The sequence below is a fragment of the Sphingobium sp. B10D7B genome, assembly GCF_025961955.1.
GTDB lineage: Bacteria > Pseudomonadota > Alphaproteobacteria > Sphingomonadales > Sphingomonadaceae > Sphingobium.
The window spans coordinates 449,495-506,694 of sequence record NZ_JAOQOQ010000001.1; the positions used below are offsets into that span (position 1 = coordinate 449,495).

A 57,200-nucleotide genomic window follows, 5' to 3' on the forward strand; every position below is an offset into this window, starting at 1 on the left:
GTAGTGAAGCAGGGTGCGGTGATGGTGCGGGATGCGCCACGGGCCGGGGTTGAGGTAATTGCCCGGCTGGAATTCGCAGGTCTGTGTCGTGCCGCCGACCTCGACCACCTTGTCGCCACCGCGGATCGAGTAGTTCCGCCCGCCGGGCCGGTTCTGATATTCGAGGATCTGCACGGCATAGCCGGCCTTGCGCAGCTCATAGGCGGCGAGCATGCCGGCCAGGCCCGCGCCGAGCACCAGCACCTTCGCTCCCTTGGGTGCGCCGGAGAGCTTGGGCGGGCCGGTGAACTGGGTTTCGGCGGCATGGCCAAAGGCGGTCATGGCCTGATACATGGCCATGGCGCCGCCCGCCTTGCCAATCATCGCCAGCAGGTCACGCCGTGTCGGAGCCGTAAATTCGGTCATGCTCATGTCCCCCAAAAGTGCCGGGCCGTCCCCACGGCTCAGCACGTGCTGCAATCGCGCGTCGACGATCCGTTCGCGGCGATGACGCGCTTGACGTCGGCGGCCGTGACGGGATCGGGATAGTTATTGAAGTGGCTGCGCGCGTAGGTCGCGACGGCGGCCATCTGCTCGGGCGTGAGCATGTCCGTGAACCAGGGCATGCCGCCGCGCCCCTTGACCAGGATCGTGGCGATGAAGTCCTTGTCCGCCAGGTTGGCGTTGCCCGCGATGGCCGGGATCGCCGCGCCGGCGCCGGCCCCGCCCTTGCCATCCGCCATGTGGCAGGCCTGGCAGATCATCTCATAGACCTCCTTGCCCTCATTGGAGATGTCCACGCTGGTCGGCCCGCCGCCTGGCGCATCCTGCGCGCGGACAGCCACCGTGGCGGCGAGGAGAGCGCCCGCCAGAGCGAGCGCGGCGGCGGTTTTGAAGGTCATGGCGTCAGGCTCCGGTGGCGCGCTGGTGGATGCGGGTGATGGCGTCGAGCGCGGAGAGCAGCGAACCCTCCATCCAGCCGCCGTAATAAGAGGCATGTTCGCCCGCGAGGACGATGCGGCCATCCATCGCGACAAGGTTCTGGTAATGCGCGGCGCGGGCGTCGTCCGACCAGCGCGAGGTGCAGCCCAGAATCCAGGGCAGTCGGCTCCAGGCGACGGAGGTGCCGTTCATGAACTCCTTGCGATAGGCGGCCGGGTGGAACACCGAGCCCTGCGCCAGCGCCATCTCGATGCGCTGGGCGGGCGTCATGCCGGCAAGCTGGAACCCGCCAGCATCGCGGGCGAAGGCGCCGAGCAGCACGGCCGGGCCGTTGCCGAACATCCTGTCATTGGGGTAGGAGATCAGCCCGATGGTCTGATCGGTGAAGCTGTGGCCGCCATAGATGGCGTCATCTTCTTCCCAGAAGCGGCGACGCATCTCCAGACCGATCTTCACCTGCCCGCTATACGGCACGGCGCGCATCGCGGCCTTGAGGGGCGCACCCACCTGCATGTCGAGCTGGCTGAGCACGGGCAGGGGGATGGTGTTCACGCACCAGTCGGCACTACTCTGGCCGGTCTTGCCGCTCGGGATGTCCTGCCAATAGGCAGTGACGCCCTTGTCGTCCTGCGTGATGCGGGTGACCTTGGTGTTGAGCTGGACCACCGGGCCGACAGCGCGGGCGAAGGCCTTGCCGATCATGTCCATGCCGCCCTTGGGCTGGAACATGGTGGTCTGCATCACATTGTTGAAGAAGAAGCTCATATGCGCCCAGATGTCGGACGAGAGTACGTCGGACAGGCTGTTGATCTTCGAGGGTGTGGGTGCGCCGTTCACGCCGCCGCCGGGCGCGCGATCATAGCCGCGCTGGCCGGAGACGCGCAGGCTGCTGGTGAAATTAAGGTCGCCATCGAGCAGGCCAAAGTCGCGCAGGGATTCGAGCAGCTTTTCCTGATCTTCCTTGGTCACCGCGTCATTCAGCGCGCCCGCGTTGAGCGCCTTGCCGAGCAGGTCCGAGACATGGCCTTTGAAATCGACCGCCAGCTCCTTGTAGCGCTGGGGCTTGCCACCGAACGCCTTGCTGTTGTGGACGAACGCATTGTGATCGAGCTGGATGAACGGCTCCATCGCCACGCCCAGCGTCTTGCAATAATGCAAGAGCGAGCGGTGATGGTGCGGAATGCGCCACGGGCCGGGATTGAGGTAATTGCCGGGCTGGAAGGCGCAGGTCTGCGAGACGCCGCCGACTTCCACGACCTTGTCGCCACCGCGCACCGAGTAGTTCCGGCCGCCGGGGCGATCCTGATATTCGAGCATTTCGACGGCATAGCCCGCGCGCTGCAACTCATAGGCAGCGACGAGACCCGCAAGGCCGGCGCCGAGGATCAGCACCTTCTTGCCCTTGGGCGCGCCGGTGAGCTGGGGCGGGCCGGTGAATTGCGATTCCGCCGCATGGCCCAGCGCTGTCATCGCCTGATAGAGCGCGACCGTGCCGCCGACCTTGCCGATCATCGCCAGCATATCCCGCCGGGTCGGCCGCAGTGATGTCGTCATCCTTGCTTGTCCTTTGATGCCGGTGCCCGGTGGAAAAGGGAGGCGCGATCCCCCGATGCGCCTCCCTCGACCCTCACGGCATTTTCGCCGCGATGGCCTCGATCTCCACATACATGGTCGGGCGGCCCAGCGCGGCGACCTGGATGGTCGAGCGCGTGGGCTTGTTGGGCTGTTCCGCCGTGCCGAAGAAGGTGCGGAACACCTCATTCATCCCGGCTGAATCCATGCGGCCGCCCGTCTCCGGGGTGCCGACCAGGAAGACGGTCATCTTGACGATGTCGCCCATGGAAAAGCCCTTGGCTTCCAGCGAGGCCTTCATCTTGGTGAGGATGCTGAGCGTCTGCGCTTTGGTATCGCCCAGTTCTTCCGGCTTGGCCGGATCGACCGGCGAGGGTGTGGTGCCGGAAACGAACATGATGTTCGCGCCCGCCGGCACGAAGGCCAGCGAGGCGATGGGGGAGTTCGGCGCGCCATAGGTGCGCTCGACGGTCTGCGCGCCGGCGGCCGAGGGGAGCGCTGCAAGCAGCGCTCCTGACAACATGGCGGCGGTGATGCCGGTCTTCTTCAATGTCATTCTCCTCGTCCAGATACTGTTGGTGTAAAGTTGCTCGTCTTGTTCGATCAGAACTTGAGCGTCAGGCGGGCGTAGTAATATCCGCCGTTCGACCCGTAGGGACCGAAGGTGTAGGGCGCGTTGAACGTGCCGCCGTTGTTGATGTAGGGCGAGACACCGGTCGTCGGCCACGTCGCGGGATCGTAGTTTCCAACGAGCGCCGGTACTTCCGGCATCTTGTCGAACAGATTGTTCGCGCCGATCGCCAAGTTGGCGAACTTGGTGATCTCGTAGCTGAACTCCAGATCGACGATCGCGGCCGGCGCCACCTCGGCATTGTAGTAACGCTGGTTGTTCGACAGCAGGATCGGCGCGGGCAGGGCAGCGATGCCACGGCTCGCATTGCCGTTGGCCGATGTGCTGTTGGGCTGCACGAACTGATTGGTCTTGCTGTAGTAATTCACGCGGGCATTGGCGGTGAACTTGCCGCTGGTGAACAGGGCGCTGAAATTGCCCTTGAAGGCCGGGCTGGCCTTCTCGATGATCTGCTCGGAGGTCGGGCCGAACAGGGTGCCCAGCTTGTTCTTCGTGACCTTGGTGAGGTTGTAGTTGCCGCCGATCGAGAAATCGATGTTACCGAAGGGCAGATCGACCGGATAGCGCGCGGCGAGTTCCAGGCCCATCGTCCGGGTATCGATGCCGTTGGTGAAGGTCTGGATCGCCAGCGAACCGTTCGTCCGCACGGTCGGATCCAGCTGCTTGCCGCTGGCATTGATGGCGTTGATCACCAGGTCATAGGGCGTCAGGCCATTGATCAGCGCGGCCGGCGTGTCGATACCGACACGTTGCGGCGGCGACGTCAGGTTGACGAACTGCTGGCCGGTGATGCTGCCCGAGGACACGATGCGGTCCTTGATCTTGATGAGATAGCCATCCAGCGTAATCGTCAGGCGCGAGATCGGGCGGAGCACGATACCGGCAGAGAAGTTGACCGACTTTTCCGGACTGAGCGCGCCGAACCCGGCGCTGGCCGATCCCGGCGAACTGGGCGCAAGTTGCAGCGTGGCAGAGGTCGGCCCGACGTTCGTGGCCGAGTAGCCGGATTCCTGCAGTGAGGGTGCGCGGAAGCCCGTGCTGGCCGTCCCGCGGATCGCGAAGGCCGGCGAGAAGTCGTAGCGCGTCGTGATCTTGCCGATCGTCGTGTCGCCGAAGTCGCTGTAATGCTCGTAGCGGCCGGCGACATCCACGGTCCAGTCGGGCACCGGGTTGACGGCGACGTCGATATAAGCCGCCTTGGCGTTGCGCGAGAGTGTGCCGGCATCGCTGAGAGCATAGCCGGGGAAAGACTGGCCGCCCTCGACATAGCGCGACAGCGCGTCGCCGGCGCCAATGGCGTAGGTTTCCTTGCGATATTCCGCACCGATGGCGAAATTCAGCGGGTCCTCGAAGCCAACGTCAAACTCCTTGCGAAGATCGAGGGTGCCGACGAACTGGGTGAACTTGAAGCTGCCGTCATAGAAGTCGGACGGCGACTGGCCGGTCGCGACAAACAACGACGCGTTGGCCGAATTGGTGGTGTAGACCTTCGCGACGTCTTCCGAATAGCTGCCGGCCAGATCCCAGTCCCAGCCGCTGATCTCGCCGCGCAGGCCGGTGGTGAACTGGAATTCGTCCTGCTTCACCTCGATATGCGGCACGAGGCCGGTCTGGGCGCTGGTGCCGAAGCAGTTGGTCGGGTCCGTGGTCGTCGCGGCGCCGGCGGTGGTGCGGCACAGGCGGGTGGGATGGCGATAGCCCTGCAGGGCGTCACCATGACGATAGGAGATGTTGCCGAACGAGTAGAGCTCGACGCCACCGAAATCATAGCCGAAGTTATAGAAGCCAAGGGTCAACTGCGACGCCGGCTGGCCACCGTTGATCCCCGCGGTGCAGTTTTTGGCATTGCAGGCGTCGAGCAGGGGCTTGAAGGCTGCTGACACGTTGGTGACGGTGGTGCCGTCATAGTTCCGCACCGAGAACTGACCGTCGCCGACCGTTGTCCAGTCATTGCGGCGATGGAAGAGCGACAGGTCAAGGAAGCCGCTCTCGCCGATCGGCATGCCGAAATTGCCGCTCGCGCTGTAGGTCGTACCTTCGCCGTCATAATATTGGCCGGCGTTGAACTTCACCGCGCCGCCATAAGTGTCCGACTTGAGGATGATGTTGATGACGCCGGCAATGGCGTCCGAACCATATTGCGCGGCGGCGCCGTCCTGCAGCACCTCGATGCGCTGAACGATGTCCGGCGGAATCAGGTCGATGCTCGGCGCGGCGGAACCGCCGAATGCGCCGTTGATGACCTGCAGGATGGAGTTGCCGTGGCGGCGCTTGCCGTTGACCAGCACCAGCGTGTGGTTGGGGCTGAGGCCGCGCAGGCGGGCCGAGAGCGAGAAGCTCGCCATATCGGTGCCCTGCGTCTGCGCCTGGAAGCTCGGCACGAGCTGGGTGAGGGCCTGGTTGAGGTTGGGCTGGCCCACCTTTTCCAGTGCGGAGGAGCTCAGCAACTGGATCGGCGCGGCGCTCTCTGCGGCCATCATGCCGGTGGAACGGGTGCCGGTGACGATGATCTCGCCGCCATCGGCCGGCGGTTCCTGCGGCGTTTCGGCCGTTTGCGCCACGGCTGCGGCGGGAATGGCTGCGCTCGTAAGGAGCAATAGGGCAGCAATATTTCTGCGCGTGATCATGAAGACGTCCCCCTTGTTCTCGTGGTGCGCTCTCCTTTTTGTCTGTCTTTTCGGCGGGTTATGGTTGTTGCGCCGAGCGTCCCGCGTCGCCCTGTGATATGCTCTTTTGCGCCTAGCTAGCTGATCGGACTGGTCGGGATTCGGACATACGCATTTTGTCGTATGGTGGCGGAGGGGGGGTATTCGTAGCTAACATCACTATGATTAGACGCGCTTATTCGGCTCGCCGCGACCTGGGTCGCATGTCTCTCAAGGCCATGTTGGCCAAGACCGTTCTGGCAGGTGCCGCCGCGCTGCTGATGACCGCCGCGCCCGCTCAGGCAGAGGTCACGCGGATCAAGGGCAATCCCAACGCAATCATTCTGGATGGCGTACGCGTCGGCGAGGGGATGGAGACCTTCTACCTCTCCGGCCAACTGCCGTCCCCGGTCGATCCCGCCAAGCCGATGAGCGAGGTCAAGACGCTGGAGGAGATGGGCGACACCAAGGCCCAGACGATCAGCACCCTCAACAAGATCAAGAGCCTGCTCGAGGCGCAGGGCTATAAGATGTCCGATCTGGTGAAGCTGTCGCTGTTCGTCGCGGCGGACCCGCGCACCGGCAAGATGGACTTCGCCGGCGTTAACGAGGGGTTCCGTCAGTTCTTCGGCACGCAGGCTAATCCCAACACCGTTGCGCGCTCCACTTTCCAGGTCGCCGCGCTTGTCGGCCCGCTCTACCTGATCGAGATCGAGGCCATCGCGGTGCGCAAGTCCAGCGGCGCGTCGCCGGAGGCCTCTTACATGCGGCCGCCGCGGCTTCCCCCCGCCCTGCGCAAGAAGTCGTTACTGGCCCAGCATGCGAATGGCGACAGCCGCCGCGGCTGAGCGGGTCTCCACACCCAGCTTGTCGAAGATCCGCTCCAGATGCTTGGTGACAGTGCGCGGGCTGATCTCCAGCACATCGCTGATCACCCGGTTGGGCTTGCCATAGCTCACCCATAGCAGCACCTCGGCCTCGCGCCGGGTGAGCGGCAGGCGCTCCTGCAGACGGTCGAGATCCTGCTCGGGATTGAGCTCGTTGAGGCGGATCAGCACTTCATCCTCCCGATAATGGGCAATGACCTGCATCTCCAGCTCGCCCTGGCCCTTGGTCTGCCGCACGCGCACGGCATTGCCGGCGACGCCCTCATCCTTGGTCAGCAGCTTCTCGATCTGATTGCGGATTTCTTCCGGCAGCGCGGATTCGCTCCGCAGCCAGCCGGGCGAGACGCGCGAGATGGCCTGTTCCGCGCGGGGGGTGCACCACAAGAGGCTGCCGCGCGCATCGGTGGCCAGGATCAGCCGGTCGGTCGCATCGAGACTGGCGACGCTGGCATGGACGGCACGCCCTTGGGCCATATGCACGCGCACGCGCGCCAGCAGCTCCTGCAGGTCCACCGGCTTGCGGACATAATCCACCCCGCCGACCTCGAAAGCTTCGACCACATGCTCGCTCTCCGTCAAGCCGGTCATGAAGATGATCGGGATGCTGGCGAGCTGGGGATTGGCCTTGATCTTCTGCGTGGTCTCGAACCCGTCCATGCCGGGCATCACCGCATCCATCAGGATGAGGTCGGGCATGATGTTGCCCAGCTGTGCCAGTGCCACATGGCCTGAGGTCGCGACCAGCACGGAAATCTCGGCTGTTTCCAGCGCGGCAGTGAGCATCCGCAGCGTGTCCGGCTCGTCATCGACGATCAGGACGGTGTCCGAATGTCCGGGAATGCCAATCATGTCAGTAATCCTGTAAGAGGCGCGCCATGGCGGTCAGGTCGTATCGGTCGAGGTGCTGGTAAAGCTGGCGAACAAGCGGCTCGGCGGCGGGTGAGGCGCGCTCCAGCTGCTTGATCTCGGTTTCGATCCCGCGAATGTGCCCGATCCGCAGGCATTCCTGCATCCGGGCGATGTGCTTGCGGGCGGTGTCGTCGAGCGCAACCGGCGCTGGTTGCAGGCCGGACGGTGTATCCGGCCCGGCGCTGCCGACATCCGGCGCATCGTCCTGCCAGCGCCACGTCAGTTGCAGCAAATCGCCAATCGCGCCGACGAGCGATTCAAATTCCACCGGCTTGACGAGAAAGCGGTCGTGCTGCGGGCTGTCATGCTCCGGCCGGTGCAGTTCCTCGCTATTGGCCGAGAGCATGAGGATTTGCAGCCGGTCGCCGAACATCGCGCGCAACTCACAGCCGATCTCCCAGCCGGATAGACCGGGCAGGCTGATGTCCAGAATGGCGAGGTCCGGCGGCGTCTCGCGCGCGGCAAGCAGCGCCTGTTCGCCATCGGCCCGCGCCTCAACCTGAAAGCCGAGCCCGCGCAGCAACTGCTCGAGGAAGTGGCGCTGGTCGGCATCGTCCTCCACCAGCAGGACATGGCGGGGCTTGCCCTCATAGCCGGTCAGCTTGCGCATGGGCGCCGAGGAGAGGGCCTTGCCGGCGACCTCGCTCAGCATCATCACGATGCGGAAGCAACTGCCGCCTTCCGGCGTGCTGACCAGATCGAGCTGGCCGCCGAGAATCTCGACCAGTGTGCGCGAGATGGCGAGGCCGAGGCCGGCGCCGGACTCCCGCCCCTCGCCGCGCTCGAATGGCTCGAAGATGCGCTGCCGGTCTTCCGGCGCGATGCCGGGGCCGGTGTCCTTCACCTCAAAGGTGGCGATCTGCCCGGCATAACCCACTTTGAGCGTCACGCTGCCTTGCTGGGTGAACTTGATCGCGTTGGAGAGCAGGTTGATCAGCACCTGGCGCAGCCGGTTCTGGTCGAAGCGGGCGATCTCGGGGGGGCGGCCAGTCTTTTCCAGCGTGAACGTGAGGCCCTTGGCGTGAGCGGCGGGGCGCATCATCGAGACGATATGGTCGAGAAAGCTGTTGAGGCGCACCTCTTCAGTGCGCACGCGCAGCATCCCGAATTCGAGCTGCGAGATATCCAGCAGCCCCTCGACCAGATTGGTCAGATGCTCCGAGCAGCGCAGGATGACCCGCGCTGCCTCCTGCGCGTTGACGCCATCGCCCCGCTCGAACAGCTGCGCATAGCCATAGATGGCATTGAGCGGCGAGCGGATCTCGTGGCTGACGCTGGCGAGGTAGCGGCTTTTGGCGAGGTTCGCGCTGATCGCACTCTGCCGTGCCGTCTCCAGTTCGCTGACCAGATGCTGGGCGCGGATCGTGTAGGCCGCCGCTTCCCGCCAGCGGCGAATGCCGAGCAGAAGCAGGAAGCTCAGCGCCAGAAGATCGAGGATGGTGAGCGTTTCCAGCAGCAACCGATCTTCGTTGTCCGACACCATGTGCAGGCCGACGAAAATCCCCCCAAAGGCCAGCCCGAGAAGCCCGAGCTTGACGAGGTGGGCGAGCCGGGGCGGCGGCGTCTCCAGAACGCCGGCGGCATCGATCTTCTCGATGGGAGCGGTGTCCCTGCGATGAAGATCCTGCCGCGTCATGGTCAGCCGATCTGCCGGTGACGCGGGCGGTGGCGACGCAGCGTCCTGAAGCCGGGACAATCCGACTCCAACGGCGATCGACCTTGGTTCACGCGCGCACGGTTCATTTGATGAATGGTGCATTGCAAAAAGGACAAACTCAAAGCCTCGCACGCGCGCGAGGCATTTTCCCGGAATCTGTGGCAAATTTGCTGCAGTGCGTCATAAGGAAAAAGGGCTGTGCCTATTGTGTTCTGGGCACAGCCATGGCGGTGAGCTTGAGATCTGCGGGCTGCACGGTGATCCGCGCGAGAGCGCCGGCCTCGCTGGGCAACGCAGCGCTTCCGGCCGGCAGGCCATTGGCCTGCAGCAGAAAGGCGATGATGTTCGTCGTGTCGTCCGGCGTCAGCGAGCCGGGCGCGAATTGCGGCATGGCCCGGCCGACATAATCATGCAGATTGGAGAGCGGGGCGTTGCTCCAATGGGCCATGAACCGATCGCTAAGGCCGGGAATCTCGAACATGCCTTCCAGCGCCCGGCCGTGGCACATGGCGCAACGCGTGGCATAGAGGCGGGCGCCAGCTTCGGCCTGCGCGGCCGTGTAGACGCCGTCTCGCGTGCTGGCCGAAGGGGATGTCGCAGCGATCGCGGCGAGGGCGGTCAGGGCAGCGGCCAGGAGCGGGGCGGTGCGCAGCAGCATCGGTCAGCCCTGTGCCTGGAAGTCGGGCGCGAAGACGGGCGCCATGATCTCCAGACCTTTCTCGATATCGGCGACATTGGGCAGTTCCATGCTGTCGCCCACGCCCAGCATCTCGCCCATATCTGGGTTATTGTTCATCACCACGATCCCGTCGCGCTTGGAGGTGAGCGAAACATTGCGATAGCGCACGCTGTAGAAGGCGTCGGGCTGCGGCACGAGCCAGCCGGTTTGGCCACGCACGGGGATGATGGTCTTGTCCTGCCACAGGTCCCGGGCCGCATAACCCGTGCAGTTGATCACGACCTTCTGCGGGAGCACGGCATAGTCCGCCGGGCGAGCGAAGTCGCGCATCACGAACTGCCCGCCGCGCTCGAAAAACTCGCCGAGCATGACGTGGGCATAGCTGGCGAAGTTGAAGATCATCTGCGAGCTGCGCCGCACATGGGGTTGCGGGAAGGGGTTCTCCTCGGCGCTCAGCGGCTGGGCCTGCGGCACGATGTCCCGAATGCGCTCGCTATAATGGCCGAACTCGGAATTCTGCTGTGGCCGCCCACTCGTCGCGAAGTTCTGCGTGATTGCAGGGTCGGCTGGCCACTCCCGCCGAGTGATCGGCGTATCCGAAAGCTGGTAGGAATCGCCGAACTCCACCGGCTGACCCGGCAGACCGAGATAGGTGCGAAAGGCCTTCCACGAGAAGCGGGCCATGCGTTCCCACCGCTCGCCAAAGGCGGGGCCGGCGGGCTCGGCCAAGGCGATGCGGCTATCCGGGGTGAACGATCCGCTGGCGCGGAACGAGCGGGTTTGCTGGATCGATTCGCGCGCATAGAGCGTGACCTTGAGGCCGGCGCGCTGCGCCATTACCGCCGTGGTCAGGCCGATAATCCCGCACCCCACCACCGCAATCTCGCGCGGCAGGACAGAGAGCGCCTTGCCGACCGCGATGTCGGCCGATCCCCAGGAGAGCGACCAGCCGCTGCCGCCATGGCCATAATTATGGATGACGAGCGCATCGCCCACCGTCTCCACGTCCAGATTCGGCCCGGCAGCGCGCAGCGGTCGGATGCAGCATTTCACGTCGATCAATTGGTCGCGGCTGATGCGAATGGGAACGAGCGCCGTCCGGCGGCTTGGTGCACGCAAAGTCGCGGGACGGGAACCGGAGGCTGGCGCGCAGGCCTGCAGCCCTAGCATGGCTGCGGCGCCGATCGTTCCTGTGAGCATGGCCCGGCGTTCGACGCCCAGCTGCCCCTCTTGCCGAAATTCTGCCATGCGACCCCCATTTGAGACGCAGACTGTAGGGCGCGAGGGGAGGGCAGCAATTGCCCAGAATACGTATTGAGTGCTGGAAAGGCTCAGTCCGCGCCGAGGCCGAGCGCGGCCCAGTCGAGCAGCTCTGTTTCTTCTCCAGCGCGCGCGGCCGGCGCGCCTTCCGGCCGGACGATCAGCGCATTGGCCTGGGCGGCGGCATGCATCGCGCCGCTATCCTGGAAAGCCAGCGGCGTGGCCATGCCCGCGCCGTCGACCACCGCGCGCATGAACAGCCTGCGCTTGCCGCCCGGGGGGAGGTCTGCGCCGAGCCGCACCTTGCGGCTCTTGGGCAGCACATCCGTTCCGCCAGCGAGCCGGCGAATGAGCGGCAGCAGGAACAGCGCTCCGGTGACCATCGCCGAGACCGGGTTGCCGGGCAGGCCGAGCATGATCTGCCGCCCCATGCGTGCCACGATCAGCGGCTTGCCGGGCTGCATGGCGATCCGCCAGAAATCGATGCTGCCGCCTGCCGCCTCCAGCGCCGGGCGCACCAGATCGTGATCGCCCACGGACGCTCCGCCGGAGGTGACGATGACATCGGCGGTAGCCGCATCGCGCAGCGCGGCGGTGAGTGCGTCCAGATCGTCCCGCACGATCCGCTCGCTGGTCACCACGCCACCCGCACCGCAAACCATGGCGCGCAACATAGCGCCGTTGGAGGCCGGGAGCTTGCCGGGCGGGCAGGGCGCGCCGGGCGGGACGAGCTCGTCGCCGGTGGAGAGGATCGCGACCCTAGGCTGGCGATGCACCGTCAGCGTTTCGTGGCCCGCGAGCGCCGCCAGGCCGATTTGCGCCGGGCCGATCCGCAGGCCGGCCGGCAGCAACGTATCGCCGTGCGCAAAATCGCTGGCACGCGGGCGGACATGCCGTCCCTGACCACCCGGTCCGTCGCCGGTCAGGCGGATGGACGGGCCATCGGCGGCGATATCTTCCTGCACCACCACCGTATCCGCACCGGGCGGCAGCGGCGCGCCGGTGAAGATCCGCATTGCTTCGCCCGCGCCGATGTGTGCAGCCGCAGGGACGCTGCCTGCCGCACTCTCGCCCACCAGGCGCCAGGGCCCGGGCAGATCGGCGTGACGGATCGCATAGCCGTCCATGGCGGAGAGGGCCGTCCACGGCTGGTCACGCGCTGCGGTCAGCGGCGCGGCCAGCCATCGGCCGTTCGCCTCAGCCAATGGAACCGCTTCGGGCGCCAGCGGCGTAGCGAGGGCGAGCAGTCGCTGCTGTGCGTCATCGACAGAGATCATGGCCGCGCCGCCGCCATGATCTCAGGCGGTCCAGTCGCCGGACTTGCCGCCCGCCTTGGCCGTGACGTGAATGTCGCGAATGACCATGTGCTTATCCACGGCCTTGAGCATGTCGTAGAGTGTCAGCAGGGCGGCGGAGACGGCGGTCAGCGCTTCCATTTCCACGCCGGTTTTTCCGCTTGTACGCACGCTTGCGGTGGCGGTGGCGCCGCCCGCATCCAGCGCAAGGTCCAGCGTCAGGCCGGTGAGCGGCAGGGGATGACAGAGCGGAATGATGTCGCTGGTGCGCTTGGCGGCCATGATGCCGGCGATGCGCGCGGCGGCGAACACATCGCCCTTGGCGGCAGTGCCGTCCGCAATCGCGGCGCGAGCGGCCGCGTTCATGTCGATCCTACCGGTCGCGCTGGCGGTGCGGCTGGTGTCGGCCTTGGCCGTTACATCCACCATGCGCGCGGCGCCGGCCTTGTCGGTATGGCTGAGGCCGCTCATGCGCCGATCAGCGCGCGCGTTGCGGCTTCGACATCATCCTGCCGCATGAGCGATTCGCCGACCAGGAAGCAGCGCACGCCATGCTCCGCCATGGCATCAAGGTCCGCCTTCGAGCCAAGACCGGACTCCGCGACGAAGGTGCAGCCCTCCGGCGCGCTGCCGACCAGCTCATAGGTGCGCGCGAAATCGACCGAGAAATCCTTGAGGTTGCGGTTGTTCACGCCGATGAGACGCGAGCGCAGGGTCAGCGCCCGCTCCAGCTCGGCGGCATCATGCACCTCCACCAGCGCATCCATGCCGAGGCCGAGCGCGGCATCCTCGATCTCCTTCATCTGCGCATCGGAGAGGGCCGAGACGATGATCAGCACGGCATCGGCGCCGATCGCCCGGCTCTCCAGCACCTGCCAGGGATCGACCATGAAGTCCTTGCGGATCACCGGCAGCGAGACGGCGGCACGGGCCGCGATGAGATAATCCTCATGGCCCTGAAAATAGGGCGCGTCGGTCAGCACCGAAAGGCAGGCCGCGCCGCCCGCCTGATAGGCGCGGGCATGGGCCGGCGGATCGAAGTCGGCGCGGATCAGCCCCTTGGATGGCGAGGCCTTCTTGACCTCGGCGATGAGGCCATAGCCCCCCGCTGCCACCTTGGCGTCGAGCGCTCGCCGGAAGCCGCGCGGCGGGGTTTGGGAAGCGGCCATCGCCTGCAGGTCGGCGAGCGAGGTCGCCTGCTTGCGGGCGGCGACCTCGTCCCGCTTGGTGGCGCAGATTTCATCGAGCTTGTTCATGCGTAGGCGATCCAGCAGTCGAGCAGGGTGTTGGCAAGGCCGCGGTCGAGGGCTTCGGTGGCTTCCTCGACCCCTTCGGCCAGCGTTTCGGCCTTGCCGGCGACGATCAACGCCGCAGCGGCATTGAAGAGCACGGCATCGCGATACGGGCCGGCCTCGCCCAGCAGCAGCGCCCGCAGTTTCGCGGCATTATAGGCCGGGTCGCCGCCCTTTATCGCGTCGATAGGGTGTGACGGCAGCCCGGCATCGGAAGCGCTGATCCGCCGCATTGCAACGATGCCGTCGCTTGTCACATCCGCCACGTCATTGCCGCCGGCGAGCGAGAGTTCGTCCAGCCCCTCATCGCCGGAGATGACCATCGCGCGTTCGGTGCCCAGCTCGGCCAGCGCCTGCGCATAGATCGGCACATAGGCCGGGCGCGCGATGCCGATGAGTTGGCGGGTCACGCCGGCCGGATTGGCGAGCGGCCCCATCAGGTTGAAGATGGTCCGACGGCCCAGCGCCTTGCGGATCGGCGCGATCCGCGCGAGCGAGGGATGATGCTTTTGCGCAAAGAGGAAGCAGATTCCGAGATCCGCCAGCGTGCGCTCGGCGGTGTCTGCCGCGCGGTCGAGGTCGAGCCCCAGCGCCTCGAGCGTGTCGGCGGCGCCGGCCTTGGAGGACGCAGCACGATTGCCATGCTTGGCCACCGGCGCGCCACAGGCGGCGACGACAAGGCTGACGGCGGTCGAGATGTTGAGCGTGTGATGGCCATCGCCACCGGTGCCGCACACGTCGATGGCGCCCGCAGGCGCCTGCACCGGAATGAGGCGCGCACGCATCTCCTGCGCGGCGGCGGCAATCTCGGTGGCCGTCTCGCCGCGCTCGGCCAGTGTGACCAGAAAGGCGGCGATTGCTTCGTCCTCCACCGTGCCATCCAGAATGGCGGCGAAGGCGCGGGCGGCGCCCTCCGGCGAGAGAGGGCTGGCAGGATCGGGCAAGCTGTTCATTGCCGATCCTTTGCAATCTGTGGCGCGCAAAGTCGAGGGTCGATCAATGCTCTGTCGCTACAGGATCGCGATGCGAAGCTGTTGACGCTGCCGGGCCTGTCGTGGCAATGGCTCCAACGTATCGCCACTGAGCGGTCGTTCCGGCCCATGCCGGCGATGATCGGCGGACTGTCGATGAGCGGGTATAGCTCAATGGTAGAGCACTAGCCTTCCAAGCTTGTGATGCGGGTTCGATCCCCGCTACCCGCTCCAGCCTTTTCCGCCATTTTTACGCTTTGTCTCGGGATTGTTTTGAACCCTGTTCGCAGGCGCGCAGGTGCTTCGATTGGACGACCACCCACATTGGGGCGGCATCTCCGTGGGTCAGTTCTTCCGTCAGCGGACAGGTGCAGAGATGCCGCGCTATAAGGTTACGCCGGTGACGTGGTCACGGCCCCTTGTGAGCCATATGCAACCGACCGCGCTTCGCCTCGTTCCCTTTCGTGAAGAGAGTTCTCGCTGCATGGGGGGAAGAGGTGAGCGAGCCATCGTTTAATGAGACGCCGGAAGGCACCATAAAGCGCCGGATTGAGATCAATCCTACCGTGTTCTTCGTCTCGGCCGGCCTCATTCTCGCCTTTGTGTTGTTTGGAGCAATCGTTCCTGATGTTGCCGGTCGGCTATTCGCCGCTGCGCAGGCGCTCATCGTGGCGGACTTCGGCTGGTTCTACATTGCATCGGTGGCCGGCTTTCTCGTGTTCGCCCTGTTTTTGATGTTCAGCCGTTATGGCGACGTCAAACTTGGGGCCGACGACAGCGAGCCAGACTACAGCTATCCTTCATGGTTCGCGATGCTGTTCAGCGCGGGGATGGGGATCGGGCTGATCTTCTTCGGCGTCGCCGAGCCCATCCAGCATTACGCCTTGCCGCCGGTCGGCGAAGGTCGCACGATCGAATCCGCCCGGCAGGCGATGGTCCTTACCTTCTTTCACTGGGGGCTCCACGCTTGGGCGATCTACATCGTCGTCGGCCTGGCGCTTGCCTATTTCGCCTTTCGTCGCGGTCTGCCGCTCACCATCCGCTCGGCGCTCTACCCGCTGATCGGGGAGCGGATCTATGGTCCTATCGGCCACGCGGTCGACATCTTCGCCGTGCTGGGCACCATGTTCGGGGTGGCGACTTCGCTCGGTCTGGGCGTGCTGCAGGTGAATGCCGGCTTTAGCTATCTGTTCGGTCTGCCGAGCAATACGGTCATCCAGCTGGTCCTGATTGCCGCCATCACGGGGTTGGCGACGCTGTCGGTTGTCATGGGGCTGGACCGAGGCGTGAAGCGCCTGTCGGAACTGAACATCATTCTGGCCGCCCTATTGCTGGTCTTCGTGCTCGTGACAGGGTCGACGGTGTTTCTGCTTCAGGCCTTCGTCCAGAATGTGGGGACTTATCTCAGCGAGGTCGTGCAGCGCACCTTCCGCCTGTACGCCTACGAGCCTAATCCGTGGTTGGGTAGCTGGACGCTGTTCTACTGGGGCTGGTGGATCGCATGGTCGCCATTTGTCGGCATGTTCATCGCGCGCATCTCGCGCGGGCGCACAATCCGTCAGTTTGTTGGCGGCGTTCTGCTCGTCCCGGCATTGTTCACCTTCCTCTGGATGACCGTATTTGGCAACACGGCGATCGCGCTCGATCTGAGCGGCGCAGCCCACATCGCCGATACGGTCGCTAACAACCTCCCGGTCGCCTTGTTCGAGACGCTTGAGCAGCTCCCGCTTTCCACCATTGTTTCAGGCATCGCGACGCTTCTCATCATCACGTTCTTCGTAACGTCGGCGGATTCCGGCGCGTTGGTGATGGATATGATCACGTCCGGGGCCGCGAAAGACCCTCCGGTCTGGCAGCGCGTCTTCTGGGCGGTCTGCGCCGGCGGTGTCGCGGCGGTTCTGCTGGTCGCCGGTGGGCTTCAGGCGCTTCAAACCGCGGCGATCGCCAGCGCGTTGCCCTTCGCTGTGGTCATGGTGTTCATTTGCTATGGCCTGTTGCGAGCCCTTCAAACCGAGAGCCAGGAAGCGATGGACCTGTCTGCCGCGGGCGCGGCCACGGGCGCAGAAAACGCCCTCACATGGCAGCAGCGCCTCGCAACCATCACCCGGTTTCACGATCGAGACGAAGTCCTCACTTTTCTCGCCGACACCGCGCAGCCGGCCCTCGCGGCCGTGGCGGCACAAATGCGACACAGCGGTATTTCCGTGCGCCTCACGCAGGATGCCGACCATGTGGGGCTCACCATCCCGCATGGCGAGCGAGGCGATTTCGATTACACCGTCCGTGCGCGCGGATTTCGTGTGGCGAGTTTTGTTTGGGCCGAACCGCGAAAGATTCAGGAGCGAGAGCGCCTACATTATCGCGCCGTGGCGCACTCGTCCGACGGCGGGCAGCCTCATGACGTGACCGGCTATACCGACGAGCAACTGATCAACGATCTGCTTAATCGCTATTCCCGCTTCCGTCACAGCCGGCGGATGTCGTGATGCGATCAGCGGCAGTCAGCAGAAGGTAAAGGGTAGAGCTCGTCTGAAATGTAGTCGTAAGACGCAAACGGCATTTGGCCTCAGAGAACATTTCATCCGATTGCAAGCTCGCGTGAGGGAGACTTCAAGGGAGCGTGTTCGTTCGTCCGCACGCTTTCTCCGACGGAAATTTGTCAGCGAGGTTCTGCTGAGACACGGGCTCATTCTGAGCGAAAAAGCCGTCAGCTATCCCTCCATCCGAAATGCGGTGAATGGAGAATCTTTATTAACGTCTTCGTACGACCTGCGGCCCAAAGGTGCTGAAAACAGTCACATCAGCAAAGGCCTATGTCACTCATTCAACGCGTGCCTGCTCGCTATCTCTGGCCTGTGCTATTGCTTCTCGGGTTGTGCTTTGGAAGCATTCTAGGCCTCATTTTAGTCACGACCTCCGCGCAGGATCGGCTTGAGGCAGTACGCGAGACGCGGACGCTGGAAGCTGCCCTCGCGACAAGCGTCTCCATGGTGGAGCATGATCTTCAGGATTACGCGAAATGGGACGACGCAGTGCGCCACATTTCGTACGACTTCAGCGCGGCGTGGATCGACGACAACATCACGGCTTACCTCGGTAAAACCCAGAATTATGACCATGTCTTTGTCATCGGTCCTGACGGGGGGACCCGCTACGCCTTCAGCAACGGGAACCGATCCTCATCTAAATTTGCCGAGATACTGGGTCCGTCAATTCAGACGGCGATGGCAAAAGTGCGTGCTATGGATGATCGTGGCACGCCAATCGTCAGCGGCTTTGCCCGCGAGAAACGTCAGGTTTTCGTCTACTCGGTTGCTGCCGTTGTTCCCTTGACCAACAAAGTGTCGGCGCCTGCGGGTGAGAGGCACCTGCTCGTCATAGCCGAGCGTTTTGATGCGAGCCATCTCGCCAGTATCCGTGCCAAGCACCATCTCCCCGCCCTAGCGCTAAACCTGGCACGGCCAGCCCCGTCGAGCGCCGCGCTAGTCCTGCGAGATATGGATGGTAACCAGATCGCATCCGTTAAGGTCGCGTTCGAGACCCCTGGCACACAATTTCGTCGCGAGGTCATCCCCGGGTTTGCCGGCATCATGGTCGTCGCGGTTATCGCTGCGCTTTTTATCCTGCGGCAGGGGGGGCAGTCCATTGCAGCATTGACAGCCAGCCAAGCCAGAACTCAGCATTTGGCGAACCACGATCCTTTAACGGAGCTTCCTAATCGCCGCGTCCTCCTCGGTCGGCTCAACGAGGCGATTGCGACCGGTAATCATTTCGTTCTGCTTTACATGGACCTAGATGGCTTCAAAGGCGTGAACGATCTTTATGGCCATGGCGCAGGGGACGCCCTGCTGCGGGAGGTGGCATCCCGGCTCGCAGCGGCCGCGCCGGCGCATTCGCTGATTGCTCGCACGGGCGGCGACGAGTTTGCAATATTGTGCCAGCTTGATGTCGATGGCCCGGGATGTTCGCTTGCCGAACGCATCATCGCCTCCTTTCAGACGACGGTTCCGGTCGCCGGCGCCAATATTCTCATCGGAATATCCGTTGGCGTCGTGACGTCTTCTTCAGATGCTCTCGTCGATATCGACGAACTGATGCGCCGTGCGGACGTTGCAATGTACAATGCCAAAGCCAGGGGGAAGAACCGCTGGAGCGACTTCACCCTCGAACTGGACGAAGAACATCTCGTGCGGAAGCGTCTTGAACAGGACTTGCGCATTGCAATCGCGGAAAATCGAATTGAACTGGCCTATCAGCCGATTGTTCTAGCGGAATCCGGCGCCATTGTTGGGCTTGAAGCCCTAGCGCGATGGACCCATCCCACCGAAGGTCCAATTCCCCCAGATGTATTCATTCCGCTTGCCGAAATGACTGGCCTAATCGGTTCCTTGGGAGGGCAGGTGCTCCGCAGGGCCTGCATCGACATCAAGCCTCTCGGCATCGACCTCTCGGTCAACCTCTCGCCCGCGCAGTTTTGGGATGCACATCTTGCTGACCAGATCAGCGCAATCCTTGCCGACACAGGGTTTCCAGCTGACCGGCTCGAACTCGAGATCACTGAAAGCTATTTGCTGGGTCGGCCACAGGCCGCTGCGGCAATCATGGCCGATCTGCGGACCTTGGGCATCCGGCTCGCTTTGGACGACTTTGGAACTGGCTTCGCAAGTATTGGTTACCTCCAATCCTTCAAATTTGACCGGCTGAAAATAGATAAGCTCTTCGTGAAAGAAGCCATGGGCTGTGCGTCAGGTCGCGATTTGTTGGTAGCCATTGTAGCGCTGGCCCAAGCGCTGGGTCTTAGGATCACGGCAGAAGGCGTAGAGACAGAAGATCAAGCGGCCCTCGCCCGGGCCGCAGGATGCCACTGGCTGCAAGGCTGGCTGTTCGGCCGCCCGATGCCACTCTCCCAGCTACTCCAAGAAAGCAGTCTAAGGCGCGGGACTCAAAAAAGATGATTCTCGATTGCAGCCGCTGAACGAGAATGAGGCGGGTGGCGTGGCCCCTCCTGCCGACCGAGCGGTGTTGTAAACCCCAATCTTCTGGCCTTCGGAGCCGTTATTGGTTCGGCTTCAACAACCGACCGGTGCGTTGAGTGGAGCACTCGGCTTAGACAGCAAGGGCTCGGAAGCGGACAACTGGAGCGCTTTGAATCGCGGATGCCGCCGGGGTGCTCGCTGTCCGCGCTCTACGCTCATAGGGATCGAATTAAGCGTCAGGAACGTTCCGCGATCACCAGCGGAGGCAGTATGCATTGGCCAGAACAGTTGATTATCGTGCGCCACGGGCAGAGCGCGGGGAATGTCGCCCGCGACGCTGCGCACGAGGCAGCGCATGACCGGATCGCGCTGACCTCGCGGGATGCCGACGTGCCGCTGAGCGACCTCGGTACGGCGCAGGCGCGCGCGCTGGGCCTGTGGTTCTGCGAGCAACCGGCTGAGCATCGGCCACAGATTCTCTTATCTTCTCCCTATCTCCGTGCCTTTCAGACCGCAGAGCTTTTCCGCGAGGCGGGCGGGACCGACCGGCAGGAGCCGATCTGCTTTGACGAGCGCCTGCGTGAGAAGGAGTTCGGCATTCTCGATGGCCTCACCACGCCCGGCGTCGCGAATATCTTCCCTGATCAGGCCGAATTTCGGCGCCTGCTGGGGAAATTCTATCACCGCCCGCCCGGGGGCGAGAGCTGGTGCGATGTCATCCTGCGGTTGCGGTCGGTCCTCGATACCATCTCGCTTCATTATGCCGGAAAGCGGGTGATGATCTTCACGCATCAGGTGGTGGTCCTCTGCATGCGCTACATCATCGAGAGCCTCGATGAGCGAGGCATCTTGGCCATCGACCGGGAAGGGGACGTGGCCAATTGCGCCATCACCGACTATCTGTTCGATCCGTCGGCGGGCCGGGATGGCGGGCTCAAGCTCCACCGCTACAATGTGACAGCGCCGATGCAGAACCACGCGACCCCGGTCACCAGGGAACCTGACGCGATCACGGGGCGGCGCGGATGATGCCGACCCTCGACCGCGCCTGGCTCGAAGCCCATCCGCTGCCGCCGATTGCGGCGCTGGGCGATAAGGACGCGCGGGGCCGGGTTCTCCTGGTCGGCGGTGCGGAGTTTGTGCCGGGCGCGCTCAGGCTCACCGGCGAGGCGGCACTGCGCGCGGGAGCCGGCAAGCTCCAGATGGCGACCGTGCGATCCGCTGCGATGGCGCTCGCCGTCCTGGTGCCCGAGGCCGCGATGATCGCCCTGCCTGCGGATGAGGAGGGTGAGATCGCGCTCGAGGCGGTTGCGTTGCTGCAGGAACGCCTCGCGCGCTGTGACACGCTCATCCTCGGGCCGGGGATGTCCGCGGGGGATCGCACCGAGCAGTTTGTCGCCGCGCTTCTCGGCACGCCAAAACCGGGCCAGACGATGATCCTCGATGCCGCTGCCCTCACTTGTGCCCGGAAGCTCGAGAAACTGATGGCGGCGCATGAGGGGCGGGTCATCCTGACGCCACACCATCGGGAAATGAGCTTTCTGACCGGGCAGGACATTGACGTCATCCGCAAAGACCCGCGCGCAGCAGCCCTGCATGTGGCGCGCGCCTTCAATGCGGTCGTCGTCCTTAAAAGCGCCAAAACCCTCATTGCATCGCCAAAGGAAGATGAGCCCTTGCTGTTCGAGGGCGGCAGCATCGGTCTTGCCACGGGCGGGTCGGGCGATGTGTTGGCCGGTCTGATCGGCGGCCTTGCCGCACGCGGCGCGGATCCTTTGCGAGCGGCGGCCTGGGGTGTCTTCGTCCATGGCGCGGCGGGCGCCGGCGTTGCCAGCCAGATTGCTCAAGTCGGATTTCTCGCGCGCGATCTTCTGCCGGTCATTCCTGGGCTGATCGCCAGCCTGGAACCGGAGCGATGAACGACGGCAATCGTATTGCCAAAGGTTAATATGGGCGGCGCGGCGGGGTCTGCGGCGTCCTTCGGTGGTTGTTCTGCGAAGGGGCGCGCGCCTGCGCTCTCATGATGGAGATACGACATGGCCACGACCAAGACTGCCGCAAAGCCCAAAGCCAAGCCCGCATCGAAGAAGCCCGCATCGAAGAAGCCCGCCTCGAAGACGGCGCGCAAGACCCAGCGGGCGGCGGCAAAGCCCGCCGACGCGATCAAATTGCTCAAGGACGACCACAAGGAGGTGAAGGGCTTTTTCGACCAATATGCTGATCTCGAAGACGATGCCGAGAAGCAGGCGCTGGCTGACAAGATCTGCCTCGCTCTGACGGTTCATGCGCAGATCGAAGAAGAGATTTTCTATCCCGCCGCGCGCGAGGCCATCGACGATGATGACCTGCTCGACGAGGCCGAAGTGGAACATGCCAGCGCCAAGCAACTCATCGCTGAGATCCAGGCCATGAAGGCGGGTGACCGCCTGTTCGACGCCAAGGTGACGGTGCTCGGCGAATATGTTGAGCATCATGTCGAGGAAGAGGAGCAGGAGATGTTTGCTGAAAGCCGCGAGAGCGAACTCGACCTCAAGGCCCTGGGCGCAGAGCTGGCGGCCCGCAAGGCCGAGCTGATGGCGCAGGCCGGCAAATAAGCATGGCCGTCCAGGAGCCGGTCGACCCCTCGGCCGAACGGCTGGACTGCCTGATCGTCGGCGGCGGCCCTGCGGGGCTGACCGCCGCGATCTATCTCGCGCGCTTTCATCTGACCGTCTGCGTCATAGACGGCGGACATAGCCGGGCCGCCTTGATCCCGCTCACCCGCAATCATGCCGGGTTTCCGGAGGGCATCTCCGGCGTTGATCTGCTTGCGCGGATGCGCGGACAGGCGACCCTCTACGGCGCGCGCCTGCAGGATGGGATCGTCGACAGCTTGGCTCACGATGGCAGCCAGTTCATCGCGCAGACGGGTAGCCGAAGCCTCGCTGCGCGGACCGTCCTGCTCGCCACCGGCGTGGTCAATCGCCGCCCAACCATGATGGACGATCTATGCCATGATCGCGCGCTTGCGACCGGTCGGCTCCGCTATTGTCCGATCTGCGATGGCTATGAAGTCACGGACAAGGCGATCGCGGTGCTCGGAACGGGCGAGCGCGGCTATAATGAAGCCATGTTCCTTCGCGGCTATTCCGCCGATATCACGCTGGTCGCGCCTGATGGGGGCCATAGTCTGGAACCGGCGCAATACGCTGCGTTGAAGGCGGCGGGCATCGGGATCGCCGGACAATGTACGTCCATCAGCTTGGTGGAAGACCAGATCGCAGTCGGCGTCGAAGGTGAGACGCGCCGCTTCGACACCCTGTATCCGGCGCTGGGTTCGGATATCCGATCGGAGCTTGCCGGGATGCTCGGCGCAAGTCGCACATCCGAGGGATGTCTGATGGTCGATGCCCACCAGCGCACAGACATCCCTGGGCTTTATGCTGCGGGCGATGTCGTCCTCGGCCTCGACCAGATCAGCCACGCGATGGGGGAGGGCGGCGTCGCCGCGACCACGATCCGGAACGATCTGGCCAAGGTGGCGCCCATCCGTCGTTAGGTCGACGCCGCGACGACCGCCCGCTCACATCATCCGCATCCGCAGATTGAACAGGATCACCAGCGTGCCGCCGACCATGAGCGCGATGATCAGGCTGGAGAAGAGGATGAGCTGGAGATCGTCTCGGGTCGAGCGCTTGAGGCCGATATGGAGGAAGCAGCGAAACTGCACGACAATCTGGATGAGCGCTAAGGCCAGCACGAGCGCATAGGTGGCGGTGCTGGCAAGCACCGGCCAGCGCACGAGCGCAAAGGCGACGCTGGTCAGCAAGAGCGCGGCGGCATAGCCCAGCACATAACCGCGTGTCTCGCGGCGAGGGTCGTCTCGGCGTTCGCTCATGGGATCAGCCCCGGTAGATAGACGGTCGAGAAGATCGCGATCCAGATGATGTCGAGGAAATGCCAGAACAGGCCGAGCCTCAGGAGGTTGATCTTCACGCGCGTATCAAGGCCGATGATCCGCAACTGCGCCATCATCACGACGATCCACAGGCTGCCGGCGAGCACATGCAGGCCGTGCAGCGGCACCAGTGCGAAAAAGGCCGAGAGCAAGCCGCTGCGCATGGGCGTGGCGCCATGGGCGATCATGGTTGCAAAATCGTGCAGCTCCAGCCCGAGGAAGAGCAGCCCCAAGGCCAGTGTCAGCCCCAGCCAGGTCTGGATGCGCGCCTGCGCCGCCCCATGCTTCATCGCGATCGAGGCCAGGCCGTAGGTGAGGCTGCTGGTGAGCAGCACCAGCGTTTCAAGGAAGGTCGGGCCGATCTTATATTCGCTTGCCGGAGTTGGGCCGCCGGCGGTTGCGGGGAGCATGACGCCATAAGTGGCGAAGAGCAGCGCGAAGATCACCGCGTCGCTCATCAGGAACACCCAGAAGCCGAAAAGGGCAGAGCCCGCCGCCTCATGGGCTTGCGCGTCGGTGCTGCCCAGATTGAGGCCGGGATGTTTTGTCTCACCGGCTGTCATGGGTGCACCTCGGCCAGGCCCGCATTCGCGGGGGCCGTCTCCATCTCGCGGGGGATGGGCCGCGCCCGCGCCACCGCGTCGAGCCAGGCCCGCTCCGTCCGGTCGACCGCGCTGGCCGGGATCAGCCGGTGCGTGTCGCGGGCGAAGCTGCGCGCGATCACCGTCGCAACGACCGCAAGCAGGCCAAGGATTGCCAGCCACCACATATGCCAGACAAGGGCAAAGCCGGCTGCCGCGCTTGCCATCCCGATGATTGGCGCGACGGCGCTGTTTTTCGGCATCTCGATGTCTTCGTAATGGGCTGGCCTGACATAAGGCGTACCGTTGCGCTTGGCGTCGAAGAACCAGTGGCGCTGGTCGACCTGCGGCAGCCGGGCAAAATTATACGCGGGCGGCGGCGCCGCGATCGACCATTCGAGCGCCCGCCCATCCCAGGGATCGCCTGCGAAGACGCGGGTGGCGGCGCGGTTGCGCAGGCTCACCCAGAGCTGGATGAGGAGCGCCACGAAGCCGCAGAACAGCACCAGCGCGCCGACTTCCGCCGCATAGAGCCAGGGTCGGTAGGCGGTCTCCATCACCGCCGGGGTGCGGCGCGCCATGCCTGCCGCGCCGAGAACATAGAGCGGCATGAAGGCGAGATAGAAGCCGATCACCCAGCAGGCGCAGGATATCTTGCCCCAACGCTCATCGAGCCGAAAGCCGAACGCCTTGGGGAACCAGAACGTATAGGCGGCGAGCAGGCCGTAGAGCGTGCCCGGGATCAGCATATTGTGGAAATGCGCCACGAGGAACAGCGTGTTGTGCACGATGTAATCGAGCGGCGGGAAGGCGAGGATGATGCCGGTGAGCCCTCCGAGCACGAAGGTCATCATGAAGGCGAGCGCATAGCACATGGGCGTGGTGAAGCGCACTTCGCCACGGAACATCGTCCAGATCCAGTTATAGATCTTGACCCCGGTCGGCACGCCGATGGCCATCGTCGCGATCCCGAACACGGCGTTCAGGCTCGGGCTCTGCCCCATGGTGAAGAAATGATGCAGCCAGACGGTGAAGGAGAGCACCGCAATTGCCATCGTGGCGATCACCAGCGAGTTGTAGCCGTACAGCTCCTTCGAGGAGAAGGTGGAGACCACTTCGGAATAGATGCCGAAGGCTGGTAGGATGACGATGTACACCTCGGGATGGCCGAACATCCAGAACAGGTTGGCATAGTGCATCAGGTTGCCGCCAAGGGCGTTGGTGAAGAAGTGGAAGTCGAGATAGCGGTCGAGCGCCAGCAGCGCCGTCGCGACCGTCAGCGGCGGCATTGCGAAGATCATCAATATGGCGGTGCACAAGCTGGTCCAGGCGAACAGCGGCATCCGCATCAATGTCATCCCCGGGCAGCGCATCTTGTAGATGGTGACCGCGATGTTGATGCCGGCCAGGGTAGAGGCAATCGAGCTCAACGTGATCGCCCAGATCCAGTAATCCGGCCCGACGCCGGGATTGAAGCCGATCTCCGTGAACGGCGGATAGCCGCTCCAGCCGCCGGTGGAGAAGCGGCCGATCACGAGCGAGGCCATCATCAGCCCCGCGCCGGCCGCAGTGAGCCAGAGGCCGATGGCGTTGAGCAGCGGATAGGCGACATCGCGCGCGCCGATCTGCAGCGGCACCAGATAGTTGATCAGCCCGGTGAGGAAGGGCATCGCCATGAAGAAGATCATGATCGAGCCATGGGTGCTGAACAGCTCGGCAAAATGTTCGGGCGCAACCAGGCCGGGATTGCCGATTGCCACCGCCTGCTGCAGCCGCATCAAATTGGCCTCGATCAGCGCGCGCGCCAGCATGACCAGGGCGATCACGATGTACATGATCCCGATCTTCTTGTGATCGAGGCTGGTGAGCCATTCCGTCCACAGCCAGCGCCAGCGGCCGAGGCGGGTGATCAGCACGACCACGAAGAGCGCACCGGCCACCACCATGGCACCGGCTCCGGCGGCGATCAGTTCATTGGCGTTGGGGTTTTCCCAGGCACGCACAAAGGGCAGCGCATCCCAGCGGAACCGCCCCAGCAGCGCCGGCATAAGCGGCGCGCTCAATGGGCCTGCCCCTGTGTGCTCGCCATCATCATATGCTCGAACAGGCCTGGCGGGACGGATGAGAACAAGGCGGGTTGCGGGGCGATGGAGCGGGCGGTGATCGCCGCCAGCGCCTTGTCGTCGAGCGGCCTGCGGACGGCGCGCACCTGCCCCAGCCAGCGGCGATAGTCGGCCGGCGGCAGCGCCAGCACGTCGAACTTCTGGTTCTGAAAGCCCTTGCCATTAAACTGCGTGTTCTGGCCGCGGAAGACGCCGGCCCGACTGGCGGCCAGGTGCAACTGCGTGCGCATGCCGGCCATGGCATAGATTTGCCCGGCAAGCTGCGGGATCAGTAGCGACTGCATGACCGTCCCGCTGGTCAGGCTGAGATGGACCGGCCGGCCCACAGGGATGGTCAGACGATTGACAGTCGCAATGTCCTCCTTGGGGTAGATGAAGAGCCATTTCCAGTCGAGCGCCACCACCTGCACCTCCAGGGGCGGCTGGCTGGAAGCGAGCGGGCGGTATGGGTCGAGCCGGTGGGTCGCATTCCACAGGAGGACGCCGAGCCCGATCACGATGGCGGTCGGCGGGATCCAGATGAGCAGCTCGAGCGGCCAGGAAAATCCCCAATTGGGCCGATAGGCGTCATCCCGGTTGGAGAGGCGATAGTGCCAGGCGAAGAGGGGGACGAGGATGAAAACCGGCCCCGCTACGAAGATGAGGACGAGGGCAAGCTGGAGGAAAAGATGCCACTGGTCCGCCGCCACAGGGCCGGCATGGTTGACCACGCCGAGCTTCAGCGCCTCGCATCCGCCGAGCAGCAGCGGCAGGCCAAGCAGCGCGGCGCCCGGGCGAACCACCCTAGCGCCTTCGCCACCGCGCTTCATCTCGCCTGTCCCCCTCCGGTGGCCGACTGCGCCACGATCCGCACTGGCACGCCCTTGGCGGCCGGCGTCTTGGAGGCTTTGTCATGATACCAGAGCGGGATGAGCGGGTTCATCTCCGGATAATAAGCGCCGACGCAGCCCTCCGGCAGGTCGAAGGGGGTCACGGTGAGCCCACCCACCTGCCGATCAATGCCATCGTCCGCATCGCTGGCGAGGCCCACGACCTGCCCGGCCGCAAGCCCGGCTGCCTCAATGTCGCGCGGGCTCATCAGCAGCACGTCGCGCGTGCCCTCGATCCCGCGCAGGCGATCCGAGAAGCCGTAGATCGTCGTGTTGAACTGATCGTTCGAGCGCATGGTGATGAGCCGGTAGCGGCCCGGCTTATCGGGCACGCCCATGGCGGTGAGGCTCGTCGGCGTCGTGAACTCGGCCTTGCCGCTCTCCGTCTGCCAGATCCGCTCGCGGGCCTTATTGCCCTTGAAGAAGCCGCCCGGCGTGAACAGGCGCTGGTTGAAGTCGGCGAATTTGTCCGGATAGGTCGCCTCGATGAGGTCGCGCACCTGGCTGTAATGGCCGACCCAGTCATCCCATTTGACGGCCGGGCGGGCAGGTAGCGTCGCCTTGGCCATGCCGGCGACGATGGCGAGCTCGGAGAGAAGATGCTCGCTCGCCGGCTTGCGCTTGCCGACCGAGCCGTGGATCATCGAGAGCGAATCCTCCATCGTCACGGTCTGCGGTCCGCCGGCCTGCATGTCCTCCTCCGAGCGGCCGAGGCAGGGCAGGAGATAGGCGACCTCGCCGTTGATCAGATGGCTGCGATTGAGCTTGGTGGCGATCTGGACGGTGAGCCGCATGTTGGTCCACGCGGCCTCCATCTTCTCCCGCTCCGGGATGGCGCGGACGAAATTGCCGCCCAGGCCGATGAAGGCGCGAATGCTGCCATCGATGATGCCCTCGCAGGCCTCGACGGTGTTCACGCCCTTCTCGGTCGGCGGATCGAAGTCGAACAGCTCTTTCAGCCGGTCCAGCGGCACGAGTTCGGGCTTCTCCGAAATGCCGACGGTCCGCTGGCCCTGGACGTTCGAATGGCCGCGAACCGGCGAGATGCCTGCGCCTTCGACGCCGATATGCCCGCGCAGCAGCAGCAGGTTGACCAGCATGCCGATGGTCTGCGAACCATGGACATGCTGGGTCACGCCCATGCCATAAATGCCGATGACTTTCTTGGCGTCGCAATAGATTTGCCCGGCCGTTTCGAGATGAGAGCGGCTGAGGCCGGACTCCTGTTCGATCTCAGCCCATGAGGTCGCGCGCACCTTCTCGACCATGGCTTCGAAGCCATGCGTGTGCTGCGCGATGAAGTCCGTATCCAGCAAATGCTGCTTTTGCTCGGCCCATTGGCGGTCTTCTTCCGCGATGACATGCTTGATCATCCCCATGATCGCGGCGATGTCTCCGCCCGGCTTCACCTGATAATAGAGGCAGGAAATCTCGGTCCGCTTCTGCGTCACCATCTGAACGGGGTTCTGCGGATCGACGAACTCGATCAACCCCTTCTCGCGGACGGGGTTGAAGGTCACGATCTTGCAGCCGCGCTCCACCGCAGACTTGAGCGTATGGAGAAAGCGCGGGCTGTTGGTGCCGGTATTCTGGCCAAAGAAGAAGATCGCGTCGCAATGGTCGAAATCTTTCAGCTGACAGGTGCCGACCGGCGACCCCGTCACTTTCTTCAGGCCGACCGAGGTCGTTTCGTGGCACATGTTGGAGCTGTCGGGCAGATTGTTGTGGCCATAGAGCCGCGCGAACAGGGCATAGAGATAAGAGGTTTCCAGGCTGGCGCGGCCTGAGGCGTAGAAGACGGTGGACTTGGGATCGAGCGCCTTGAGTTCAGCGCCGATGCCCGCGAAGGCCTCGTCCCAGCTGACCGGCACATAGCGATCGCTGGCCCGATCATAGCGCATAGGGTGCGTGAGCCGGCCGGTCTGCTCAAGGTCATAGTCCTGCCAAGCCTGTAATTCGGTCACCGTGTGCTTGGCGAAGAAGTCCGGTGTGCAGCTGCGCGTGGTCAGCTCCCACAGCGTCGCCTTGGCGCCATTTTCGCAGAATTCGGCCGGGTGGGGATGCTCCGGCTTGGTCCAGGCGCAGGAGACGCACATGAAGCCGCCGGGCTTGTTCTGGCGCCGCAATGTCTCCAGCGCCATGGGCGTTGCCCACTCCTTGCCGAAGATGCGCGCGACGCCGCTCAGCGAACCAAAGCCGCCGGAGGGGCCGCCGTAATGGACGGTGTCCTCGTCCTGCGTCGTGGGGTCATCTTCATGCGCCATCGTGCCCGCTCCCGTGCCATTTGCAGCATAACGCTTCGGACCGGCGAGCGATCCGACCTGATTGGGGAAAGTCGGGAGGGCGGCGTATTCAGCGATGGGTGGGGCACGGCTGCTGCGCTGAAAGCGCACAAGCAGGTTTGCTTGCCATTATTTATAGAGTATTATAATATAAAGGTTGAGAGAGTGGCGTCTGTGCTGGAGCATGAAGCTCACCTTCCAGGTGTCAATTCTTTGGAGAGGTTGATGACTCGCAATCACATGTTTCCCGGTCAGGTCGCGCGGTGCCTCCTCGTCACGGTACTCGTCATTACGGGACCATCCGCGTCGCTCGCGAGGGACGCGGGGCCGCCGCCGCTGATGATCGAGCGACAAGGCTCCTTCGCAGCCGGAGGAACACGGGTCGGGGACCCAGCCGTCAAGTCCACTGTCTGTGATCACGGCTATGTGGAGTACCAAATCCCGGCGAATGCGGGCTCTACTGGCCTCTTCTTTTGGCATAGCTCCAGCGTCGCCGCCTGGAAAAACCGGTGGGACGGCGGGGAAGGTTTCGACAGCATCTTTCTGCGACGGCATTTCCCGGTCTATCTCTGGGATGGCCCCCGCGTCGGCCGCGCGAATCTGCCCTGTGAAACGGTGGAGTCAGCCCCGCGCTTGGGATCTGACCAGGAGACCTTCACGGCCTGGCGGTTTGGCCCAAGCTATATGAAGTGGCACCCCGGCGTGCAGTTCCCGACCGCGGACGCCCGCGCGTGGGAGCAGGCTAGCCGGGCCCGTTATGCCGAATATGACACGATGGAGAACGTCGCCTTGCAGGCGCATGCCGCAGCCGCCGCACTGGAGCGGACCGGTCCGGTGGTCATGATCACGAATTCGGCGGGCGGCCTCCGGGCTCTCCTCACGGCGATTGAGAGCGACCGCGTGAAGGCGATTGTCGCCTATGAAAATGTCGGCTTCGTTCTACCGGAGAGCGAGAATGACGGTTCGCCCCCAGGCCCCTACGGCCCGGTCTACGTGCCGCTCGAGACATTCAAGAAACTGGCAAAGATCCCCATGCAATTTGTCTGGGGAGACAATCTGTCGCAACCGCGCGGTCCGCAACTCGCGCTGCCGCTGAACCGGCGGTTCGTAAAGCTCATCAATCAATATGGGGGCAAGGCGGAAATTCTCGAGCTTGCCAATGCGGGCCTCAAGGGCAACACGCACCTCCCCTTTGCCGATCTCAATAATGTCGCCGTGGCAGATTTGCTTCAAAATTTCCTGGCGAAGCACAAGCTCGCGACGCCAGCGGGCGAAGTGTCGCGCAAACGACCAAATAATTAAATTTATATAGAATATATTGCCCGTGTCGATTTGTGATGTTAGCTGATTGGCGAGCGCTCTGCGATATGTGGAGGGCCGGAGGGGATCTGCATGGCTGTTCAGTCGATTGATAGCATTCTCGAGCGCCCAACGATGGGTCGCTACCGCTGGACCATCTATCTCCTGTGCGGCATCCTCATGGCCCTGGAAGGATATGACGCCTATATCGTTGCGAACCTCGCGGCCGTCATCGCCCGCGACCTCGATATACCCATTCCGTCCATGGCCTATGTGTTCTCGGCGCAGGCAGCCGGTATGGCCTTGGGCTTCTACACCATCCCTGTCCTGGCCGATCGCATCGGCCGCCGGAATATCATCCTGGTCGGTGCCACTTTCTTCGGGCTGCTGACGCTCCTGTCGACCGCTGTCCAGACGCTCGAAATGTTCACCCTTGTGCGCTTTCTCGCCTTCGCAGCCATGGGCGGAACGATGCCGAATATTGTCGCCCTGGCGACCGAGTTCATGCCGGAGAACCGGCGCGGCAAGTTGCTCACCTGGCTTTACATCGGGCACGGCCTGGGCGCGTCTGTGGCCGGGCTTGTCGGCCCAAGTTTCGTTCATTTTCACTCGTGGCAGTCGGCCTTATGGGGCGGAGGCATCGCACTTCTCCTGCTGGTGCCCTACCTTTATGTCCGTTTGCCGGAGAGCTGCCGGTATCTGATGACGCGCAATCCCCGGGATCCGCGCATCGCCCAGATCCTCGGAAAAATCGCTCCCGACCTGCAACTCGCGCCCGACACCATCTTCGTGTCCAATGAGGAACGTAATGAGGGCTCGCCGGTGATCGGCCTGTTCAGAAGCGGTCGCGCACCCATGACGTTGCTCCTCTGGGTCGCCATGGGGAGCACACTGTGCGTGGTGGCAACACTGACCTCTTGGCTCCCGAGCTTCCTTCATCTTCTTGGAGGCGTTGAGACAGGGGCCGCCGCGCGGATGTCGTCGGTGTCTGCGTTCGGCGCTATCGCTGGGCCGATTCTGCTGACCCTGCTCATGCAGCGCCTTGGTCTTGCTCCGTCACTGGCGCTCATGTCGCTGCTGGGATTTGCCGCAATGACCTGCTTCCACTTCGTGAGTGGCTTTCATGCGCTGGGCTGGTTCCTAGGCTTCGCTTATGGCTTCTTCGTCATCGCCGTCCAGGCGGGCCTGAATTCCCTTGTTGCCTCAAGCTATCCCACCTCCATGCGGTCAACGGGTATCGGGTGGGCCGGGGGGATCGGGCGGGTAACCTCCATGATCGGTCCCGCCGTTGGCGGCGTGATGCTCGCGGCACAGGTCCCAGGCTTGTGGATCTATATGATCGTTGCTTCGCCGCTTCTGCTCACGGCCATTGCCATGATCCTTTTCCACGTCATCGTGTCGGGGCCGGCGTTGTCGGCTCGTACCGCAAAGGGTGTGCGATGAGCGCCCCCGGTCGCTCCGCCGTCCTCTCGCGCAGGGCGCTGCTGGGAGCCGTTCCGCCGCTCCTCGTCGCAGGGCCGGCGCTGGCACGAACGCGGCTGCAGCCATCGCAGCCCGATGCAACGGCGGGCATGATCGATGCCCATATCCACTTTTTCTCCGCTGACTTTGCGCACTATCCGGTCGACATGCGCAACGCCCGTGAGCCGGAAGAGGTGATGCGCGCACGCGTCCTCAATGCGCCTGTCACGCCCGAGAAGATGCTTCCCCTCTGGGAAAAGATGGGCATCAGGGCCGGCATCGGGGTGCAGTACAGCGGCGCCTACAAGACCGATAACACCTATCTTCTCGACGTCGCGCAGGCCCATTGGGACCGCATCCGCACGGAGATCATCCTGAATCCTGCGCAGGTGCAGAGTCGCAGCGTGCTTCAGGCGCTCCTGCCCACGAAGCGCGTTTCGGCTATTCGCCTGACCGGTTTTGTCGATGGGGACGGGGATTTGCCCTGGCTGAAGTCTCCGGGCGCGCAGGAATTGTGGCAGATGGCACAGGCTGAAAAGCTCCCGCTCTGCATCACCTACCTGCGGATGGACCCACGGTCGGCGGCCCTCCGGACGGTGCGCGAGTTGGCCGACCGCTACCCGGATTGTCAGGTCATCCTCGAACATTTGGGTTGGACTGGAGGCACAGGCAGCCAGGACGGTCTGCTTCCTGACCACATGGCCCTGAAGGATCACGAGACGATCGCCTTCAAGTGGACCAGTCTGAATGTCGACGCGCTTGCTGGCGCAGGCATCGACACGGCGAATTTCCTTCGTGCCGCAGTAGACGTGTTCGGGGCGTCGCGCCTTATGTGGGGGTCTGACTACGGAAACACCACGAGGCCTTATGCCGGCATTGTTGCGGATGGGATCGATGCGACGCGCCTTCTCAACGCGGCGGAGCGAGCGGCAGTGCTTGGCGAAACCGCGCGGCGCGTCTTCCGGATTTAGGCCTCACTGCCATTCTTATGCGCGATGCGACCCGGCGTATTGAGGGTCAACGGGTGCAGCACTTCGCCTCTTCGCGGAGAGGGGAAGCGCGCCATTACCATGGCACTGGACCACCCTCACCAAAAAGACCGCCGGTTGGCCCGTCTGCGTCCAGGAGAGCAAGCGAGATGGCGACTTTCGCCCCCGCCACCGGCGATTGGCCTTTGCCGCCAGAAAGCTCTGTGGCGCAGAGGCCCGGATTGGCCGCGTTGATCTTGATCGGCGTCCTGGCAAGTTCGTTCGCGAATTGCACGGTCACGGCATTGAGGGCCGTCTTTGAACTGTTGTAGGCGAGGAGGCGACTGAACGCCATCGGCCCATCCGGCCCGCGGGTCAGCGCAAGGGAGCCAAGGCCCGTCGACATGGTGACGATGCGGCCACGGTCCGATTGGCGGAGGAGCGGCAGCATCGCCTGGATGACCGCCACCACGCCGAAGACATTGGTTTCGTACACCCTGCGCATTTCGTCGAGATCGGCGGTGCTTGGCAGGCTGTGCTTGTCCAGGGAAATGCCGGCATTGTTGACCAGGACGTCGAGCCGCTTGAAGCGGTCTGCTAGCACCGCAGCCGCAGCCTGAACCGATGCGCGATCGGTCACGTCGATGATCACATAATGGGCATCCAGGCCCTGATCGCACAGGGCCTCGGCAGCCTTTTGCCCGCTCGCAGGATCGCGGGCGCCGATCACCACCCGCATGCCGTGCTCTGCCAGGCCTCTGGCAATCTCGAACCCGATGCCCCGGGTTGCCCCGGTCACAAGTGCAACCCGTCCAGCCTCAGTCATTCCTCATCCCTTTTTTACAGATCGGTCCTCAGACGTCGAAGGGCGCGGAGCGGGGATATTTCTCGAGATACTGGAGAAACTGGCCGAAATATTTGTCGGCCCTCAGGAGCGCGCTTTTGCCATAGCCCCGGAAACGGAGCTTGAAGAGGATCGGCTCATCCTCGGCATATAGCTTGTGCATATAGGCGATGCGGTTATCCAACTCTTCCTGCGCGGCCTGGTCGCCCATCTTCTCCGCATCGGACCGACGCATGGCGACGACGAAGAACGCGTCGGACCAGCCGGGCGCAACCTGCGAACTCCCGGCCATGAACAAGCGCTCGCTGCCATTGGGAAACTGCATATGCGCGGTAAGCCAGGTTGCGCCCCACAGCTGCGTATCGGCGATCCGCGTCACGGATTCCTGTCGGACGGTAATGAGATAGTCCTCGAACACCACGCTCACCGGGTTTGGGTCGGGGATGCCGTGCACGGTGGACAGATGCTGGAAGTCCACCAGATTCGAAGAGCCAATCCACCCTTCGATCTCTCGCTGCCCTCTATGAAACGCGCGGTAGACCAGCTCGTCTTCCCTAAGGTTCGGCATCTCGGGAAGGGGATAGAGCGGCTCTTCTCCGTTGAATGCCCAGATCATGCCCCAGCGCTCGGCAGCGGGATAATTGTAGATCCTCGCGGCGCCGGGAATAATCGTCTCGCCTGGAATTTCAGCGCATCGGCCATCGGCAGCGAACTTCCAGTGATGATAGGGGCAGCGCACCTTGCCATCGACTATTTCCCCGCCAGACAGGTCGGCGCCGACATGGGGGCAGTAGGCGCTCTGCACGACAGGCTCACCCTGCTCGTTGCGGTAAACGATGATGCGCGTACCGAGAAAATCCTTCCCGACGATCTTTCCCTGCACCAGCTCCGAGGCCAGCATGATCGGATTCCAGTTCTTGAGATAGGTGCCGTCAGGGACCCGGCCATATTCCTGGCCGGCAAAAGGGCGCTGGCGTGAGGCGTTCACTTGCTCATCGACCGTCGTAACAGACATCACAATTCTCCTGGTTTTGGGCTCCCTATCACGCGCAAAATGAGAAGAAAAGTTTTTTATAGGATACTATAAATATGTACCGCCTCGGCCGTCGTGCGGATGTTCATGCTGAGGACGAGCGGCATCGCTCGCTCCCACTGGTGGAACGTCGTCGAACACCGATGAAGTAATGCTGCCGTGAGGCTCAGCCCCTGCGGGCGGGCTCGAGCGCAATTCCACTCAGCATGAGCTGATAGACGAAGGCCTTGTATTCTGCCGCCACGTCGGAATGAGGGGCGCCGCCTGCTGCCAAATTGCCTTGCTCGACGAAGCGGGATGCGTGCTGATATTGCTCGCACAGCCCCATGATCGCGAAAAATGTGAAGTAGGGATCGACCTTCCGCAACGACCCTTCCGCCACGCCCTTGTCGATAATGTCGCGATAGATATCGAGCGTCTTCCCCACCCACAAAGCGATCAGCTCAGCCGCGAGCGGATCGGTCTCGTCGGCGATAATCTCGGTCATGAGCCGGTGATAGAAAGGATTGACGAAAAAGAAGTCGACCATCGTGTCGATTCTGATTTTTATCCGCTCGACGGCCGGCAGGGATCCCGCTTCGGTCTGGGCGAGGCCGTCGCCCAAAGAGACGGCCAGGGTTCGCGCGACGTCGACCAGTAGCCGGGTTCGGTCTGTGAAATAATATTTGAAGAGGGTGAGGTGCACCCCGGCATTGCGCGCCGCCATGGACAGGGACAGCTTTTCGGGCGGCACATGGCGCAGGAGTTCGACAGTCTTGTCGATCAACAGCTTCTTGCCGATACCACGCTGCCCGGATGGACGGCCGATCGAGCGCTTTTTGGCCGGTCGCGCGCCCTTCGTTTCGGCACCCTCGCTGCTGTTTTGGCTCTCCGCCTTCTTCCGGCCCATCTTAACCACCCTGGAAAGGGCATCGGATTTATCCGACACCTTGAAAACTCTGCCTGCGCATGATCCGCTTACACACCAACCAGTGAGTCCGGCAGACATCCCGCGATACGGGGCGTTCATAGCCATAGCCGGTCCCCTTGTCATTTTCTACGGACGCGCAGTTTACGCGAAAGGCCGGCAGGATGGGAAGGGCGGCCTACATCACGCTCAGAATAAATTCTAATCGTATTGAAATTAATCCCAGCCCCGGTTATGAGGCGCATGCCAATTGGTCAGTGGAGAGCGAGAGGATGGGCGATTATCGGGAAAGACTGAGGCGGCCGCCCAATACACCGCAATTTCGTGGAGGGCGCCCCCGCCAGCACGAGCTTTCCTTCCGCGATCGCATCCGCATCGAGCGGGACATTGCGGTGCCGACCCGGGAAGGCAAGCCGCTCTGGATCGACCTCTTTCTGCCAGCGGACCTGACGGGGCCTATCCCCGTTCTGGTCGCCTGGACCCCCTATGGCAAGCACGACCCGGCGCCGCTTGCGACGCTCTATCCGACATCCGGCGTGAAGGCGGAGTGGCAGTCGGACCTCACCATTTTCGAGGCCCCCGATCCCGTATACTGGACCGGCCAGGGCTATGCGGTGATTACGGCCGACATCCCCGGAACTTGGTATGCGGAAACCACAGCAAGCTATTTCTCGCGCAAGGAAGGCGAAGCTCATTATGATCTCATCGAATGGGCCGGCACCCAGCCATGGAGCAACGGGCGCGTAGGTCTGTCAGGCGTATCCTACCTCTCGTCGTCGCAGTGGAACGTGGCCGCACTTAACCCGCCGCATCTGGCAGCTATCAATCCTTGGGAGGGCTGGTCGGACACGTTCAACGAGATCGTGCGCCACGGAGGCATCCCAGAGACGCATTTCTGGCCGCACATCCAGGTGCGTTGGGGCGCGTCGGATACCATGGTGGAGGATCTCTGGGCGTTGACCGCCGAGCATCCGTTCTTCGACGAGTACTGGCAATCGAAGGTGCCTGATTTCGGCCGGATCGACGTCCCGGCCTATGTGGTTGCAAGCTGGAGCGACCACGGCGTGCATACGCGTGGCACCCTCGAAGGCTTCAAGAAAATCGCATCTTCGCGCAAGTGGCTCGAGGTGCATGGCGGCAAGAAATGGGGCTATTATTACGAACCTGCGTCCATTGCGCGCCAGACAGCATTCTTCGACCATGTTCTGAAGGGCGTATCGAACGACATGGGCGCCTGGCCGCCGGTCAGGCTGCACGTGCGCGACAGGGCTGGCTCGGCAGTCATGAAGCAGTCAGAGCAATGGCCCGTGGAGAACACCCAATATCGTCGGTTGTATCTCGACGCAGCGACCGGACACATGAGCGACAAGCCAGCCCCGGCCGAAGCAATCCGGAGCTATGATCCGCTCGATGACGCGGCAGAGGCGACGTTCGAATATCGGTTCGAGGAAGACTGCGCGCTCGTCGGGCATATGAAGCTCAAGCTCATGGTCTCCACCGAAGACGCCGATGACATGGACGTATTTGTCGCGGTCGAAAAGGTCGAAGATGGCGAGAAGGTAGGCTTCATTCACTGGGCTGTGTTTGAGGACGGCGCTGCCGCCTATGGCTGGTTGCGCCTCTCGCGGCGTGAATTGGACTCCGAATGCTCGACCGAATTTCAGCCCGTGCTCACCAACACCTCTGAGTGGAAGGTCACGCCGGGAGAGATTGTCGAAGCGCAGATTGAGATCCTGCCCTCCGGCACGCTCTTCAGGGCCGGCGACGTGCTGCGGATCAGGATCAAGGGGCGGGACATTTATCAATATCCCAAGCCGATGCTCTACATGCGGCACGAAGACACGGTCAATCGCGGCATGCACCACATCCACACCGGGGGCGAGCATGACTCCCACCTGCTGATCCCGGTCGTGGCCCTGCGCGATGCTTGAGGCAGAATATCCACGTCCGGTCGTGGACGGACCGCTGTCCCCGCTCTCGCCCATCCATGAACTGGTTGGCGCGCTTCGTGCGGGCAGGCCTATCATCCTCGTGGATTCGGAAGACCGAGAGAATGAAGGTGATCTCGTTATTGCAGCCGAATTTGCAACGGCCGCGGAAATCAACTTCATGGCCCGTTATGGCCGCGGTTTGATTTGCCTCGCCCTCACTGCGGCTCGCGCGGAGGATCTGGATCTGCAGCCAATGGTCGCAACAAACAACGCGCCGCACGGCACGGCTTTCACGGTGTCGATCGAAGCTGCCGAGGGCGTGACGACCGGCATCTCGGCCCATGACCGCGCGCGGACCATCGCCGTGGCGATCGACGACAAGTGCGGGCCGCCCGACCTCGTCTCGCCAGGCCATATCTTCCCGCTCGTCGCGCAGCCCGGTGGCGTCCTCACGCGACCTGGTCACACAGAGGCAGCGGTCGACATGGCAAGGCTGGCCGGCCTGAAGCCCGCAGGCGTGATCTGCGAGATCCTCAACGATGATGGCACAATGGCGCGTCTGCCCGACCTCATCCGCTTCGCCGATCGGCACGGGCTCTGCATTGGCTCAATCGAAGACCTTATCATCCACCGCCGCCAGACAGAGCGTCAGGCAGCGTGACGGAGCAAATGACATGACCGAACTCTCCCCCGTGGCCATCAGCTTGCGCGAGGGGCTGCGGCGTCTGGCCAAAGCCGTCGTCGTGATCACCTGTCGCCATAACGGCACCCGCTACGCGATGGCCGCGACCGCGGTGAGCGAGCTCAGCATGGATCCACCATCGCTGCTCATCTGCGTCAATCGCTCGGCGAGCTTGTACCTGCCGCTCTCTGAAGGCGCCGACTTCTGCGTGAATATTCTGCACAGCGACCATGCCGACATATCGGCAGCTTGCGCCGGCAAAGCGCGGGGGGAAGAGAGGTTCGCCACGGGCAAGTGGGGCACGGCTGCAGATGGCTGTCCCCGGTTGGAAGATGCGCAGGCGAGCTTTTTCTGTCGCTACGAGCAGGCTCTGGACTATGGGACGCATCACATTGTGATCGGCCGTGTCGAGGAAGTGTTCCTCACTGATGAGGTCAGCCCGCTGGTGTACGCGAACGGTTCCTACGTCAGCCTGGGCGCCCCTATCACTGCCGGATGATCGTTTTTACCGCGTCAGAGCAGGAGGTCTGGAAAGGCGGGTCCATGCACCGCTGAACCGGCCAACGGAACGGGTCGCCATGGCGGTGGCCAGCGGTTTGCCTCGTCAGGGCATTTGAAGCAGAAGAGACTTCCGTGGAACGGGCCAGCGCGCTCGCCGCACTGGCCCGCCCAATCATCAGAAGCGAACCTTCACGCCCACCTCGAACACGCGTCCGATTTTGTCGTAGAGCTGGCCATTCACCGGCTGGCTCTGCGTTGCATAGGGGCTGGATGGAGGATCCTTGTCGAGGAGATTGGAGACGCTGGCGGACAGCTCGAAATTGCCGGCCACGCGGATCGTCGAGAACAGATTGACGTAAGCGGCCGCCGGGATGTCATTCTCATTGATGGTCAAAGCAGGGATCGTGTCGAACTGGTTATCGTTCTTGCCCTTGCTGATGTACAAGAGCTGCGCTGACAGCGAGACCGCATCGGTGCTGAATGTCTGCGTGAGATTTCCCCGGAAGCGTGGCTGTGAGCCGAGGCTGCCCATCCCGTTCTCGCCCGACCGGTCGATGCCATTGATGTAGGACCGCAAGGCGTAGGTTCCGGTGAACCGCGTGCTCATGGACACGCCGCCGCCAAGACTGGCCTGGTAAGAGAGCGCCATGTCCAGTCCGCTCGTCTTGAACTGCGAAATATTCTGGACAGGCGCGACAAGGCGCGTCGGCGTTGCGCCGCTGAAGGTGATGTAGCTGCACGCCTGGGCATCGCCCGCCGAGCAGGCATTGCCAATATTGGCGGCCGTGATCGAGTCGATCGCATCCTTGAGGTCGATGAGATAGTAGTCGAGCGACATGCGCAGCCCGGGCAGGCTCGAGGGCTGTACGACAACGCCCAGCGTGAGCGTGTCGGCCTTCTCAGGCTTCAGATCGGGATTCCCCACCGTGCGGTTCTGCGGAATGACGGCCGTGACCCCGTTCACCGTCAAAGGCACGTTCACGAAAGAACCGGGCGAGAACAGTTCGTAGATCGCCGCTGCACGGATGTCCTTCGAGCGTGTCACGCGAAAACGCAGCCCCTGGATGGGCTCGTATACGCCACCCACCTTCCAGGTCGTCTGGCCCCCGGCCGTGCTGTAATCGGCATAGCGAATGGCGCCATTGAGATCGAGATTGCGCGCGAAAGAAAGGTCCCTGGCGAGCGGCACGATTGCCTCGACATAGCCTTCCTTGACATTGAACTTGCCGGAGAAGGGCGCGACATTGCCGATCGCAAACCGACCGGCTGTCGCGAGCGGACCGGCCGTCAGAACCTGCGACTCCTGGCGATACTCACCACCAAAGGCGACCGCGACGGGCGCAGCCCAGGTGGAAAACGGCTCGCCACGCATGTTGATGCTCGCGGCGTGCTGCTTGTAGATCACCTCGTGATAATCGGAGCGGTTCACATAAGCGAGCGCGGCCGGCGTTTGGGTGCTGACGGCATTCGGCCCGAAGATGTTGACTGGAACACAGCCAGCGGCGAGGGGATTGGCAGGCTGCCCGGCGAGGGTCGACCGGCAGACGATCCCGCCGCCTGGAGCCGTGACAGCATCCACCGCCAGATTCCAGAAGGCGGGTGAGAAATTATTGCTGAAGTCGCTGCGGAACTGGTTTTCGCCATAGGAATAATGGGCATCATAGTGCCACGAATTGCCGAGGTCGCCCTCGACGCCAATCGTGCCGTGCGGCGTCTTGTTCTTTACCCGGAAATTGATGTTCCCGACATCATAGACACCCTTGGCGACGGTGATGCTGGTCAGCCCCTGCGCAGCCATGGCATTCTTGACCGCTTGCGGCAGGAAGGCATTGTCGTTGCGGATCGTAAAGGACGCAAAGTTCGGCAGGCCGCCGGTGAACAGGCCTAGCGTCTCTGAATAGCCCCCGGACAGGGTGATATTAAGAGCAGGCGAGACTTCGAAACTGCTGAGGGCGTGAACGACAAAGCGCTCGATGCCGGGGATCAGGCTCGACCCCTTGGACCGGCTAAGACCCTCGCCGCCAATCTGATTGGTGCCGTCATCGACACTGCCGACCTGATAGGGCCGGATGGTGCCATCATCATTGAAGGTATAGTTGCGCAGGCTGAAGTTGGCAGGGCCGATGATGCGGCCGCCGATGCTGTTGGAATTGCGCACGCCGTCGGCCACGATATTGGCGGGCAAGCCATTGGTCAGATAGGCTCTGTTGGTGACGATCATCTCCTCGCGGCGTCCCCAATCGCGGCGATAAATGTCCTGAATCTCGTCACTGCGCGCTTTCTCGACCGCCACGACGATGTTCCCCCGGCCGTCCCCGAACGACAAGCCTCCCACGGCGCCGAGCTTGTAGCGGAAATTGTCGCCTTGCTGCGAAATGCCGGTCTGGGCAGACAGTTCGATGCCGGTCATCTTCTTCTTGAGAAGAATGTTGACCACGCCTGCAACGGCATCCGATCCATATTGTGCGGACGCGCCGCCCGTGACGACTTCGACTCTTTCAATCATGTTCGTTGGAATGACGTTGAGGTCCGTCGCGACGGGTGATCCTGTCGTGACCGAAGATGCCTGAGGCACAACCCGTGACCCATCGACGAGCACGAGGGTCCGCTGCCCGCCAAGCCCCCGAAGATCTGCCGTCGCCTGCCCCGGGCTCGCGAAGTTGTTCGCGTTTCCGCCGACCGAGCGCGTGGCCTTGAAAGCCGGCTCCTGCTGCAGCACTTCAGCAATGCTGATCGGCGACTGCTGATCGACGATATCGGCGCCGATGACTGACACGGCCGATGGTGCAGAAAAACCGGCCGCGGCGGCGCGAGATCCGGTTACGATGATGTCGGTGCTACTGGCGCTTTCCGGCGCGCTGGCTTGTGTGCTGGCCTGAGCAAGAGCCGCCATGCCATCGGGCTGGCCACCTTCCGACGCATTCGCAGCGCTCGGTAGGCTCAGGACAATGCTGGTCACGAGTGCGGTGGTTGCCTTCCATGTTACGCGCGGTGGCGTGAAAGCGGCAACTTTCCTGAGTGTCTTCATAATCCTCCCTCCAGTCAGCTTCGGCAGCATATGGCGCGCCGAGTTTTTTTGGTCTCTTGACGTCGTCCAGCCCTGGTTGGGCCTGGCGAGAAACGCCATCCTCCTACCCGATCATTCCCGCCGAAACAACTTATTTATAGATATATATAAAAACCAAAGTAAAGCTGTGAGCGCTTGTGAAGGTTGCCGTTTTTGCGTCATCTGCCAACTTCCCTTCACTCGGGATATGACACGGAAAAGACGGTATATTACGGCCCGTATCCCACGTGCGATGAGCCGTTTTTCACGCGCTCGGTTCGCTCGCTGTCCGAGCGGTCAGGCTTCTCGAGTCTCACGAAATAATAATTTCTATTGTGTTTTAATTATTGCGTTGATAGTCGGGCCGTGACGATAAGATTTGCGGGAGAAAACCCATGTATGAGAGGCGCAACGTTCGTGCAGGCGTATTCCTGCCCCCACATCACGGCAACGATGAGGACGTGGCGCTCTGCATGCGTCGGGATTTCGAGCTTGTGGACTGGCTGGAGCATCTCGGTTTCGCCGAATTGTGGATGGGCGAGCATCATTCCGGTGGCATGCAAATATATGGCTCGCCAGAGTTGTTCATCGCGGCTGCGGCGGAACGGACCTCGAGGATCAAGCTCGGCGCCGGGGTGATCTCGGTGCCCTATCATCACCCCTATATGATTGCGGATCGCATCCTGCAGCTCGATCATCAGACACGCGGTCGGGCCATGTTCGGCTTTGGTCCCGGCATGCTGGTGTCCGATGCGCACATGTTGAACATCAAGCCGGAACAGCAGCGTGAGAGGCTGGTCGAAGGCTTGGATGTGATCGTCCGGTTGCTGGATGGCGAAGTCGTCGATCACGATAGCGACTGGTTCTCGCTGCGGGAGGCGAGCCTCCAAATGGCGCCTTATAGCTTCCGTCGTCCCGAAATGGCGGTCGTGACCTCCAAGACGCCGATCGGATCGCGCCTGGCAGGCAAATACGGTCTAGGCATCCTCACTCATGGCGGCGGCGATGTTGCCGCGGCATGGAAGCTGGCGGAAGAAGCCGGCAGCGCCCACGGCAATCAACTCAATCGCGATAATCTGCGTGTCGTGGTTTCCTTCCACTTGGCCGAGAGCCGCGCGGATGCCGCTGCGGCCATGCGTTTCGGGCTCGAGCCTTGGCTGGCCTATCTGGAAGCACTCAACCCGAAAAGCTATGCGGATACGCGCGCTAAAGCCGGGTCCGATCCGGAGCGCATCATCGCGGCGCGTGGCGGGTTGATCGGCACGCCAGACGATGCCGTCGAATATCTCGAGGCCTTATGGGAAAAGACGGGTGGCTTCGGTTATATTACGATGACCGGGACCAACTGGATGGATTTCGAAGCGACCAAGCGGTCTTATGAGCTCATGATGCGCTACGTCATGCCACGGTTTAACCGGGCCAATGCCCAACGGGAACGGTCCTTCAACTGGGTCCACGAGAGACGCGATGAATTCAGCGGTGCCAACCAGGCCGCCATTGCCAAGGCTGTTTCAGAGGGCGGGAAAAGCTGAGCCGGCAATATGGGGCAACTCGCGGGGTGGGCCGGTCGGTGAGTGTGCGTCCCAGGTAAACTGGGACGGCGCCGCGTAAGAGTCAGGCCATCAATGGTGGCACCTCGGGCCGATTGGCGCAGCAAGACCACCTTTTTTATCCTCCGGCCTGTATGGCAGTTATTTCTTCCACCCTTTCGCCATGGCCCGCTTTTCGGCCGCCGCATCCAGCGGATCGCCGCTGATCTGGGCGTCCACATAGGCCATGATGGCGGCATCGCCACTGGTCGCCATGCGATAGCTTCCCTCGGTCTGGCGGGGATGGCTGACCAGCGCGCGGACGGCCCAGCCGTCCTGGTCCCGACAGGCGACGCCGGCGGTACTGGCGGTATCGAAGCTGCGGCAAATGTCGCCTTTGCCATCCTTGAAGGTGAGGCGCACCCTGACCGGCGCGGCGGCGCCATCGGCATCCCCGGCGCTGGCAAGCTGGGTGTCGAGCGCCTCGGTCAGCTCTGCGCTTGCGACCAGCCCGTCCTGAGCGGTGGTACCAGCCTTTGGCAGCATCTGCGCGCCGACGAACCCCGCCACCAGCGCCGCCGCGACGGCCGCCCATTGCGGCAGGCCAAAGCCTGCACGGCTTGTGCGCCGGGCGCGCGCTTCGGCCAGGCCTTGCACAGCCCCCTCGCTCGTTACAATTGCGGCCATGCCAGCCGGCACCGGGGCAGCGGCGACTGGATCGAACGCTGCGCGCAGGCCCGCCTGCAATTGACGCTGCGCTTCCAGCTTCTCGCCCAGCGCGGGATTGGCGGCGACGAGTGTGGCGACGCGCTTGGCCTCATCCTCGGGCAGTTCGCCATCGAGCCAGGCATAAAGCGTTTCGTCATCGATCATGGGGCCGATCCTTGGGTCCGTCATCTGCTCATCCTTCGCCCACAAGCGCCAGCAGCGCATTGCGTCCACGCACCAGCCGGCTCGACAGCGTGCCGACGGGTATCTCCAATATCTCCGCGGCCTCCCGATAGCCGCAGCCTTCGATCAGCACGAGCGCGACAGCCTCGCGCTGGTCGTCCGGCAGCCGGGTCATGGCTGCCATCATCCGGTCGAGGTCCAGCCGGGCTTCGAGGCCGGGCCGGGGGTCTTCGCCCACCTGCTCGCCGGCTTCTTCCGGCAGCAGGCGCGCGGCCTCCCGATTTCGGGCGCGCGCCGTATCGATCCAGGCGTTGCGCGTGATCCGGTAGAGCCAGGAATCGAGCCGTGTGCCGGCCTGCCACTGGCCACGGGACCGCAAGGCGCGCTCTACGGCGATCTGCGCCAGATCGTCCGCGTCGGCGGCGCTGTGCGACAGCCCATGTGCGAACCGGCGCAGGCGCGGCAACATGGCAGTGAGGCCTTCCTCGAACCCGTCCAAGCCAATTCCTTTCAGCTCTTGTGGATGAAACGACGCGGCACGAGCGTTTCATCCAAAGCTTGAGAAAAAATGATAAGGACCGACCATGGCGCGACAATCAACCGCAATTCTCCTGATCGCCGCTCTGCTCGGCGGAAGTGCGCAGGCGCAGCTTCTGCCGGGCAATCTCGGCCAGCTTCCCGGCCAGATCGCCGGGGGCGTGGTCGATCCGCTCTTGCGCGATACGCCGGCGACCATCGGCGGCGCGGTGGATACGCTCAGCATCCGCGCGGCCGACACGCTGGACCGGGCGTCCTTGCGCGATTTGCGCCGCGCCCGGCTCGATGCGCTGATCCGCGCCAACCGCGATGTGCTGGAGGCCGATGCCGACGGCCAGCCGGTGCGGCGGGGCGAGATCATCGCGCTTGATGCGTCCCCGGATCAGCTCGCGCGCCTCAAGGCGGCGGGTTTCGAGACATTGCGGACGGAGGCGATGGAGGAGCTAGGCTTGCGGACCCATGTGCTCGGCGTGCCGCGCGGCGAGACGGCGCGCAAGGCACTGGAGCGCGCCCGCAAGCTCGCGCCGGAGGGGGTGTTCGATCTCAATCATGTCTTCGAGCCTGCCGGCAGCGCGCTGGGGGAGGCGGACGGCGCTGCGGCCGCCAGCGAGAGCGGCGGCGCCAGTGGCGCGCCGATCGGCATGATCGATGGCGGCGTCGCGACTCACCCGGCGCTGGCCGGCGCGTCGATCCGCCAGCGCGGCTTCGCTGCTGGCGCGCCCAAGGGCAGCGGCCACGGCACGGCCATCGCCTCGCTGCTGATCGGGCGGGATGGTGCCTTCAAAGGGGCAGCCACGGGGCGGGTATTGCTGGCCGCGGATGTCTATGGCGGCAATCCCGCTGCCGGATCGGCTGAACTGATCGCGCAGGCGCTGGGCTGGCTGGTCAAGAGTGGCGCGCCGGTCATCACTGTTTCGCTGGTTGGCCCGCCCAATCAGTTGCTGGCCCGCGCCGTGGCGCTGGCGCAGCAGCGCGGCGTGATCGTCGTTGCGGCGGTGGGCAATGACGGGCCTGCCGCGCCGCCCATGTATCCGGCCTCCTATCCCGGCGTGATCGCCGTCACTGGGGTCGATGGCCGGGACCGTGCGCTGCTCGAGGCGGGGCGTGCCAAGCATCTGGATTTTGCCGCACCCGGCGCTGACATGGTCGCTGCGCTGCCCGGCAAGGGCTATGGCAAGGTGCGCGGCACATCCTTTGCCGCGCCGCTCGTTGCGGCACGACTGGCCGCCGCGCAGGGCGCACCTGCGCGCCGCGTCACCACGGTCGCCAGCGAAGCGGTGAAGGGCAAGGGCAATGTCGGGCGCGGCATCGTCTGCAAAGCCTGTCGCACGGTGTCCGCGACCGCGCGGTAAAAATTTTTCCGGCGGGTCGGGATGAAGTCCCATCCGGCCGTCGTTCTCCTTCCGACGGGCCAGAAGAGAGGCCCGCATCTTGAAGGAGATGACATATGAACCGGATTTTGATCACCACGTTCGCCGCTGCCGCTATTTTCGCGATGCCCGCGCAGGCGCAGCTCCTTGGTAATGCCGGCGGGTCGCTGGGCGGCACGCTTGGTGGCACGCTGGGCGGTGCCGGCAATCTTGGCGGTACGCTCGGCTCGGTCGGCTCTGCCTCGCAGAGCGTCACCGGCACCCTGTCCGGTGCGGGCCGGGCCGACACCAGCCGCTCGGTCGATACGCGCTCGGGTTCGGCAAGCGCCAATGCGGGTCTGGCCGGCACGGTCGCCGGCACCGTTGAGGGCGCCACCGCCGCGACTGGTCCGGCCGGCTCTGTGACCGGTGGCGGTGCGCTCGGCACCAGCCAGAGCATCGACAAGAGCGTCGGCGTCTCGGCGCAGGGTGTCGGCACCGATGCGGTTCGTAGCACGGCCGGGGAGGTCGTCGGAACGACCCGCGGCACCGTGCAGGGCACGGCCGAGACGGCGCGGGGCACCGCTCGCGGCACGGTGGAGACCGCGCGCGGCACGGCCCGCGGTGCGGCTCAAACGGCGCGCGGTACCGTTCGTGGAACGGCCAACGCTGCTCGCAACGCGGCCGGTCAGGTGCGCGATACCGCCGGCTCGGTGGATGCCAGCGGCACCGTGAGCGGCTCGGTCCAGGGTTCGGGCACGGCCGGCCAGTCTGCCAGCACCGGCGACGAGTAAGCCTCCCTCGCACCGTCGCCGTAGAACGGCGCTGTGTGGGACAGACCGTTCGGAATGCCCCGGCTTCGATGAGAGGCCGGGGCATTTCTCATGCTCGAGAGATGGCGCTCAGCGCGGTGTCCAGGCGGCTGCGGCCTTCAGGAATGCAGCCGTCTCTTCGTCCGCGCTCATATTGGCTGGCGGGAAGTAGCTGAGCTTCACCACCACCGTGCGGCTCGCCGGATCGACGAACACATATTGCCCCTGCAGGCCGATGGCGGAGTAGGAGCCGCCGCCGAGCGTCCACCACTGATAGCCATAACCCATCGGCCCTGCTTCCTTGGGGTCCGTCGGCCGCGTCGATTCCGCGACCCAGGCGGCGGAGACGATCTGCTTGCCATTGGCCTTGCCGCCATCGAGCATCATCTGCCCCACGCGCGCCCAATCGCGCAGCGTGGCATTATAGCCGGCGCCGTTGAACTCGCGGCCGACGCCCGGCGGCCCATCCATGATGAAGAAGCCGTCGCGCTCGGCGCCCAGCGGCTCCCACAGATGCTTGGTTGCATAGCCGGCAATGGTGTCGCCGCCGCTCACCCGTTCGATCAGCCAGCCGAGCACGGCAGTGTCGATGGTCTTGTACTGGAACACAGTGCCCGGCGTGTGCAGCCGCTTCACCTGCCGCGCCATGTCGGCAAAGCGCGAGACATTCTTGACCAGCGCATTGATGTGATTGGTCGCGGCGATGCCGGGATTGGCGAAGTCGTAGCGCTCCTCATAGTCCACGCCCGAGCGCATCTGCAGGATGTGGCGGATCGACACGCCCTCATAGCCCGAGCCCTTCAGCTCAGGCAGATAGGCGGTGATGGGATCGTCGAGCGACTTGATCCGCCCTTCCGCCAGCGCGCTGCCGATGAGAATAGATGTCAGCGACTTGGTCATCGACCAGCCCATGAAGCGGGTCTGCTCATTGCTATTGTTGCGGTAGATCTCGGTGACGATCTTGCCGTCCTTCATCACCAGCAGCGCGTTGGTATAGGTGCGCTCCAGAAAGTCGTCGGCCTTGTAGGTCGTGCCCTTATAGGCATAGCTGAAATCGAGCGGCTTGTCGTTGCGCGGGAGCTGCCAGATCGGCCCGGAGCGCGGCGCCGAGCGCGTGGTGAACAGCGTGTCCATGCTGCGGAAGGTCAGGGACGCGACGTCCGCATCGTTCATGTGCCAGCGCAGGATCTGCACAGCGGGCGCGACATCGGACTTCGCGCCACTGGCCAGCACGGGTGGCAGTTCCTGCTGGGCGAGGGCAGGGGCGGCACAGATGGCGATGGGAGCCAGGGCCAAGCCGACCCGGCGAGCAAGATTTTTCATGATTATGTCTCCTCTCCTGCGCTGTGGGTAATCCGGGTGCGGGCGGACGGCAAGAGATCGCAAAACGAACAGGCGGCACGCCGTGAAGCCTGCCGCCTGTCTGTCTCTGGTAGCCTCGAAAGGACGATGTCGCGGGGCGCTCAGGCGGCCGGCTGGGCCTCTCCCTTGAGCCGCGCGGTTTCCGCCGAAGTCGACTGCGGTCCGGTGTTGCGGCTGGAAAGCCCGTTCTTGGCATTGCCCTTCACGAACGGTTCGGGATCGCCCTCGCGCAGTTGCAGACCGAAGATGGGCGAGAGACCGGGATGACGGCCGAGGCCACCATACAGATCGAACCCACGCTCGATCCAATCGCGCAGCGGATCGTCATCGGTCAGCACGGGTGTATCTGCCACCGAGGCGGTGAACAGGAACACGGCGAGCAGGCGGTAATCGGCATAATTGGGCGTATCGCCACCGAACCACTTATTCTCCGCCAGCACATTGCGCATGATCTGGAGGTTTGGCGGCACCTTGGGCAGGCGCTCTTCACGGCCCACGATGATATCCTCGATCTTGCGACCGAACATCCGCTCGCGCGACTCGGTGACATATTGGTGGTCCTGCGGCAGCGAGCGATCCCGATATTCCTTGAGGAAGCAGGTCATCCACGGGCTGATCGCTTCTTTCCACAGCCAGGCTTCCATGCCCTGGGTGAGGGCGCGCACGCTGGGGTGCGGGATGAGCGTCGGCCGGTCGGGATAGGTCTCGTCCAGATATTCGGCGATCAGCCAGCTATCGAGCACCCATTTGCCATCGTCGACGATGGCGGGCAGACGCTCGGTCTTGCCGCCGGTGCGCTCGAGAATGCCGGTGAAGCCGCCGGGCACCGTGTCGATCTCAAAGCCCTTGTGGGCGATCGCATATTTCGTTGCCCACACGAAGGGGCTGATCGTCGCGCCGCTCGCCAACGCCAGATCGTAAAATGTGATTTTGTTGTCTTTTGCCATTGCAGAGCCTCTTTCAGTCCTCGCCATTGTCGGGCGCTGAATAGGGCTTTGCGATCTCGAATGCCAGTATTTTTGCGGCTAAGCGCAAGGGGAATGAGCGCAGCTGCGCGGGCTGGGCGCGCGCTCTCATTGACTAAGTCTGGCAGGCGTCAGCTTTGCGCGATGAGGCCCCGGGCGGCTTCGGTCACGGTCAGCGTGGCGGAATCCGTCACCAGCCAGCACTCGCCCGTTGCCCAAGCCAGTCCGTCGATCATGCCACGGCCGCTCAGCGGAACGAACCAGCAAGGGCCATTGGCGCAGTCCAGGTCATGGTTGCCTTCGTGCCAGCGCTCCAGCGCCAGCGTGAAGGGCGCCTCGTCGCGGCGGAGAAGCGTGTCCGCATCCACATCTGCGATGTTGACCGGCGCCCTCGTATAGGGCTCGGCCCGGCTCACGGCGACGCCGTCATCCAGATGCAGTTCGCGCGGCCGGCCATAATCGTAGAGCCGATAGGTCACATCGACATTCTGCTGCACCTCGACCAGGGTGACGCCAGCGCCGATGGCGTGGACAGTCCCGGCGGGAATGTAGAAGAAGTCGCCGGCCTTTACCGGTTTCCAGTCCATCAGATGCTCGATGCTCCCATCGAGCGAGGCGGCGCGCAGGGTCTCGTCGTCCAGCGGGCGGAGCGTCCCCATGCCGAGCGTCGCACCCGGCTCGGCATCGAGAATGAGCCAGCACTCGCTCTTTCCGCCCGGCAGGCCGCGCGCTTGGCCTTGCGCGTCATTGGGGTGAACCTGGACGGACAGGCGCTCGCTGGTGAAGATATATTTGACGAGCAGCGGCGGATGCTGGCCGTCCGGCCCATCGAACCAGACCTCGCCGATCTGCCGGCCCTGTCCATCGGGATAGGCCGCCGGCAGATCGGTGCGGCCCCACGGCTTCTCGACATATTTGGTGGCAAGGCGAATGGCGTTCACGATTCAGCGATCCTTCAGGGCGACGCGCTTGCCATCCATCCACAGCTCGACGACCTGCGTCGCGGCAAGGTCGGTGGGGCTGGCCAGCTCGATGTCGCGGTCCAGAATGAGGAAATCGGCGCGCTGGCCGGGCGCGAGATTGCCGAAGCGCTCTTCGGCAAAAGCGGCGTAAGCCGCGCCGCGGCCATAAGCGCGCAGCGCCTCGGCCAGCGTCAGGCGCTGCGTGGGCAGCCAGCCGCCGGCCGGCTCGTTGCGGGCATCGAGCCGCGTGGTGGCGGACTTGAGGCCGATGAAGGCATCCGCCGGCTCCACAGGCGCATCCGAACCGAATGCCAGCGGCACCTTGTTGTCGAGCATCGTCCGCCAGGCATAAGCGCCGCCGAGCCGCTCCGGCCCGAGCCGCCGCGTCGCCATCGCCCAGTCGGAGGTGGCGTGCTGCGGCTGCATGGAGGCGATCGTGCCGCTGCGCGCGAAACGGGTGAGATCGGCCGGGTCGACGATCTGCGCATGTTCGATCCGCCAGCGCCGGTCGCCCTTATAGGTCTCGCTCAGCTCCTCGATGGCATCCAGCGTCTCTGCATTGGCCTGATCGCCAATGGCGTGGACGGCGAGCTGGAAGCCGTCCATCGCTGCCCGGCTCATCTGGTTGCGCAACTGGGCTGATGTCAGCAGCGCTAAGCCGCTCTCCTTGGGCGCATCGGCATAAGGCGCCTTGAGCCAGGCGCCGCGTGACCCGAGCGCGCCATCCAGCACCAGCTTGACGCCGCCCAGCCGCAGCCGGTCGTTGTACAGCCACGGGGTCGGCGCAGGCCCGGCGATCAGCGCGGCCTGCTCCATGCCGGCGGCATAGCCCAGGATGCGGATTCGCAGCGCGCCCCGGTCGCCGGCGCGGCGATAGGCCTGCCAATGCTCGATGCTGGTGCCCATGTCGGCGACGGTGGTGACGCCGCGCGCCAGCAGCGCATCCTGCGCGGCGGACAGTGCCGCGTCATAATCCTTGGGCTGGGGACGGGGGAGAGCGGGCGTCATCAGCGCCATCGCCTTGTCGACGAGGATGCCGCTGGGACGCCCTGCGACCATCTCGATCCGCCCGCCGGCAGGGGCCTTGCTGGTCGGTGCGATCTTGGCGGCGGTCAGCGCGGCGGCATTGGCCCAGCCGGCATGACCATCGACGCGCTCCAGCCAGATCGGGCGCCCATCGCCCAGCCCATCGAGGTCGGCGGCAGTCGGGAAGCGGCCGAGGTTCCACTTCTCGTGATTCCAGCCAAAGCCGATGATCCACGGACGGCCGGGATTGGCCGCAGCGAAGGCGGCGATCTTCTGCCGCGCCTCTTCGAGCGAATTGGTATCGCTCAGGTCCAGATTGAGGCGCGAGAAGCCGAGATCAATGACATGAACATGCGCGTCGATGATGCCGGGCATCAGCGTGCGGCCCTTGCCGTCAAAGCGGAAGCTCGGCCGATCGGGGCGTTTCTCGCCGCGCGCCAGTCGCTTCTCGACGCGTCCATCGTCGCTGATGATAAGGCCGGTGAAATGCACGAGATCGCCGGTCGCATCGACCGTGATGCCGTTCACATTATCGATCAGGCCCTGCGCGTCGGCGCGGGGTGCGCCCGTGCCCAGCCCGAGCGCGAGCGCCGCCAGAACGGCGCTTGTCTTTCGTGCGAAACTCATGGCTTGCGCAGGCGCCTCACCAACGCGCTGGTGTCCTGCCGCCCGCCGCCCATGGCGACGACCTCGGCATAATATTGATCGACCAGCGCCGTGACCGGCAATGTGGCGCCGAGCGTGCGCGCTTCATCGAGGGCGAGGCCCAGATCCTTGCGCATCCATTCCACTGCGAAGCCGAAATCGAAGCTGTCCTCGCTCATCGTCTTCCAGCGATTGTCCATCTGCCAGCTTTGCGCGGCGCCGCCGCCAATCGCTTCCTGGACCTTGCCGAGGTCGAGGCCCGCTGCCTGCGCAAAGCGCAGCGCTTCGGAGAGACCCTCCAGCACGCCGGCGATGCAGATCTGGTTGACCATCTTGGTGGTCTGACCCGCGCCGGCCTCGCCACAATGCACGATGCGGGCGGCATAGCTCTGCATGACCAGCCGCGCTGTCTCGACCGCCACTTGGGTGCCGCCGCACATCACCGAAAGCGTGCCGCCCTGCGCGCCGGACTGTCCGCCGGAAACCGGCGCATCGACGAAATGAAGCCCCCGGCTCTCCGCCTCGTCGGCGAGCTGCCGCGCGATCTTGGCGGAGACGGTGGTGTGATCGATGAACAGCCCGCCGGGGCGCATCGTCCGGAACGCGCCGTCGCGCCCGATGGTCACCGCTTCGAGGTCGGCATCATTGCCGACGCAGCTGATGACGACCTCGGCCTCCGCCGCGGCTTGCGCGGGGCTGACTGCCGCCTCGCCGCCATGCTGCTCGACCCAGGCCTGGGTCTTGCCCATCGACCGATTGAACACCGAGAGGTCGTGCCCGGCGGCGGCGAGATGCCCCGCCATTGGCCCACCCATCACTCCCAGCCCGATAAACGCGATTTTTGCCATAAGCAGGGCATAGTGGCAGTTTGCAGGATGCGCCAGATGGGAGTAGGGGGCGGCGCCATGAACAGGATCGAACCGCTTGAGCCCCTGACGGCCAGTGCCGATGCGCTGCCCGTCTCCGTCGCCGATGTCCGCGCGGCGGCGGCGCGAATTTCGGGCTCGATCCTGCGCACGCCCACGGTGGTCAGCAAGACGCTCTCGCAGATGACCGGCGCGACCGTGTATCTCAAGTTCGAGAACCACCAGTTCACCGCCGCTTACAAGGAGCGCGGCGCGCTCAATCGCCTGTTGCTGCTGGACGATGCGTCGCGGTCCAAGGGTGTCATCGCGGCGTCGGCCGGCAACCACGCACAGGGCCTTGCCTATCACGGCGCCAAGCTCGGCGTTCCCGTCACCATCGTCATGCCCATGACGACGCCGCTGGTGAAGGTGATGCAGACCGAGGGTCACGGCGCGACCGTGGTGCTGGAAGGCGAGAAATTCGAGGACGCCTATAATCACGCGCGCAAGCTGGAAGCCGAGCGCGGGCTGACCTTCGTCCACCCCTTCGACGAGCCGGACATCATCGCCGGGCAGGGCACAGTGGCGCTGGAGATGCTGGAGGACGCGCCGGAGATCGACACGCTGGTCATTCCCATCGGCGGCGGCGGGCTCTTCTCGGGCATGGGGACCGCCGCGCGCGGCATCCGTCCGGATATCGAGCTGATCGGCGTTCAGGCCGAACTCTACCCCTCCATGTACGATGTGGTGAAGAGCGCCAACCTGCCATGCGATGGCGATACGCTGGCCGAAGGCATTGCGGTCAAGGAGCCGGGGCAGCTCACGCGCCGCTTCGTCACCGCGCTCGCCAATGATGTGGTGCTCGTGACCGAGCGCGCGCTGGAACAGGCGGTGAGCCTGCTGCTCCAGATCGAGAAGACCGTGGTCGAGGGCGCTGGCGCCGCCGGTCTCGCCGCATTGATCGAGCACAAGCCGCTGTTCGCTGGCAAGACGGTGGGCCTGGTGCTGTGCGGCGGCAACATCGATACGCGCCTGCTCGCCAATGTGCTGCTGCGCGATCTGGCCCGGTCAGGCCGGTTGGCCCGCCTGCGCATCATCATGCAGGATCGCCCTGGCGCGCTGTTCCATGTCGCTCGCATCTTCGATCAGGAGGCGGTGAACATCCTGGAGCTCTCCCACCAGCGGATTTTCACCAATCTGCCCGCCAAGGGGCTGACTCTGGATGTGGAATGCGAGACGCGCGACGAAGCCCATCTCCAGCGACTGATGCAGGCGCTGGCTGTGGCGGGCTACGATACCACCCCGGTCGAGCTGGCCTGAGAAGGCCGCCGCGCCGGTGACGCGGCTTTGTCCGGTCAGGTCAGCGGCGTGTCGGGTTCCGGCTGGCTGGCAGAGCTGGATGCCAGCGCCGTCTGGAGCGCGTCATCCAACGCGGCCACGCTATAGGGCTTGGTCAGCGTCGTGACGTTCGCGAATGCCTCCGGGTGCAGCGCCCCGCCATAGCCGGTCACGAAGATGCAGGGTGTGCCCTTGTCTCGCAGCATCTGCGCCAGCGGATAGCTTTGCTGGCCATGGATGTTCACATCCAGAATGGCGAGGTCCAGCGCCTGTCGGCCGATCAGCTCTGCCGCACTGTCGAAACTGTGCGCCAGAACGGGGTTCGCGCCGCGATCCAGCAGCTTGTCTTCCAGAACGAGCGCGATAATTGGCTCGTCCTCAACGATCAGGATGGTCAGGTCGTCCAGTCTCATGAAACAATCGATGCGTTGGTGAGCTTTGCCTTGATGGTGCACAGCAGGCCGGTCGGCCGAAAGTCTATGACGACGCCGCTGGCCCGTTCCGTCGAGAAGCCGTGCTCGATGAGGCGCGACCCGAAACCCCGACTTGCGGGTTGCTGGACGGGCGGGCCACCGCGTTCTTCCCAACGCAGGTCGATCAATCGGTAATCCTCTTCTTCGTCCTCGATCGTCCAACTGAGGTCTATGTGACCTTCAGGCACGGACAAAGCCCCATATTTCACAGCATTGGTGCAGAGTTCGTGAATGATCATGGAGAGGGACACCGCCGTCTGCGGCGCGATGGTGAAATCCCGGCCATCGAGATGCACCCGTGCCAGATCCTCGCCGATGGAGGCTTCGGCCGCACTGCGCACCGTCTCGATGAAGCCGGCGGTTTTCCAGTTGCTGGTCGTCAGCAGATTATGGGCCGCCGCCAGCGCCGCGAGCCGCGCATTGAAGGTCTGACGCGGAACCTCGGACCCCGGCATCTGGCGGAAGGATTGCATCGCCAGGCCCTGGACGATCGCCAGCGTGTTCTTCACGCGGTGATTGAGCTCGTTCATCAGCAGGGCCTGCCGCTCTTCCGATTCCACTTGGTCGGTCACGTCATGGCCTTGGACGAACACCCCGGAAACAGTCCCGCCTTCGCCCACGGTGGGTTGATAGACGAAGTCGAGGTAGCGCTCCTGCACCTCGGTTCCCTCGTCATTCTGCAGCAGCACCTTGAGGCGGCGCCCGATGAAGGGTTTGCCCGAGCGATAGACCTGGTCGAGCAGGTTCAGGAAGCGCTGCCCGCTGACCTCCGGCAGGGCGTCCTTCACCCGCTTGCCCAGCAGATCCCGGCCCCCGACCAGCTTGTGATACGCGGCGTTCGCCATGCGGAACTCATGATCCGGCCCGTGCAGAATGGCCACGAATCCCGGCGCCTGCTCGAACAGGGATTTGAACTGCCCGGCCTCTTCCGCGAGGTCCAGATTGCGCGCCTGCACGGCATTGGCGCGCTGGATCAGGCCCATTTCATCGCGCATGGCCCGCAGCGTCTGCAGTTCGGTCACGTCGACCGTGTGCTGCAGGATGTAGGCGACCTTGCGTGCCTCGTCCGCAAAGGGCGTGTGGGTCGCACTCCAGTAGCGCACGTCCATCCCGCCATCGGGCGTGGGAATGTCGTAGCGGATGAGCGCGATCTCGTCTTGTTTGCCGGAGGCGAAAACCCGCCGGAACGAGGCTTCCAGCTGCCGGTGACTCTCCGAGTCCGGGTCGCTCGGAAAGGCATCGAACATGTTCTGGCCCAGCAGCTTATCGCGGGTGCGCATGGTCACCTGCAGATAGGCGTCGTTCATCCAAACGATCCGCAGATCGCTATCGAGCAACACATAGGGATTGGGAGAACGCGCCAGCAGGGCCTGAAAATCGATCGTCACGGAGCCCTCGGAAAAGACGGACGGCGGTAGAATCCAGCCCGACAATGCACGATCTTGCGCGTCGGTTGCACAGAGTCAATTTCATTCCACCGGCGCCGCCCAAAGCCCGACGATTTTTGGTCGCATCTGCACGGGCGGCGAATGCCCGCTGCTCAGAACATCCCGTTCGCGTTCGGCCCGCCGAGCTTCACGTCCTGCGCGACATCCCAATGCTCCACAATGAGGCCGTTCTCGATCCGGAAGATGTCAACCACCGCCCAGCCGCTATCGTCCGGCCAGCGGCGGACGTGATAGTGGACAATGACATGATCGCCATCGGCGAACATGCGCTTCACGTCATGCACGCCCTGGGGATGCACAGACCTGATATGGTCGAGAAACGCCTTGAATGGCGCGCGCCCCGCTTCGATCGAGGGATTGTGCTGGATGTAGTCGGGGGCGATGAACCGGTCCACGGCGCCCGAATCCATGGGGTTGAGCACCTCGTCGAAAAGGCCGCGCACCAGCGCCAGATTGGCTTCCTCATCGGCGGTATATCGCATCTCATCGCTCTCCATTGCCGCAGGCGTGCGTTATCGCACTTGTGCTCGTGCATATGCACCGTAAGACCAGCAGGGCAAAGGCTGCAACGGTCTGGCAGAGACAGCGTGGAGGGGAGGGCGACCGACCGGTGGATGAGGCGGACTTCGTCATCGTGGGGGCAGGCAGTGCGGGCTGCGTGCTGGCCAATCGCCTGAGCGCGCACGCCGGAACCTCCGTCACGCTGCTGGAGGCGGGCGGCGAGTGCCGTCATCCGATCATCGACATGCCGCTCACCTGGATGCAGGCCGCCGCGACCAAGCGCTTCATCTGGGGCAATGAGAGCGAGCCGGACCCGCAAATGGGCAATGGCACCCAGCCCATCCCGCGCGGCAAGGCG

Annotated in this window: 50 protein-coding genes and 1 tRNA gene (2 of these 51 running past the window's edge); 19 read left to right on the forward strand and 32 right to left on the reverse strand. The window is 63.9% G+C overall.

Annotated elements, in window-relative coordinates; translation table 11 throughout:
* From M2331_RS02080 to M2331_RS02100, 5 genes are all read right to left on the reverse strand, one after another.
* Positions 1-405, reverse strand: the 5' end (the start) of a protein-coding gene (locus tag M2331_RS02080) for a flavin monoamine oxidase family protein (RefSeq protein ID WP_181558753.1). The gene continues 1,185 nt to the left of window position 1, outside the view; 405 of the gene's 1,590 nt are visible here — the first part of the coding sequence; its start codon is at positions 403-405; the stop codon falls past the left edge of the window.
* 38 nt (positions 406-443) lie between these two features.
* Positions 444-881: a c-type cytochrome gene (locus M2331_RS02085; protein ID WP_181558754.1), complete on the reverse strand. Its 438-nt coding sequence runs from the start codon at positions 879-881 to the stop codon at positions 444-446.
* 4 nt (positions 882-885) lie between these two features.
* Complete coding sequence (locus M2331_RS02090; protein ID WP_181558755.1) at positions 886-2,475, reverse strand: flavin monoamine oxidase family protein; 1,590 nt, start codon at positions 2,473-2,475, stop codon at positions 886-888.
* 73 nt (positions 2,476-2,548) lie between these two features.
* Complete coding sequence (locus tag M2331_RS02095; protein ID WP_181558756.1) at positions 2,549-3,049, reverse strand: Rid family hydrolase; 501 nt, start codon at positions 3,047-3,049, stop codon at positions 2,549-2,551.
* A gap of 47 nt (positions 3,050-3,096) precedes the next feature.
* Entirely contained in the window at positions 3,097-5,751 is a 2,655-nt protein-coding gene (locus tag M2331_RS02100; protein ID WP_181558757.1) for a TonB-dependent receptor plug domain-containing protein, read from the reverse strand.
* 242 nt (positions 5,752-5,993) lie between these two features.
* On the opposite strand from M2331_RS02100, the gene M2331_RS02105 reads away from it, so the two are divergent.
* On the forward strand, positions 5,994-6,617 hold the full coding sequence (locus tag M2331_RS02105; RefSeq protein WP_181558758.1) for a RidA family protein: 624 nt from the start codon (positions 5,994-5,996) through the stop codon (positions 6,615-6,617).
* Here the strand turns inward: M2331_RS02105 and M2331_RS02110 are convergent.
* The 8 genes from M2331_RS02110 to trpD all read right to left on the reverse strand — a co-directional run bounded on the left by M2331_RS02110 (position 6,576) and on the right by trpD (position 14,701).
* Positions 6,576-7,505 carry a DNA-binding response regulator gene (locus M2331_RS02110; RefSeq protein WP_181558759.1) on the reverse strand — a complete coding sequence of 310 codons (930 nt, stop codon included), beginning with the start codon at positions 7,503-7,505 and terminating at the stop codon, positions 6,576-6,578. The two genes, M2331_RS02105 and M2331_RS02110, sit on opposite strands and share 42 nt — an antisense overlap.
* Before the next feature lies 1 nt (position 7,506).
* On the reverse strand, positions 7,507-9,201 hold the full coding sequence (locus M2331_RS02115) for a hybrid sensor histidine kinase/response regulator (RefSeq protein ID WP_181558760.1): 1,695 nt from the start codon (positions 9,199-9,201) through the stop codon (positions 7,507-7,509).
* A 223-nt stretch (positions 9,202-9,424) separates the two neighbouring features.
* Entirely contained in the window at positions 9,425-9,880 is a 456-nt protein-coding gene (locus M2331_RS02120) for a c-type cytochrome (RefSeq protein WP_181558761.1), read from the reverse strand.
* 3 nt (positions 9,881-9,883) lie between these two features.
* Positions 9,884-11,149 (reverse strand): FAD-dependent oxidoreductase, encoded by a 1,266-nt coding sequence (locus tag M2331_RS02125; RefSeq protein ID WP_181558762.1) that lies wholly within the window; start codon positions 11,147-11,149, stop codon positions 9,884-9,886.
* Between the two features lie 83 nt (positions 11,150-11,232).
* Positions 11,233-12,438: a gephyrin-like molybdotransferase Glp gene (gene glp, locus M2331_RS02130; RefSeq protein ID WP_181558763.1), complete on the reverse strand. Its 1,206-nt coding sequence runs from the start codon at positions 12,436-12,438 to the stop codon at positions 11,233-11,235.
* Between the two features lie 21 nt (positions 12,439-12,459).
* Complete coding sequence (gene moaC, locus M2331_RS02135; RefSeq protein WP_181558764.1) at positions 12,460-12,927, reverse strand: cyclic pyranopterin monophosphate synthase MoaC; 468 nt, start codon at positions 12,925-12,927, stop codon at positions 12,460-12,462.
* On the reverse strand, positions 12,924-13,712 hold the full coding sequence (gene trpC, locus M2331_RS02140) for an indole-3-glycerol phosphate synthase TrpC (protein ID WP_181558765.1): 789 nt from the start codon (positions 13,710-13,712) through the stop codon (positions 12,924-12,926). Before trpC ends, moaC begins: the two co-directional genes overlap by 4 nt.
* Entirely contained in the window at positions 13,709-14,701 is a 993-nt protein-coding gene (trpD, locus tag M2331_RS02145) for an anthranilate phosphoribosyltransferase (RefSeq protein WP_181558766.1), read from the reverse strand. The genes trpC and trpD overlap by 4 nt, the downstream gene beginning before the upstream one ends.
* Before the next feature lie 178 nt (positions 14,702-14,879).
* Here trpD and M2331_RS02150 point away from each other — a divergent pair.
* From M2331_RS02150 to M2331_RS02180, 7 genes are all read left to right on the forward strand, one after another.
* A tRNA-Gly gene (locus M2331_RS02150) sits at positions 14,880-14,953 on the forward strand.
* Between the two features lie 263 nt (positions 14,954-15,216).
* Positions 15,217-17,205 (forward strand): BCCT family transporter, encoded by a 1,989-nt coding sequence (locus tag M2331_RS02155; RefSeq protein WP_264592252.1) that lies wholly within the window; start codon positions 15,217-15,219, stop codon positions 17,203-17,205.
* 327 nt (positions 17,206-17,532) lie between these two features.
* Complete coding sequence (locus tag M2331_RS02160) at positions 17,533-19,674, forward strand: bifunctional diguanylate cyclase/phosphodiesterase (protein ID WP_181558767.1); 2,142 nt, start codon at positions 17,533-17,535, stop codon at positions 19,672-19,674.
* 291 nt (positions 19,675-19,965) lie between these two features.
* Positions 19,966-20,724: a histidine phosphatase family protein gene (locus M2331_RS02165; protein ID WP_181558768.1), complete on the forward strand. Its 759-nt coding sequence runs from the start codon at positions 19,966-19,968 to the stop codon at positions 20,722-20,724.
* Positions 20,721-21,614 (forward strand): NAD(P)H-hydrate dehydratase, encoded by an 894-nt coding sequence (locus M2331_RS02170; protein WP_264592253.1) that lies wholly within the window; start codon positions 20,721-20,723, stop codon positions 21,612-21,614. Before M2331_RS02165 ends, M2331_RS02170 begins: the two co-directional genes overlap by 4 nt.
* A 117-nt stretch (positions 21,615-21,731) precedes the next feature.
* A complete protein-coding gene (locus M2331_RS02175) occupies positions 21,732-22,289 on the forward strand; it encodes a hemerythrin domain-containing protein (protein ID WP_181558769.1) in 558 nt (185 codons plus the stop codon).
* A gap of 2 nt (positions 22,290-22,291) precedes the next feature.
* Entirely contained in the window at positions 22,292-23,233 is a 942-nt protein-coding gene (locus M2331_RS02180) for an NAD(P)/FAD-dependent oxidoreductase (protein ID WP_181558770.1), read from the forward strand.
* Between the two features lie 24 nt (positions 23,234-23,257).
* Here M2331_RS02180 and M2331_RS02185 read toward each other — a convergent pair whose 3' ends face one another.
* Genes M2331_RS02185 through M2331_RS02205 form a run of 5 tightly spaced genes read right to left on the reverse strand, consistent with a single transcriptional unit; the run spans position 23,258 to position 29,469 of the window.
* Positions 23,258-23,572 carry a cytochrome o ubiquinol/quinol oxidase subunit IV gene (locus M2331_RS02185; protein WP_181558771.1) on the reverse strand — a complete coding sequence of 105 codons (315 nt, stop codon included), beginning with the start codon at positions 23,570-23,572 and terminating at the stop codon, positions 23,258-23,260.
* On the reverse strand, positions 23,569-24,195 hold the full coding sequence (locus tag M2331_RS02190; RefSeq protein ID WP_181558772.1) for a cytochrome c oxidase subunit 3: 627 nt from the start codon (positions 24,193-24,195) through the stop codon (positions 23,569-23,571). The genes M2331_RS02185 and M2331_RS02190 overlap by 4 nt, the downstream gene beginning before the upstream one ends.
* The gene (locus tag M2331_RS02195; protein ID WP_181561310.1) at positions 24,192-26,261 is read right to left on the reverse strand and encodes a cbb3-type cytochrome c oxidase subunit I; all 2,070 of its coding nucleotides are present in this window, start codon (positions 26,259-26,261) and stop codon (positions 24,192-24,194) included. The genes M2331_RS02190 and M2331_RS02195 overlap by 4 nt, the downstream gene beginning before the upstream one ends.
* A gap of 11 nt (positions 26,262-26,272) precedes the next feature.
* A complete protein-coding gene (locus tag M2331_RS02200; protein WP_264592254.1) occupies positions 26,273-27,118 on the reverse strand; it encodes a cytochrome ubiquinol oxidase subunit II in 846 nt (281 codons plus the stop codon).
* A 23-nt stretch (positions 27,119-27,141) separates the two neighbouring features.
* Positions 27,142-29,469 (reverse strand): FdhF/YdeP family oxidoreductase, encoded by a 2,328-nt coding sequence (locus tag M2331_RS02205; RefSeq protein ID WP_181558774.1) that lies wholly within the window; start codon positions 29,467-29,469, stop codon positions 27,142-27,144.
* Between the two features lie 243 nt (positions 29,470-29,712).
* Between M2331_RS02205 and M2331_RS02210 the strand changes: the two genes are divergently transcribed.
* The 3 genes from M2331_RS02210 (at position 29,713) to M2331_RS02220 (ending at position 33,218) form a co-directional block, all read left to right on the forward strand.
* Positions 29,713-30,789, forward strand: coding sequence for an alpha/beta hydrolase (locus M2331_RS02210; RefSeq protein ID WP_181558775.1), 1,077 nt, complete (start codon positions 29,713-29,715; stop codon positions 30,787-30,789).
* Positions 30,790-30,879: 90 nt separating this feature from the next.
* A complete protein-coding gene (locus M2331_RS02215) occupies positions 30,880-32,229 on the forward strand; it encodes an MFS transporter (protein ID WP_181558776.1) in 1,350 nt (449 codons plus the stop codon).
* Positions 32,230-32,357: 128 nt separating this feature from the next.
* Positions 32,358-33,218: an amidohydrolase family protein gene (locus tag M2331_RS02220; RefSeq protein ID WP_220128499.1), complete on the forward strand. Its 861-nt coding sequence runs from the start codon at positions 32,358-32,360 to the stop codon at positions 33,216-33,218.
* A gap of 94 nt (positions 33,219-33,312) precedes the next feature.
* On the opposite strand, the gene M2331_RS02225 is transcribed toward M2331_RS02220, so the two are convergent.
* The 3 genes from M2331_RS02225 to M2331_RS02235 form a co-directional block, all read right to left on the reverse strand.
* Entirely contained in the window at positions 33,313-34,041 is a 729-nt protein-coding gene (locus M2331_RS02225) for an SDR family oxidoreductase (protein WP_181558778.1), read from the reverse strand.
* A 28-nt stretch (positions 34,042-34,069) separates the two neighbouring features.
* Positions 34,070-35,074: a Rieske 2Fe-2S domain-containing protein gene (locus M2331_RS02230; RefSeq protein ID WP_181558779.1), complete on the reverse strand. Its 1,005-nt coding sequence runs from the start codon at positions 35,072-35,074 to the stop codon at positions 34,070-34,072.
* A 184-nt stretch (positions 35,075-35,258) separates the two neighbouring features.
* Positions 35,259-35,981 carry a TetR/AcrR family transcriptional regulator gene (locus tag M2331_RS02235; RefSeq protein ID WP_181558780.1) on the reverse strand — a complete coding sequence of 241 codons (723 nt, stop codon included), beginning with the start codon at positions 35,979-35,981 and terminating at the stop codon, positions 35,259-35,261.
* A gap of 137 nt (positions 35,982-36,118) precedes the next feature.
* Here M2331_RS02235 and M2331_RS02240 point away from each other — a divergent pair, with 137 nt between their 5' ends.
* From M2331_RS02240 to M2331_RS02250, 3 genes are read left to right on the forward strand one after another with little or no spacing between them, the layout of a single operon-like run.
* Positions 36,119-37,930: a CocE/NonD family hydrolase gene (locus M2331_RS02240; protein WP_184117293.1), complete on the forward strand. Its 1,812-nt coding sequence runs from the start codon at positions 36,119-36,121 to the stop codon at positions 37,928-37,930.
* A complete protein-coding gene (ribB, locus tag M2331_RS02245; RefSeq protein ID WP_181558782.1) occupies positions 37,923-38,591 on the forward strand; it encodes a 3,4-dihydroxy-2-butanone-4-phosphate synthase in 669 nt (222 codons plus the stop codon). The genes M2331_RS02240 and ribB overlap by 8 nt, the downstream gene beginning before the upstream one ends.
* A 13-nt stretch (positions 38,592-38,604) precedes the next feature.
* Complete coding sequence (locus M2331_RS02250) at positions 38,605-39,111, forward strand: flavin reductase family protein (protein ID WP_181558783.1); 507 nt, start codon at positions 38,605-38,607, stop codon at positions 39,109-39,111.
* Between the two features lie 177 nt (positions 39,112-39,288).
* On the opposite strand, the gene M2331_RS02255 is transcribed toward M2331_RS02250, so the two are convergent.
* Positions 39,289-42,141, reverse strand: a complete 2,853-nt coding sequence (locus M2331_RS02255) for a TonB-dependent receptor domain-containing protein (protein ID WP_181558784.1) — start codon at positions 42,139-42,141, stop codon at positions 39,289-39,291.
* A gap of 491 nt (positions 42,142-42,632) precedes the next feature.
* On the opposite strand from M2331_RS02255, the gene M2331_RS02260 reads away from it, so the two are divergent.
* Entirely contained in the window at positions 42,633-43,691 is a 1,059-nt protein-coding gene (locus M2331_RS02260; RefSeq protein WP_264588315.1) for an LLM class flavin-dependent oxidoreductase, read from the forward strand.
* A gap of 159 nt (positions 43,692-43,850) precedes the next feature.
* Here M2331_RS02260 and M2331_RS02265 read toward each other — a convergent pair whose 3' ends face one another.
* Together M2331_RS02265 and M2331_RS02270 are read right to left on the reverse strand one after the other, a co-directional pair.
* Positions 43,851-44,561 (reverse strand): anti-sigma factor family protein, encoded by a 711-nt coding sequence (locus M2331_RS02265; RefSeq protein ID WP_181558786.1) that lies wholly within the window; start codon positions 44,559-44,561, stop codon positions 43,851-43,853.
* Between the two features lie 28 nt (positions 44,562-44,589).
* Positions 44,590-45,048, reverse strand: coding sequence for an RNA polymerase sigma factor (locus M2331_RS02270; protein WP_264592433.1), 459 nt, complete (start codon positions 45,046-45,048; stop codon positions 44,590-44,592).
* A gap of 115 nt (positions 45,049-45,163) precedes the next feature.
* Between M2331_RS02270 and M2331_RS02275 the strand changes: the two genes are divergently transcribed.
* The gene (locus M2331_RS02275; RefSeq protein WP_181558788.1) at positions 45,164-46,468 is read left to right on the forward strand and encodes a S8 family serine peptidase; all 1,305 of its coding nucleotides are present in this window, start codon (positions 45,164-45,166) and stop codon (positions 46,466-46,468) included.
* A 95-nt stretch (positions 46,469-46,563) separates the two neighbouring features.
* Positions 46,564-47,259 carry a hypothetical protein gene (locus M2331_RS02280; RefSeq protein WP_181558789.1) on the forward strand — a complete coding sequence of 232 codons (696 nt, stop codon included), beginning with the start codon at positions 46,564-46,566 and terminating at the stop codon, positions 47,257-47,259.
* Between the two features lie 108 nt (positions 47,260-47,367).
* Here the strand turns inward: M2331_RS02280 and M2331_RS02285 are convergent, their stop codons facing one another.
* The 5 genes from M2331_RS02285 to M2331_RS02305 form a co-directional block, all read right to left on the reverse strand.
* Positions 47,368-48,600, reverse strand: a complete 1,233-nt coding sequence (locus M2331_RS02285; RefSeq protein WP_181558790.1) for a serine hydrolase domain-containing protein — start codon at positions 48,598-48,600, stop codon at positions 47,368-47,370.
* A 140-nt stretch (positions 48,601-48,740) separates the two neighbouring features.
* Positions 48,741-49,586: a beta-etherase gene (locus M2331_RS02290; protein ID WP_181558791.1), complete on the reverse strand. Its 846-nt coding sequence runs from the start codon at positions 49,584-49,586 to the stop codon at positions 48,741-48,743.
* Positions 49,587-49,735: 149 nt separating this feature from the next.
* On the reverse strand, positions 49,736-50,545 hold the full coding sequence (locus tag M2331_RS02295; protein ID WP_181558792.1) for a class I mannose-6-phosphate isomerase: 810 nt from the start codon (positions 50,543-50,545) through the stop codon (positions 49,736-49,738).
* 3 nt (positions 50,546-50,548) lie between these two features.
* The gene (locus M2331_RS02300; protein ID WP_181558793.1) at positions 50,549-52,219 is read right to left on the reverse strand and encodes an amidohydrolase; all 1,671 of its coding nucleotides are present in this window, start codon (positions 52,217-52,219) and stop codon (positions 50,549-50,551) included.
* Positions 52,216-53,085, reverse strand: coding sequence for an NAD(P)-dependent oxidoreductase (locus M2331_RS02305; RefSeq protein ID WP_181558794.1), 870 nt, complete (start codon positions 53,083-53,085; stop codon positions 52,216-52,218). The genes M2331_RS02300 and M2331_RS02305 overlap by 4 nt, the downstream gene beginning before the upstream one ends.
* A gap of 57 nt (positions 53,086-53,142) precedes the next feature.
* Here M2331_RS02305 and M2331_RS02310 point away from each other — a divergent pair, with 57 nt between their 5' ends.
* The gene (locus M2331_RS02310) at positions 53,143-54,402 is read left to right on the forward strand and encodes a threonine ammonia-lyase (protein WP_181558795.1); all 1,260 of its coding nucleotides are present in this window, start codon (positions 53,143-53,145) and stop codon (positions 54,400-54,402) included.
* Between the two features lie 35 nt (positions 54,403-54,437).
* On the opposite strand, the gene M2331_RS02315 is transcribed toward M2331_RS02310, so the two are convergent.
* The 3 genes from M2331_RS02315 to M2331_RS02325 all read right to left on the reverse strand — a co-directional run bounded on the left by M2331_RS02315 (position 54,438) and on the right by M2331_RS02325 (position 56,823).
* Complete coding sequence (locus tag M2331_RS02315) at positions 54,438-54,833, reverse strand: response regulator (RefSeq protein WP_181558796.1); 396 nt, start codon at positions 54,831-54,833, stop codon at positions 54,438-54,440.
* Positions 54,830-56,281 carry a sensor histidine kinase gene (locus M2331_RS02320; protein ID WP_264574523.1) on the reverse strand — a complete coding sequence of 484 codons (1,452 nt, stop codon included), beginning with the start codon at positions 56,279-56,281 and terminating at the stop codon, positions 54,830-54,832. The genes M2331_RS02315 and M2331_RS02320 overlap by 4 nt, the downstream gene beginning before the upstream one ends.
* A gap of 152 nt (positions 56,282-56,433) precedes the next feature.
* Positions 56,434-56,823, reverse strand: a complete 390-nt coding sequence (locus M2331_RS02325) for a nuclear transport factor 2 family protein (RefSeq protein WP_181558797.1) — start codon at positions 56,821-56,823, stop codon at positions 56,434-56,436.
* A 128-nt stretch (positions 56,824-56,951) separates the two neighbouring features.
* Between M2331_RS02325 and M2331_RS02330 the strand changes: the two genes are divergently transcribed.
* Positions 56,952-57,200 carry the beginning of a GMC family oxidoreductase gene (locus tag M2331_RS02330; RefSeq protein WP_181558798.1) on the forward strand. The gene runs 1,377 nt beyond the window's last position, so the window shows 249 of its 1,626 coding nt (coding positions 1-249); its start codon is at positions 56,952-56,954; the stop codon falls past the right edge of the window.

Excerpts from the sequence above, each read along its gene's own strand:
- M2331_RS02210 (WP_181558775.1), top strand. The coding sequence starts at position 29,713 with ATGACTCGCAATCACATGTTTCCCGGTCAGGTCGCGCGGTGCCTCCTC.
- trpC (WP_181558765.1), bottom strand. The coding sequence starts at position 13,712 with ATGAACAAGCTCGATGAAATCTGCGCCACCAAGCGGGACGAGGTCGCC.
- M2331_RS02220 (WP_220128499.1), top strand. The coding sequence starts at position 32,358 with ATGATCGATGCCCATATCCACTTTTTCTCCGCTGACTTTGCGCACTAT.
- M2331_RS02260 (WP_264588315.1), top strand. The coding sequence starts at position 42,633 with ATGCGTCGGGATTTCGAGCTTGTGGACTGGCTGGAGCATCTCGGTTTC.
- M2331_RS02180 (WP_181558770.1), top strand. The coding sequence starts at position 22,292 with ATGGCCGTCCAGGAGCCGGTCGACCCCTCGGCCGAACGGCTGGACTGC.
- M2331_RS02170 (WP_264592253.1), top strand. The coding sequence starts at position 20,721 with ATGATGCCGACCCTCGACCGCGCCTGGCTCGAAGCCCATCCGCTGCCG.
- M2331_RS02120 (WP_181558761.1), bottom strand. The coding sequence starts at position 9,880 with ATGCTGCTGCGCACCGCCCCGCTCCTGGCCGCTGCCCTGACCGCCCTC.
- M2331_RS02310 (WP_181558795.1), top strand. The coding sequence starts at position 53,143 with ATGAACAGGATCGAACCGCTTGAGCCCCTGACGGCCAGTGCCGATGCG.
- M2331_RS02275 (WP_181558788.1), top strand. The coding sequence starts at position 45,164 with ATGGCGCGACAATCAACCGCAATTCTCCTGATCGCCGCTCTGCTCGGC.
- M2331_RS02290 (WP_181558791.1), bottom strand. The coding sequence starts at position 49,586 with ATGGCAAAAGACAACAAAATCACATTTTACGATCTGGCGTTGGCGAGC.
- M2331_RS02085 (WP_181558754.1), bottom strand. The coding sequence starts at position 881 with ATGACCTTCAAAACCGCCGCCGCGCTCGCTCTGGCGGGCGCTCTCCTC.
- M2331_RS02105 (WP_181558758.1), top strand. The coding sequence starts at position 5,994 with ATGTCTCTCAAGGCCATGTTGGCCAAGACCGTTCTGGCAGGTGCCGCC.
- M2331_RS02205 (WP_181558774.1), bottom strand. The coding sequence starts at position 29,469 with ATGGCGCATGAAGATGACCCCACGACGCAGGACGAGGACACCGTCCAT.
- M2331_RS02125 (WP_181558762.1), bottom strand. The coding sequence starts at position 11,149 with ATGGCAGAATTTCGGCAAGAGGGGCAGCTGGGCGTCGAACGCCGGGCC.
- M2331_RS02305 (WP_181558794.1), bottom strand. The coding sequence starts at position 53,085 with ATGGCAAAAATCGCGTTTATCGGGCTGGGAGTGATGGGTGGGCCAATG.
- glp (WP_181558763.1), bottom strand. The coding sequence starts at position 12,438 with ATGATCTCTGTCGATGACGCACAGCAGCGACTGCTCGCCCTCGCTACG.
- M2331_RS02235 (WP_181558780.1), bottom strand. The coding sequence starts at position 35,981 with ATGGGCCGGAAGAAGGCGGAGAGCCAAAACAGCAGCGAGGGTGCCGAA.
- trpD (WP_181558766.1), bottom strand. The coding sequence starts at position 14,701 with ATGAACAGCTTGCCCGATCCTGCCAGCCCTCTCTCGCCGGAGGGCGCC.
- ribB (WP_181558782.1), top strand. The coding sequence starts at position 37,923 with ATGCTTGAGGCAGAATATCCACGTCCGGTCGTGGACGGACCGCTGTCC.
- M2331_RS02300 (WP_181558793.1), bottom strand. The coding sequence starts at position 52,219 with ATGAGTTTCGCACGAAAGACAAGCGCCGTTCTGGCGGCGCTCGCGCTC.
- M2331_RS02160 (WP_181558767.1), top strand. The coding sequence starts at position 17,533 with ATGTCACTCATTCAACGCGTGCCTGCTCGCTATCTCTGGCCTGTGCTA.
- M2331_RS02090 (WP_181558755.1), bottom strand. The coding sequence starts at position 2,475 with ATGACGACATCACTGCGGCCGACCCGGCGGGATATGCTGGCGATGATC.
- M2331_RS02315 (WP_181558796.1), bottom strand. The coding sequence starts at position 54,833 with ATGAGACTGGACGACCTGACCATCCTGATCGTTGAGGACGAGCCAATT.
- M2331_RS02250 (WP_181558783.1), top strand. The coding sequence starts at position 38,605 with ATGACCGAACTCTCCCCCGTGGCCATCAGCTTGCGCGAGGGGCTGCGG.
- M2331_RS02175 (WP_181558769.1), top strand. The coding sequence starts at position 21,732 with ATGGCCACGACCAAGACTGCCGCAAAGCCCAAAGCCAAGCCCGCATCG.
- M2331_RS02225 (WP_181558778.1), bottom strand. The coding sequence starts at position 34,041 with ATGACTGAGGCTGGACGGGTTGCACTTGTGACCGGGGCAACCCGGGGC.
- M2331_RS02265 (WP_181558786.1), bottom strand. The coding sequence starts at position 44,561 with ATGATCGATGACGAAACGCTTTATGCCTGGCTCGATGGCGAACTGCCC.
- M2331_RS02215 (WP_181558776.1), top strand. The coding sequence starts at position 30,880 with ATGGCTGTTCAGTCGATTGATAGCATTCTCGAGCGCCCAACGATGGGT.
- M2331_RS02190 (WP_181558772.1), bottom strand. The coding sequence starts at position 24,195 with ATGACAGCCGGTGAGACAAAACATCCCGGCCTCAATCTGGGCAGCACC.
- M2331_RS02325 (WP_181558797.1), bottom strand. The coding sequence starts at position 56,823 with ATGCGATATACCGCCGATGAGGAAGCCAATCTGGCGCTGGTGCGCGGC.
- M2331_RS02280 (WP_181558789.1), top strand. The coding sequence starts at position 46,564 with ATGAACCGGATTTTGATCACCACGTTCGCCGCTGCCGCTATTTTCGCG.
- M2331_RS02255 (WP_181558784.1), bottom strand. The coding sequence starts at position 42,141 with ATGAAGACACTCAGGAAAGTTGCCGCTTTCACGCCACCGCGCGTAACA.
- M2331_RS02095 (WP_181558756.1), bottom strand. The coding sequence starts at position 3,049 with ATGACATTGAAGAAGACCGGCATCACCGCCGCCATGTTGTCAGGAGCG.
- M2331_RS02165 (WP_181558768.1), top strand. The coding sequence starts at position 19,966 with ATGCATTGGCCAGAACAGTTGATTATCGTGCGCCACGGGCAGAGCGCG.
- M2331_RS02230 (WP_181558779.1), bottom strand. The coding sequence starts at position 35,074 with ATGTCTGTTACGACGGTCGATGAGCAAGTGAACGCCTCACGCCAGCGC.
- M2331_RS02270 (WP_264592433.1), bottom strand. The coding sequence starts at position 45,048 with ATGTTGCCGCGCCTGCGCCGGTTCGCACATGGGCTGTCGCACAGCGCC.
- M2331_RS02100 (WP_181558757.1), bottom strand. The coding sequence starts at position 5,751 with ATGATCACGCGCAGAAATATTGCTGCCCTATTGCTCCTTACGAGCGCA.
- M2331_RS02285 (WP_181558790.1), bottom strand. The coding sequence starts at position 48,600 with ATGAAAAATCTTGCTCGCCGGGTCGGCTTGGCCCTGGCTCCCATCGCC.
- M2331_RS02185 (WP_181558771.1), bottom strand. The coding sequence starts at position 23,572 with ATGAGCGAACGCCGAGACGACCCTCGCCGCGAGACACGCGGTTATGTG.
- M2331_RS02110 (WP_181558759.1), bottom strand. The coding sequence starts at position 7,505 with ATGATTGGCATTCCCGGACATTCGGACACCGTCCTGATCGTCGATGAC.
- moaC (WP_181558764.1), bottom strand. The coding sequence starts at position 12,927 with ATGAGCGGCCTCAGCCATACCGACAAGGCCGGCGCCGCGCGCATGGTG.
- M2331_RS02195 (WP_181561310.1), bottom strand. The coding sequence starts at position 26,261 with ATGCCGGCGCTGCTGGGGCGGTTCCGCTGGGATGCGCTGCCCTTTGTG.
- M2331_RS02115 (WP_181558760.1), bottom strand. The coding sequence starts at position 9,201 with ATGACGCGGCAGGATCTTCATCGCAGGGACACCGCTCCCATCGAGAAG.